This window comes from Citrobacter sp. Cb004 (assembly GCF_030337065.1).
In the GTDB taxonomy this organism is placed as follows: Bacteria; Pseudomonadota; Gammaproteobacteria; order Enterobacterales; family Enterobacteriaceae; genus Citrobacter; species Citrobacter braakii.
This window is the reverse complement of the sequence record NZ_JAOWCH010000065.1, coordinates 225,499-280,157: the sequence shown is the minus strand read 5'-3', so window position 1 is coordinate 280,157 and position 54,659 is coordinate 225,499. Positions and strand designations below refer to the sequence as shown.

Below are 54,659 nucleotides of genomic sequence, written 5' to 3'. Positions count from 1 at the left end.
GAAACTCAACGAACGCGGTATTGAGCTCGAGGCTCGTAAGGTTTCTACCGATCAGAAACTGAAAATGATGGATTTGATTGCCAAGGTGAAATAACGCCCTGGCATTTACTTAGTTTTCACACTTAAGTCTGTATAGCAATAGGAGAAGTACAATGGAGATTACCACTCTTCAGATTGTGCTGGTGTTCATCGTCGCATGTATCGCGGGTATGGAGTCGGTACTCGATGAATTTCAGTTCCACCGTCCGTTGGTGGCCTGTACGCTGATTGGTGCCGTTCTCGGTGATATGAAAACCGGTATCATCATCGGTGGTACCCTGGAAATGATCGCCCTGGGCTGGATGAACATCGGTGCTGCGGTTGCACCTGATGCTGCACTGGCCTCAATTATCTCTACCGTTCTGGTTATCGCGGGTCACCAAAGCATTGGTGCAGGTATCGCGCTGGCTATCCCACTGGCAGCAGCAGGCCAGGTACTGACCATCATCGTTCGTACTATCACCGTAGCATTCCAGCACGCAGCGGATAAGGCGGCAGAAAACGGTAACCTGACGGCGATCTCCTGGCTGCACGTATCCTCCCTGTTCCTGCAGGCTATGCGTATCGCTATCCCGGCGGTAATCGTGGCGATTTCTGTTGGTACCAGTGAAGTTCAGAGCATGCTTAATGCCATTCCGGAAGTAGTGACCGGCGGTCTGAACATCGCAGGGGGTATGATCGTAGTGGTTGGTTATGCGATGGTCATCAACATGATGCGCGCAGGCTACCTGATGCCATTCTTCTACCTCGGCTTCGTCACCGCGGCATTTACTAACTTCAACCTGGTTGCTCTGGGTGTGATTGGCGCAGTAATGGCTATCCTCTACATTCAGCTGAGCCCGAAATATAACCGCGTAGCCGGTGCACCTGCTGCTGCGGCTGGCAATAACGATCTCGATAACGAACTGGACTAGCAGGTGAGCGAAATGGTTGATATGACTAAAACTACCACCGAGAAAAAACTCACTCCGAGTGACATTCGTGGCGTGTTCCTTCGTTCTAACCTGTTTCAGGGTTCCTGGAACTTCGAACGTATGCAGGCGCTGGGTTTCTGTTTCTCCATGGTGCCGGCTATCCGCCGCTTGTACCCGGAAAACAACGACGCACGTAAGCAGGCTATTAAGCGTCACCTGGAATTCTTTAATACCCATCCGTACGTAGCAGCCCCCGTATTGGGCGTTACGCTGGCGATGGAAGAGCAGCGTGCAAACGGCGCAGAGATTGACGATGGTGCCATCAACGGTATCAAAGTTGGTCTGATGGGACCGCTTGCAGGCGTGGGCGACCCGATCTTCTGGGGTACCGTACGTCCGGTATTCGCCGCACTTGGCGCAGGTATCGCGATGAGCGGCAGTCTGCTTGGACCACTGCTGTTCTTCATCCTGTTTAACCTGGTTCGTCTGGCAACCCGTTACTACGGTGTGGCATACGGCTACCGTAAAGGTATCGATATCGTTAAAGATATGGGCGGTGGCTTCCTGCAGAAACTGACTGAGGGGGCGTCAATCCTCGGCCTGTTTGTCATGGGGGCATTGGTTAACAAGTGGACGCACGTAAACATCCCGCTGGTGGTTTCCACCATCACCGGTCAGGATGGTCAGACTCGCGTCACCACTGTGCAGACTATCCTTGACCAGCTGATGCCGGGTCTGGTTCCTCTGCTGTTGACTTTCGCCTGTATGTGGCTGCTGCGTAAAAAAGTGAACCCGCTGTGGATCATCGTTGGCTTCTTCGTCATCGGTATCGCGGGCTACGCTGTCGGACTGCTCGGCCTGTAAGACTGTTGTACACCGCCGGGGGCTTGCCCCCGGTTTTTCTATTTAGAGGGTTGAGGATTCATGACTATCACGGACCTGGTGCTGGTTCTTTTTATCTTTTCGCTGCTGGCGTATGCCATTTACGATCAGTTCATCATGCCCCGCCGTAATGGCCCTACTCTGCTGTCTGTCGCCCTGCTTCCTCGTAGCAGAGTCGACAGCGTTATCTTCCTTGGCTTGATTGCTATTCTTATCTACAACAACATCACCAGCCACGGCGCGCAATTTACCACATGGTTATTATGTGCACTGGTATTGATGGGACTGTATCTGTTCTGGATCCGTACGCCAAAAATCATCTTCAAACAGAAAGGCTTTTTTTTCGCCAATGTCTGGATTGAATATAACCGGATTAAAGAGATGAATTTATCTGAAGACGGTGTCCTGGTGATGCAATTAGAACATCGAAGATTACTGATTCGCGTACGTAATATAGACGATCTCGAAAACATATATAAACTTTTAATTTCAAATCAGTAAGTTACAAATATAGCCTGAACTATGTTTTTTATATATCCATTCAAAAATAAACATAGCTAAGGCTATATCCCACTGCTCATAATGTTATTAATTTTAACGTTTTATTTATAAATAAATCTAAATGAAAATCGTTTTCAATTAGAGGCCAAATATTATTTCTGCGTTTCTTGTTTTATATTCTCAAAATATGTTAAGGTTGCGCCCGTCGTTGGGGAGTAGCCGATTTCCAGACTCCGGAAATGTACGTGTCAACATACTCGTTGAAAAACGTGGCGCGTACGGACTGATCTTACAGGTTCAGTCAGGCGAGACCATAGGCACATCAACTGCAATGCATACCTGAATGGCGCTGTATTTACAGTGATTCCAGCCTGTATGCATGGTTACTGGGGGCAGTGATGTGTGTTATGGATACCCCGGTCAGGACGCTGTTATGAATCTCACCGCTACTGTTCTTCTTGCTTTCGGCATGTCGATGGATGCTTTCGCTGCATCAATTGGCAAAGGCGCCACCCTGCATAAACCCAAATTTTCTGAAGCACTGCGCACCGGCCTTATTTTCGGCGCCGTTGAAACGCTTACGCCGCTCATTGGCTGGGGCATGGGTATGCTCGCCAGCAAATTTGTACTGGAGTGGAACCATTGGATCGCCTTCATTCTGCTGATCTTTTTAGGCGGACGAATGATAATAGAAGGCTTTCGTGACGACGGGGATGAAGATGAAGAGCCACAGCGCCGCCATGGCTTCTGGCTGCTGGTCACCACCGCCATTGCAACCAGTCTCGACGCAATGGCCGTCGGGGTGGGTCTGGCTTTCCTGCAGGTCAACATTATTGCCACAGCGCTGGCCATCGGCTGCGCCACGTTGATTATGTCTACGCTCGGCATGATGATCGGTCGTTTCATTGGCCCGATGCTGGGCAAGCGAGCTGAAATTTTGGGCGGGGTGGTACTGATAGGTATTGGCGCCCAGATCCTCTGGGCACACTTCCACGGTTAATTCAGGCGCTGCCAGATATGAATACTAAAGTCTGTCTGGCAGTCAAACGTCGTTTTTCCGGCTAACGTTTCCCACACTTCCGGCTTTGCCCGCCAGGCGAACGGCGTCATTTGCAGTAACGCAACGGCCTCGCTACCTTTGAGCTGCATCTGATACCCCAGCGCAAGACTCTCTTGCAGAACAAAACCGTCCAGTTGCTCAGTGTGTGGCGCATGCAAACGCACCTCATCATAAATCAGCCCTTTCAGCTCCATTAAATGACGCGGACCCGGCGTGGCGGTAATAACCCAGCCCCCCGGTTTGACCACGCGAGCCAGCTCCGGCGCTTTACAGGGCGCATAGATCCGGATGACGGCATCCATTGACTCGTCGGCAAACGGCAGGCGATGGCTGGAGGCAACGCAAAAGATCACCTGCGGATAACGTCGGGCTGCGGCCTTAATCGCCACTTTAGAGACGTCAAGACCAAAGGTTGTACAGCCCGTCAGCGCATCGGCAAACGCATGGGTGTAATACCCTTCCCCACAGCCAATATCCAGGATCGCCGCATCTTCTGAACTCAACCTCTGGGTGAGCGCATCCACAATTGCATCGCGCAGCGGCTGATAGTGTCCGGCATCAAGAAATGCCCGGCGCGCCTGCATCATCTCCGCGCTATCACCCGGATCGCGCGAACGTTTGTGCTGAACCGGCAGTAAGTTGACATACCCTTCTTTCGCCACGTCAAACTGGTGCCGCCCAGGGCAGACAAAACTGTTATTCGCTTGAGTAAGAGGCTGGTGGCAAAGAGGACAGGAAAACGACATGACAACTCCGGCAGGTGACTTAAGGGCGCAAGTGTAACGCGAAATGCGCCCTGGGAAAATAACTTACAGCGACGGCGAGGATACGTTGCTGCCGTGCATTACCAGAAGATGATCGGAGCCGGGAGGCATACCGTCCGGCTTTACGTTTTCCAGACGCAGGACATCGCCCATTATCTGGCTGAATACCGGCGCGGAGACTGCCCCCCCATAATAAGCACCGTTTTGCGGGTTATTTATAACCACAACCAGCGCGAACTTTGGGTCGCTTGCTGGCGCAACGCCCGCCGTATAGGCCACATATTTATCGACATATTTGCCGTCATCGCCAATTTTCTTTGCCGTTCCGGTCTTAACCGCGACGCGATAATCTCTGACCGCGGCCTTGGTTCCCCCGCCGCCGGGTAGCGCGACGCTTTCCATCATATGTTCAACCTGGTGAACCAACGCCTCCGGCATCACCCGCGTACCTATTACCGGCGGATCGATACGCGTAATAGAAAGGGGTCGATAGATACCAAAACTGCCGATGGTGGCATATACATGCGCCAGCTGGAGCGGCGTCACCATTAATCCATAACCAAATGCGAAGGTTGCCCGGTCCAGATCGCTCCAGTAGCGGCGTTGAGGCATTAATCCGCGACTTTCCCCGGTTAAACCCAGTCCGGTTGGATCGCCAAAGCCAAAGCTTTTATAGGTATTCAGTAATTTCTGTACCGGCATCGCCAGCGAAAGGTGTGACACGCCGGTATCGCTCGATTTCTGCAAAATCCCGGTCAGCGATAGCTCCGGGTAAAATCCGACGTCGCGGATGCGATGGCCATCAACAATAAAAGGATGAGTATCAATCACGCTGTCAGGCTGTACTATCCCCTGCTGCAGAGCGGTCATAATCACCAGTGGTTTTACGGTTGAACCGGGTTCAAAGGTATCGCTAATCGCACGATTACGAAAATCATCCAGCACCGCGCCATCACGGTTATTGGGATTGAAATCGGGAAAGCTTGCCATGGAGAGTATTTCGCCGGTGGCAATGTTGACCAGCACTGCGGCCCCTGATTCCGCTTTATTCCATGTCACGGCATTGTCCAGCGCGTCTTCAGTAACCGTCTGCAAGCGCTCATCAATGCTGAGCTGTAATTCATGCGCAGGCACCGGCATCACTTCCGTGATATTTTCGATGACATGGCCAAATTTGTCTTTCCGTACCAGGCGGGAGCCGGGTTTGCCCATCAACTGGCTATTGAAGCTTTTCTCCAGCCCTTCAATCCCCTGACCGTCAATGTTGGTGAAACCAATCAGATTGGCCGCAACATGTCCGGCAGGATAAAAGCGGCGGGACTCTTCACGCAGGTTGATTCCCGGCAGATCCAGTTTGTCGACCCATTCTGCCTGCTGAGGGGAGATCTGGCGCGCCAGATAGATAAACCGCCCGGCTGGATTGCTGTTAACGCGTTCAGCCAGCGTGCTGAGAGAAATATGCAGCGTCTTCGCTAACGCCTGCCAACGTTCGTTATAGCCAACGCCACCCTTGCTGATAATCGTCTTCGGATCGGCCCAGACGGCGTTAACCGGAACGCTTACCGCCAGCGGTCGCCCTTCTCTGTCGGTTATCATTCCGCGTGGCGAAGCGATGGACACCTCGCGTAAGGAACGCATGTCTTCCTGTTTTACCAGATTCGTCGGCGTGACAATTTGCAACCACGCAACCCGCCCCAGCAGCAATCCAAGGCTCAATAATATTGCCACACAAAGCAGGGCAAAACGTACGGGAGTAAAATTGCGCGCATCGCCGTCGTTTTTCTTTTTCACCCGATCTCCAACACGATAGTTTTTCAGGTGTCTGATTTAACGGGAAATGCCGCAAGAAAGCGGGGAAAACTATGCTACGAATATCACGCCTTTGCAACAAAGCGCTAATGGATGGGCATTCAGTAATATTTTGACGTAATTTGAATTAAAAAGCCCCGCATAAGCGAGGCTTTATATCTGAGATGGATGCGCAAAAGCGCTTCAAATCAGTGGTGTCGATCAGATAGCTGTTACGTTAACAGCAGCCGGACCTTTCTGGCCGTCCTGAATTTCGAACTCAACGTTCTGGCCTTCAGCCAGAGTTTTGAAGCCGTTACCCTGGATAGCGGAGAAGTGTACGAACACGTCTTTGCTGCCATCAGCCGGAGTAATGAAACCAAAACCTTTAGACTCGTTGAACCACTTAACTTGACCTTTAATCTTTGCCATTTGCAAAATTCCTTAGAGTATTTTCTTCGCCCGCGGGCATAACATAGATAAAACTGAGACATTACTGCTTGAGGCACTAATATAAGGTTCGGCAGAGAAGCGGTATTCAACGTCAACGTGTTTACTCAGGACTTCTTTACTGAAAATGCCACACATAAACAGAACTGTACCTCGTTTAACCCAAAACGTGTTATCACATACAACGTTAATAATGGCAAGCCATTTTTAAACGTGTCTCGATCGGTCGCACAAATCCCATCGTCCATCAAACAGCAACTGCACAGTTATGCGCCAGGTCGAGTAGAATTATATTCTCACCTCTCTCCCCTATCCCCGCCTGACTTGCGCCATAGCTGGGATATTTCTACCATAGCTCAATAGCTTCAGTTGTTCCAGGTTATCTGTTACGGGTTCTGCCAGATATCATTTTTTATGCTTAGTAATGCATAAAATGTCACAAGCGTAAAAATGAGATCCGCCTTCTGGTTTTGCACCAAAATAATGAAAGAATGATGACAAGGCACAAAAAAAGTAAGAGAAACGTTTCGCTGTTAATAAAACGATCGTTATCACAAAAATGACATAATCATATTTTTTACGTATGGAAGATTATATTTATATCAGACTGGGGATAAGATATTAATTAGTCGGAGCATCTGAAAATACTGAGAATAGATGACTGCCCGGCCGCCAATTACACGACGGGGACAGAAGAAAATAATCTGACACGCTGACGACAGGATGAAGCAACTGAGAACAACAACAGCCTTTCCTCATCCTGCCATACCTTTTTTACCGCTCAGCTACCAGGCGGATGATGTCATCGTCTTCATCCTTAATGGGCAGTGCAGTAGGCTCTGCTGCTTTCTCGGGTTCGTTAGCTTCGCAAAGGCGACGTAACAAAGCGTTCTGTCTTTTTTGCTGATCTAACAATGCCTCAAGCAGCTCAATCTGCTCGTTAGTACGCGAACTTGCCCGATTGATAAAAAACCAAAGAACAAGCCCAACAATCAGAACCACCACCGATACCGCTAAAGACGCAAAACTCAACGCGCCAGAATTCAAAACTTCGTTCATTTTACCACCTCAATGTAGACAGTGTAGTTTACCACTGCCGCACAAGAAGGTAATCAACTGTTGCGAAAATGCGCTTACCAGGGAATAAATTTATTGAAGGCACAAATACCGCTGAAAAATTGTACGTCCTGATCGCACATGATGTTGAACACCTGCGCCCACATCAGTATGCATACCAGTACAACAACAATCAGCACTACCCAGCGAATTTTTTTCACTCCAGCTCCACTCTTCAACTCCACATCTTATGTCTATAAATTATCATGCGTTACCTAAACCCAGCGTTAACTGTATAGGCATTCAATCTTTTTAGGAATGATTGACTTGTTTCATACCGTGTACAGGCTAATCTAATAACAATGAGAAAAGATAAGAGGTTGTAATGCGTCTGATTATCCGCGCTATTGTGTTGTTAGCTCTGGTTTGGATCGGTTTATTATTGAGCGGCTATGGAATTTTGATTGGAAGTAAGGAGAATGCTGCCGGTCTGGGTCTGCAATGCCAATATCTGACTGCCCGTGGAACCAGCACGGCACAGTACGTCCACACCAGTAGCGGTATCATTGGCCTGTCGGATTGTCCCCTGTTAAGGAAAAGCACGGTCATTATCGATAACGGCTAATAATGCAACATTACATTCGATACGTTATTTACGCCAGGTAACGTTATGACTGTTCATAAAAACCCCCAGGTACAAAATACCTGGGGGTTTTTAACATTCGCGATTACGTCAGATTAGAACGGATAGTCGTTATAGCCCATTTGTTCTGAAATCTTGCGCGCTGCCGTATGCAGCATTGCCACATACTCGTGTAAACGCTCTTCTGAGAAACGCAGCGTTGGGAATGAAATACTCAACCCCGCAATAACCACGCCGAAACGGTCAAACACCGGTACGCCGATGCAGCGCAGGCCTTCTTCCTGTTCTTCGTTATCTTCGCCGTAACCCTGCTCACGTACTTTATCCAGCAGTACCAGTAATTCATCAGTATTCGTAATGGTACGATCGGTGCTGCGTTTGTACTCAATGCCATCCAGAATCTGCTTCACTTCATCGCGGTCACGCCATGCCAGCAGAACTTTACCGATAGCCGTACTGTACAGCGGATTACGACGACCAACGCGGGAATACATGCGCAGATTGTACATAGAGTCGATTTTGTGAATGTAGACGATGCTGTCTTCATCCAGCGCACCGAGGTGTACTGTCTCTTTGGTCAGGCGCGAAAGTTCGCGCATCTGAATGTCAGCGCTACGGATAAGATCGACGTTTTGCAACGCGCGCGCGCCCAGCTCGAATAATTTCAGGGTCAGTGAGTATTTCTCTGACTCCCCTTCCTGTGCCACATAACCCAGCGTTTTCATGGTCTGCAAAAAGCGATAAACGGTGCTTTTCGACATCATGACGCGTTGCGACAACTCGGTAATACCAATTTCGCGCTCTTCACCCAGCGCCTGCAGAATGCCAAAAACTTTCAGCACGGAAGATACAGAATCGGGTTGCTTATCCAGATCTGCGATTGCCATTTATCACCCCTTTCGAGTGTTTTATAAAAATCAGAACCGGTTTTTATTATAATTTCACGTACCAACCCTCGCAATCGCTCTTTGCTCACTTAGTTACAAATCTGCGACCTAACACCTGAATATCAATGCTAAAATTATTACTCTCATCATAAATTCCACAAATATCGACTTTCTATGGAAAAAATTCAGGCCGATGGTCTGCCATTGCCCCAGCGATATGGCGCAATTTTAACCATTGTTATTGGCATTTCTATGGCAGTACTCGACGGTGCAATAGCGAACGTGGCCCTGCCAACTATCGCCGCCGATCTTCAGGCCTCACCTGCCAGCTCAATCTGGATTGTGAACGCCTATCAAATCGCGATCGTCGTTTCGCTCCTGTCCCTCTCTTTTTTAGGCGATATGTTCGGTTACCGCCGCATTTATAAGTGTGGCCTGGTCGTGTTCCTGCTTGCATCGCTATTTTGTGCCTTGTCAGATTCGTTGCACATGCTGACGCTGGCTCGCGTCGCCCAGGGTTTTGGCGGTGCGGCGCTAATGAGCGTGAATACGGCATTGATCCGACTTATTTATCCCCAGCGTCAGCTTGGGCGGGGGATGGGGATTAACTCCTTTATCGTCGCAGTCTCCTCGGCTGCGGGTCCGACCATTGCCGCAGCAATTCTTTCTATTGCCTCCTGGAAATGGCTGTTTCTGATTAACGTCCCGCTGGGAATAGTCGCCCTGTTGCTGGCGATGCGCTTTTTGCCGCCCAATGCGTCCCGCGGCACTAAACCACGCTTTGACCTGCCCAGTGCGGTAATGAATGCCTTAACGTTTGGCTTGTTAATTACGGCGCTCAGCGGCTTTGCACAAGGACAGTCGCTAAAACTGATTGGTGCCGAGCTTGTGGCGCTTATGGTGGTAGGTTTTTTCTTTATCCGACGCCAGCTCGCGCTGGAGGTGCCGTTACTGCCGGTTGACCTGTTACGCATTCCACTGTTTTCACTCTCGATTTGTACCTCGATATGTTCATTCTGCGCACAAATGCTGGCATTGGTTTCCCTGCCCTTCTTTATGCAAACGGTGCTCGGACGCAGCGAGGTCGAAACAGGCCTGCTGTTGACGCCATGGCCGCTGGCAACCATGGTGATGGCGCCGCTGGCGGGATATCTGATTGAACGCGTTCACGCCGGGCTGTTGGGCGCACTGGGCATGGCGTTGATGGCCAGCGGGTTGTTTTCGCTGGTGCTGCTGCCCGTTTCCCCCTCCGATTTTAATATCATCTGGCCGATGATTCTGTGCGGCGCAGGCTTTGGCTTGTTCCAGTCCCCAAATAATCACACCATCATCACCTCCGCGCCGCGTGAACGCAGCGGTGGGGCAAGCGGTATGCTGGGGACGGCGCGCTTACTGGGTCAGAGTACCGGGGCCGCACTGGTCGCGCTGATGCTAAACCAGTTTGGCGACAGTGGAACGCACGTCTCGCTGATAGCCGCAGGCATTCTGGCCTCGCTGGCAGCAATTGTGAGTGGTTTACGTATTACGCAACCGCGAGTTCAGGCATAAAAAAACGGGAACCTCTCGGTTCCCGTTTTCACACAACCCAGAATCTGGGTTACATGTTTTCGATGATCGCGTCACCAAACTCTGAACATTTCAGCAGCTTAGCGCCATCCATCAGTCGTTCAAAGTCATAGGTTACGGTCTTGGCGTTGATTGCGCCTTCCATACCTTTAACAATTAAATCAGCCGCTTCGGTCCAACCCATGTGGCGCAGCATCATTTCAGCGGACAGAATAATGGAACCCGGGTTCACTTTATCCTGACCTGCATACTTCGGTGCAGTACCGTGGGTTGCTTCGAACAGCGCACATTCGTCACCGATGTTCGCGCCCGGTGCGATACCAATACCACCAACTTGCGCGGCCAGCGCATCGGAGATGTAGTCGCCGTTCAGGTTCATACAGGCAATCACATCATATTCAGCCGGACGCAGCAGGATCTGTTGCAGGAACGCATCGGCGATAACATCCTTAACCACGATCTCTTTGCCGGTTTTCGGGTTCTTGATTTTCACCCAAGGACCGCCGTCGATCAGTTCACCACCGAATTCTTCACGCGCTAACTGGTAGCCCCAGTCTTTGAACGCGCCTTCGGTGAATTTCATGATGTTACCTTTGTGTACCAGGGTAACAGAATCACGATCGTTAGCGATGGCGTATTCGATCGCCGCACGGACCAGACGTTTAGTCCCTTCTTCAGAACACGGTTTGATACCAATACCGCAATGCTCCGGGAAGCGGATTTTCTTCACGCCCATCTCTTCGCGCAGGAATTTAATCACTTTCTCGGCATCTGCAGAGTCCGCTTTCCATTCGATACCTGCGTAGATATCTTCGGAGTTTTCACGGAAGATGACCATGTCGGTCAGTTCAGGGTGCTTAACCGGGCTAGGCGTGCCCTGGTAATAACGCACCGGGCGCAGGCAGACATACAGGTCAAGTTCCTGACGCAGGGCAACGTTCAGAGAGCGAATACCGCCGCCAACTGGGGTGGTCAGTGGGCCTTTGATGGCAACACGATATTCACGAATCAGATCAAGGGTTTCAGCAGGCAGCCAGACGTCCTGGCCATAAACCTGAGTGGATTTCTCGCCGGTGTAGATTTCCATCCAGGAGATTTTACGCTCGCCTTTATAGGCTTTCTCGACAGCAGCATCGACAACTTTGATCATCGGTGGGGTTACATCAACGCCGATACCGTCGCCTTCAATGAACGGGATAATCGGATTTTCAGGAACGTTGAGTTTGCCGTTTTGCAGGGTGATCTTCTTACCTTCCGCCGGAACAACTACTTTGCTTTCCATTCACCTCTCCTTCGAGCGCTTCTGGTTCTGCTCGTCTGTCATCGCGCTGCATGTGCGTTTGCGTCCTGCTGCACGAATGCGTTAGAGCATTTTTTTGTTAATGTTTTGTAATGAGCATGTCAATACTACCCTAATGTTCGTCGCCATGAAAGACACTCGTTCTTAGGCTATAATGCGGCAATTGATATAATCTGAAAATACCATGCAAAAAACTTCTTTTAGAAATCACCGGGTTGAGCGATTCAGCTCACGACAAGTCACCAAACAGCGTAAAGAAAACCAGCCAAAACGCGTGGTTTTGTTCAATAAACCCTACGATGTTTTGCCACAATTTACTGACGAGGCGGGCAGAAGCACGTTAAAAGATTTTATTCCCGTGCCGGGAATCTATGCTGCGGGCCGACTCGACCGGGACAGCGAAGGACTTTTGGTGCTGACCAATGACGGCGCGCTGCAGGCGCGGTTAACGCAACCTGGCAAGCGCACGGGGAAAATCTATTACGTCCAGATCGAAGGCGAGCCGACAGCAGAAGCGCTGGATGCGCTGCGTACCGGGGTGACGCTCAATGATGGTCCCACGCTGCCCGCAGGTATTGAAATAGTAGAGGAACCCACCTGGCTGTGGCCGAGAAACCCGCCTATTCGGGAACGGAAAAATATCCCCACCAGTTGGCTGAAAGTTACTTTATATGAAGGCCGTAACCGCCAGGTTCGTCGTATGACAGCGCATGTTGGATTCCCGACGCTGCGCCTCATCCGCTATGCCATGGGAGATTACACGCTGGAAAATCTCGCCAACGGTCAATGGCGGGATGCAACTAACTGAATAAGGAACAGGTATGTTCAAACCGCACGTCACGGTCGCCTGCATTGTGCATGCAGAAGATAAGTTCTTAGTCGTTGAGGAAACAATCAATGGCAAAGCCCTGTGGAATCAACCTGCAGGACATCTGGAAGCGGATGAAACCCTGGTGCAAGCCGCCGCTCGCGAACTGTGGGAAGAAACGGGCATCAAAGCGCAGCCGCAACACTTCATCCGGATGCATCAATGGATTGCGCCGGACAAAACGCCCTTTTTACGTTTTCTGTTTTCTATCGAGCTTGCCAATATGTGCGCTACTGAACCTCATGACAGCGATATAGATTGCTGTCGCTGGGTCAGCGCAGAAGAGGTTCTCTCAGCGCCAAATCTGCGTTCGCCGTTGGTTGCGGAGAGTATTCGTTGCTATCAGAGCGGACAGCGCTACCCGCTGGCGATGATCGGCGAATTTAACTGGCCGTTTACAGAGGGTGTCAAGTAAGGGGCTGCGTGCTAGAATATGCCGCCTTGAAGTTCAATGTCGTGAGTATTCCTATGTCTGAAAGCCCAAAAAAAGTGATCGTCGGCATGTCCGGCGGTGTCGATTCCTCCGTTTCTGCCTGGCTGTTACAACAACAGGGTTATCAGGTAGAAGGCCTGTTCATGAAGAACTGGGAAGAGGACGATGGCGAGGAATATTGCACAGCGGCCGCCGATCTTGCGGATGCGCAGGCTGTCTGTGACAAACTCGGCATTGAACTGCATACCGTCAACTTTGCCGCAGAATACTGGGACAACGTCTTTGAACTGTTCCTTGAAGAGTACAAAGCGGGCCGTACGCCAAACCCCGATATTCTGTGCAATAAAGAAATCAAGTTTAAAGCCTTCCTCGAGTTTGCCGCCGAAGATTTAGGTGCCGATTATATCGCCACCGGTCACTATGTGCGCCGCGCCGACGTCGACGGCAAAAGCCGCCTGCTGCGTGGACTCGATGGCAATAAAGACCAGAGCTATTTCCTCTACACGCTCGGTCATGAACAAATCGCGCAGAGCCTGTTCCCGGTAGGCGAACTGGAAAAACCGCAGGTGCGTAAAATTGCCGAAGATCTCGGTCTGATTACGGCCAAGAAAAAAGACTCAACCGGTATCTGCTTCATCGGCGAACGTAAGTTCCGCGAGTTTCTCGGTCGTTACCTGCCGGCTCAGCCTGGCAAAATCATCACCGTTGATGGCGTAGAGATTGGCCAGCATCAGGGGCTGATGTACCACACGCTGGGTCAGCGTAAAGGTCTGGGCATTGGCGGGACGAAAGAAGGCACGGAAGATCCGTGGTACGTGGTGGATAAAGACGTCGAGAACAACATTCTGGTTGTTGCTCAGGGTCATGAACACCCGCGTCTGATGTCCGTTGGCCTGGTGGCGCAACAGCTGCACTGGGTCGATCGCGAACCGTTCACCGGCACAATGCGCTGCACGGTGAAAACCCGCTATCGTCAGACCGACATTCCGTGCACCGTTAAGGCGCTGGATGCTGAGCGTATTGAAGTCATTTTCGACGAGCCAGTCGCGGCGGTAACGCCGGGTCAGTCGGCTGTCTTTTACAATGGCGAAGTGTGCCTCGGCGGCGGCATTATCGAACAACGATTGCCTCTGCCGGTATAATTACTTACACATCTAATACAAGGAAGCAGTGAACGTGGCAAAGAATTATTATGACATCACCCTCGCTCTGGCAGGCATTTGTCAGTCGGCACGCCTGGTGCAGGAACTGGCGCACCAGGGGCATTGTGATGCCGATGCATTGCACGTTTCACTGAACAGTGTCATCGACATGAATCCCAGCTCTACGCTGGGCGTGTTTGGCGGTAGCGAGGCCAACCTGCGTTTAGGTCTGGAAACGATGCTCGGCGTGCTCAACGCCAGCAGTCGTCAGGGGCTGAACGCGGAACTCACCCGCTACACGTTAAGCCTGATGGTGCTGGAGCGTAAGCTGTCAGCCGCTAAAGGCGCTATGGACACGCTGGGAGACCGCATCAACGGCTTGCAGCGCCAACTGGACCATTTTGATTTGCAGTCAGAAACGTTGATGAGTGCGATGGCAGGCATTTATGTTGACGTCATCAGCCCACTCGGCCCACGTATTCAGGTTACGGGCTCCCCGGCCATCCTTCAGAGCCCACAGGTTCAGGCTAAAGTACGCGCTTCCCTGCTGGCTGGCATTCGCGCTGCCGTGCTCTGGCATCAGGTTGGTGGAGGCCGTCTGCAACTCATGTTTTCTCGTAATCGCCTGACGACTCAGGCTAAACAAATTCTTGCTCATTTAACCCCGGAGTTGTGATCTATGGAATTATCCTCACTGACCGCCGTTTCCCCTGTCGATGGACGCTACGGCGATAAAGTCAGCGCGCTGCGCGGGATTTTCAGCGAATACGGTTTGCTGAAATTCCGTGTACAAGTTGAAGTACGCTGGCTGCAAAAACTGGCCGCGCACGCAGCGATCAAGGAAGTTCCTGCTTTTGCTGCCGACGCAATCGGTTTCCTTGATGCGATTGTCGCTAACTTCAATGAAGAAGATGCTGCGCGTATCAAAACCATTGAGCGTACGACCAACCATGACGTGAAGGCAGTTGAGTATTTCCTGAAAGAGAAAGTGGCGGATATCCCGGAACTGCACGCTGTTTCCGAGTTCATCCACTTCGCGTGTACCTCAGAAGACATCAACAACCTGTCTCATGCGCTGATGCTGAAAACCGCCCGTGACGAAGTGATTCTGCCGTACTGGCGCAAGCTTATCGACGCGGTGAAAGATCTTTCCGTCCAGTATCGCGATATTCCTCTGCTCTCCCGTACCCACGGTCAGCCAGCCACCCCGTCTACGCTGGGCAAAGAAATGGCTAACGTGGCTTACCGTATGGAGCGTCAGTACCGCCAGCTCAATCAGGTCGAAATTCTCGGCAAAATCAACGGTGCAGTCGGTAACTATAACGCCCACATCGCCGCTTATCCGGAAGTGGACTGGCATCAGTTCAGCGAAGAATTTGTCACCTCGCTGGGCATCCAGTGGAACCCGTACACCACGCAGATTGAGCCGCACGACTACATTGCCGAGCTGTTTGATTGCATCGCCCGTTTCAATACTATCCTGATCGACTTCGACCGCGATGTCTGGGGTTACGTGGCGCTGAACCATTTCAAACAGAAAACCATCGCTGGTGAAATTGGTTCCTCCACCATGCCGCACAAGGTGAACCCAATCGATTTCGAAAACTCCGAGGGTAACCTGGGCCTGTCTAACGCGGTTCTGCAGCATCTGGCGAGCAAACTGCCGGTCTCCCGCTGGCAGCGCGATCTGACGGACTCTACCGTTCTGCGTAACCTGGGCGTGGGGATTGGCTATGCGCTGATCGCTTATCAGTCCACGCTGAAAGGTGTGAGCAAACTGGAAGTGAACCGCGATCATCTGCTGGATGAACTGGATCATAACTGGGAAGTGCTGGCAGAGCCGATCCAGACCGTGATGCGTCGCTATGGCATTGAAAAACCATACGAGAAGCTGAAGGAACTGACCCGCGGCAAACGCGTTGACGCCGAAGGTATGAAGCAGTTTATCGACGGTCTGGCGCTGCCTGAAGACGAGAAAACACGCCTGAAAGCAATGACGCCGGCCAATTACATTGGTCGCGCCGTCACCATGGTTGATGAACTGAAGTAATCTGTTTTACGCCTGTCAGGCCTGCATCATATCGTAGGCCTGCCAGGCGTAGCGCCATCAGGGATTATTGGATCTTATGGCATTTCCGGCGGTGTAATGCCAAAGTGGTTCCACGCCCGCACCGTTGCCATACGTCCGCGCGGAGTTCGCTGCAGAAAACCTTGCTGAATCAGATACGGCTCCAGCACGTCCTCAATGGTTTCACGCTCTTCCCCAATCGCCGCCGCCAGGTTATCCAGTCCTACCGGTCCGCCGAAGAATTTATCGATAACCGCCAGCAGCAGCTTACGGTCCATATAATCGAATCCTTCCGCATCCACATTGAGCATATCCAGTGCCTGAGCGGCAATATCTGCTGAAATTGTGCCGTCATGCTTCACTTCGGAGAAGTCGCGCACCCGGCGTAATAAACGGTTGGCGATACGCGGCGTACCACGGGCGCGGCGTGCCACTTCCAATGCGCCTTCATCGCTCATTTCCAGTCCCATAAAGCGGGCGCTGCGTCCAACAATGTGCTGCAGGTCTGCCACCTGATAGAATTCCAGGCGCTGTACAATACCGAAGCGGTCACGCAGCGGAGACGTTAACGAACCGGCGCGCGTCGTCGCCCCGATCAGGGTAAACGGCGGCAGATCGATCTTAATCGAACGTGCGGCTGGTCCTTCGCCAATCATGATATCCAGCTGATAATCTTCCATCGCCGGATACAGCACCTCTTCCACCACCGGCGACAGGCGATGGATTTCATCGATAAACAGCACATCGTGCGGTTCAAGGTTGGTGAGCATTGCCGCCAGATCGCCCGCTTTTTCCAGTACCGGACCGGAAGTGGTGCGCAGATTAACGCCCATTTCATTGGCAACAATATTGGCAAGCGTGGTTTTACCGAGACCTGGAGGACCGAAAATCAGCAGGTGATCGAGGGCTTCACCGCGCAGCTTCGCCGCCTGGATAAAAATCTCCATTTGCGAACGCACCTGAGGCTGGCCAATATACTCTTCCAGCAATTTGGGGCGGATCGCGCGATCCACCAGATCTTCAGGGGTCGTGCTGACAGCCGAAATCAGGCGATCTGCTTCAATCATCCTTTACCTCACAATGCCGCGCGAAGCGCTTCACGAATCAGAGTTTCACTGCTGGCATCAGGGCGAGCAATTTTGCTCACCATGCGGCTGGCTTCCTGTGGTTTATAGCCTAACGCCACCAGCGCAGCAACCGCTTCCTGCTCGGCGTCATCCGTTGCAGGACTGGCTGGAGAGGTCAGGACCAGGTCCGCCGCCGGCGTGAAGAGATCGCCATGCAGGCCTTTAAAGCGGTCTTTCATTTCCACAATCAAACGCTCTGCGGTTTTCTTACCTATGCCCGGTAATTTCACCAGCGCGCCAAGCTCTTCGCGCTCAACGGCATTAACGAACTGCTGTGCAGACATACCGGAGAGGATCGCCAGCGCCAGCTTCGGCCCCACGCCATTGGTTTTGATTAACTCTTTAAACAGCGTGCGTTCTTGTTTGTTGTTAAAACCATATAGCAGTTGAGCGTCTTCACGCACCACAAAATGGGTGAAGATAATCGCTTCCTGCCCGGCTTCCGGCAACTCGTAGAAACAGGTCATCGGCATATGGACTTCATAGCCTACTCCGCCGGTTTCCAGAAGGACCAGCGGGGGTTGTTTTTCAAGAATGATGCCTCTGAGTCTGCCTATCACGTGACGCTCCTGCGTTAAGGGCTAAAAGGTAATGCGCTATCATAAAAAAAGGCTGGATAGATATCCAGCCTCATTTGTCACTAACGTAACCGACCTCGCGCCAGATTCAGCCGCGACTCGCTCATTTGCATGGCGTTCTGGCTGACGTGGCAATGGGTAATAGCAATCGCCAGCGCATCCGCGGCATCCGCCTGTGGATTTGCCGGGAGTTTTAGCAGCGTGCGCACCATATGCTGAACCTGGCTTTTTTCCGCGCTGCCGATACCTACCACGGTCTGTTTTACCTGGCGGGCCGCATATTCAAAGACCGGAAGATCCTGATTGGTAGCCGCAACGATTGCCACGCCGCGCGCCTGCCCCAGCTTTAGCGCCGAGTCGGCATTCTTCGCCATAAAGACCTGCTCAATGGCAAAATAGTCGGGCTGGAACTGGGTGATGATTTCCGTCACGCCCGCATAAATCAACTTCAGACGTGATGGAAGATCGTCGACTTTGGTGCGAATGCAGCCGCTACCGAGGTAGGTCAGCTGTCTGCCGACCTGACGGATTACGCCATAACCGGTGATGCGCGACCCCGGATCAATGCCGAGAATGATAGACATCACGCATCTCCTGTTAGTTTATGGCTTAACCACATCATTCGAGCGTTGCAGCAACCTCATCGGAGATTTCGCCGTTGTGGTAAACTTCCTGCACGTCGTCGCAGTCTTCCAGCATATCGATCAGACGCATCAGCTTCGGTGCCGTTTCTGCATCCATATCCGCTTTGGTGGAGGGGATCATAGACACTTCAGCCGCGTCCGCTTTCAGACCAGCCGCTTCCAGCGCATCACGCACTTTGCCCATATCTTCCCACGCGGTGTAAACGTCAATCGCGCCGTCGTCGAAGGTCACAACGTCTTCAGCGCCCGCTTCCAGTGCCGCTTCCATAATGGCGTCTTCGTCGCCTTGTTCAAAAGAGATCACGCCTTTTTTGCTGAACAGGTAAGCTACGGAACCGTCGGTACCGAGGTTGCCGCCCGTTTTAGTGAATGCGTGACGCACTTCCGCAACGGTACGGTTACGGTTGTCAGACAGACACTCAATCATAACGGCTGTTCCGCCTGGACCGTAACCTTCATAGATGATGGTTTCCATGTTCGCATCATCGTCGCCACCAACACCACGCGCGATTGCACGGTTCAGGGTGTCACGGGTCATGTTGTTTGCCAGCGCTTTATCAACCGCGGCGCGCAGACGTGGGTTAGCATCCGGATCGCCGCCGCCCAGTTTGGCTGCCGTCACCAGTTCACGAATGATTTTGGTGAAAATTTTACCGCGTTTAGCATCCTGCGCTGCTTTACGATGTCTGGTGTTGGCCCATTTACTATGACCTGCCATAAATAATCTCTCCAAAAAGCGCGCCTTCTCAGGCGACGTTAATTACAAACTCTTCAATCGCCTGCCGGTTACTCCACGACTTGGTTAACTGCGCGGCTTCGTGCGCATTAACCCAACGGTAGGTCAGATGTTCGGTGAACACGATCTCTCGTTCAGAGGGAAGTGCCAGGCAAAACCAGGATTCAGTATTACGCTCAATTCCCGGCGCATAGCGATGACGTAAATGGCTAAAAATCTCAAATTCCACCGTGCGCTGACAGTCAATTAAGGTCAGTTGCTCAGTCGCAACATCAATGGCGACCTCTTCCTTTACTTCGCGCATCGCGGCTTGCGACGCGGTTTCACCCTCTTCAAGGCTGCCGGTGACCGACTGCCAGAAATCAGGATCGTCGCGTCGCTGTAACATCAGCACTCTCCCGGTGTCCTTTGCATAAATCACGACTAACACCGAGACAGGCTGTTTATATCTCATATCAGTTATTCTCGGCCTTCTTAACAACCTGAATGCTCAGTTCCGCCAGCGCGGCTTCATTGGCAAAGCTTGGCGCTTCAGTCATCAGACATGCTGCAGCCGTGGTTTTCGGGAAGGCAATAACGTCACGAATGTTGTCAGTACCGGTCAGCAGCATAGTCAAGCGATCCAGACCAAACGCCAGGCCCGCATGCGGCGGTGTACCGTATTTTAGCGCATCCAGCAGGAAGCCGAACTTCTCGCGCTGTTCTTGCTCGTTAATGCCCAGAATGCCGAATACGGTCTGCTGCATATCACCGTTGTGAATACGCACGGAACCACCGCCCACTTCATAGCCGTTGATGACCATATCGTAAGCGTTGGCAACCGCGTCTTCCGGCGCAGCTTTCAGCTCAGCGGCAGTCATGTCTTTTGGCGCGGTGAACGGGTGGTGCATCGCGGTCAGACCGCCTTCACCATCGTCTTCAAACATCGGGAAGTCGATAACCCACAGCGGCGCCCATTTGGCTTCGTCGGTAATGTTCAGGTCTTTGCCCAGTTTCAGACGCAGCGCGCCCATCGCGTCGGCAACCACTTTCTTGTTGTCGGCACCGAAGAAAATCATGTCGCCGTCTTGCGCACCGGTACGCTCCAGAATCGCGTCTACGATTTCTGCGTTCAGGAACTTAGCAACCGGGCTGGTGATGCCTTCCAGGCCTTTCGCACGCTCGGTGACTTTGATGTAAGCCAGACCTTTCGCGCCGTAAATCTTAATAAAGTTACCGTAATCGTCGATCTGCTTACGGCTTAAGCTCGCACCGCCCGGTACACGCAGGGCAGCTACGCGGCCTTTCGCATCATTCGCCGGACCAGAGAACACGGCGAACTCAACGCCTTTCACCAGATCGGCAACGTCAACCAGTTCCATCGGGTTACGCAGGTCTGGTTTATCAGAACCGTAACGACGCTCGGCTTCGGCAAAGGTCATGATCGGGAAATCACCCAGATCCACACCTTTAACTTCCAGCCACAGGTTACGCACCAGCGCTTCCATCACTTCACGCACCTGCGGCGCGGTCATGAAGGAAGTCTCAACGTCGATCTGAGTAAATTCAGGCTGACGGTCAGCACGTAAGTCTTCATCACGGAAGCATTTTACGATCTGATAGTAGCGGTCAAAACCGGACATCATCAGCAGCTGTTTAAACAGCTGAGGAGACTGCGGCAGCGCGTAGAACTTACCTTTATGAACACGAGAAGGAACCAGGTAATCGCGCGCGCCTTCCGGCGTAGCTTTGGTCAGCATCGGAGTTTCGATGTCGAGGAATCCGTGATCGTCCATAAAACGACGCACCAGGCTGGTAATTTTGGCACGCGTTTTCAGGCGCTGCGCCATTTCAGGGCGACGCAGATCCAGGTAGCGATACTTCAGTCGCGCTTCTTCAGTGTTTACATGGTTAGAGTCCAGCGGCAGCGAGTCTGAACGGTTGATGATGGTCAGATCGGAGGCCAGCACTTCAATTTCGCCAGTCGCCATATCGGCGTTGACGTTTTTCGCGTCACGCGCACGCACGGTGCCCGTAACCTGGATACAGAACTCATTACGCAGTTCGGAGGCCAGCTTTAACGCATCCGCACGGTCCGGATCGAAAAATACCTGCACGATACCTTCGCGGTCGCGCATATCGATAAAGATCAGGCTACCAAGATCACGACGACGGTTGACCCAACCACACAGAGTCACCTGCTGCCCCTCGTGGGACAGACGTAGCTGTCCGCAATATTCTGTACGCATGAGATATCCCTTAACTTTGCCGCAGGCGGATTGTCACCTGTCTCGCAGGTGACGAAGTCGCAGCTTTAGCTGAATGTCACAACTGAATGAAAAAAGGCGGCTATTATACTGGAAATTCTGCCGCACGATAAGTCCGGTACTGACTGTACGCCTGTTTCCTGGACGGGCATTGCGTAATCTCACAAAAAATAACAAAAATTGTCGTCCCTTTCACACTGATTCGCGATTAAGGTGTAACGGAATTCTTTTTTTACTGGAGTGATCATGCTGGAACTGAACGCAAAAACAACCGCTCTTGTTGTTATTGATCTACAGGAAGGTATCCTGCCTTTCGCTGGCGGCCCACACTCGGCAAACGACGTGGTTGCCCGCGCCGCGCATTTGGCGGAAAAATTCCGTGCCCACGGTTCCCCGGTGGTAATGGTGCGCGTCGGCTGGTCTGACGATTATGCCGAAGCGCTGAAACAGCCAGTTGATGCTCACGCTCCGGCCAAAGCGTTACCCGAAAACTGGTGGAATTACCCGAGCGCTCTGGGTAAATGCGCCAGCGACCTCGAAGTGACCAAACGCCAGTGGGGAGCTTTCTACGGCACCGATCTGGAATTACAACTGCGTCGTCGGGGCATCGAGACCATCGTCCTGTGCGGCATTTCCACAAATATTGGCGTGGAGTCGACGGCGCGAAATGCGTGGGAGCTGGGTTTTAATCTGATCGTTGCAGAAAACGCCTGTAGTGCCGCCAGCGCTGAGCAACATCAGAGCAGCATGACGCATATTTTCCCGCGTATCGCACGCGTACGCAGCGTGGATGAGATCCTGCGAGCGCTATGATTTATATCGGTTTACCCCAGTGGGCGCATCCCAAATGGGTGCGTCTGGGGATCTCCAGCCTTGAAGAGTATGCCCGCCACTTTAACTGCGTGACGCGGGCATTTTAAAAATCACTAAAGAACGCCCAAGAGCATGTGTTTTCTTTTGTATATTCAAAGCATTAAAAAATAGCATCACATGAAATTCGGTAAACTTCATGTGTGCAATAATGTCCCATTCATGCCCCATAACTGGCATTTTTGTCCCATCCTTGCCCCATAAACCGACCGTCCGCTGCCTATAACTTCTATACTTTCTGTCTGTTGTAAATTAGGAGGTTTCTATGTGTGGACGCTTTTCACAGTCAATGACGCGTGAAGACTATCTCGTCCTTCTCGCTGACGAAGTCGAACGAGACATTCCATATGATCCTGAACCGATCGGACGTTTCAACGTTGCGCCCGGAACCAAGGTTCTGCTTCTGAGCGAACGTGACGAGAAACTCCATCTTGATCCAGTTATCTGGGGATACGCCCCCGGACGGTGGGATAAACCACCACTAATTAACGCACGCTCTGAAACTGCGGCCACCAGCAGAATGTTTAAGCCTCTGTGGCAACACGGTCGCGCAATTTGCTTTGCTGATGGCTGGTTTGAGTGGAAAAAGGAAGGCGACAAAAAGCAGCCCTACTTCATTCATCGAGCCGATGGCCAACCGATTTTCATGGCGGCGATCGGCAGCACACCATTCGAACGTGGAGATGAAGCAGAAGGATTCCTGATAGTGACGGCTGCTGCAGACAAAGGACTGGTAGATATTCACGACAGGCGGCCACTGGTAGTGTCACCAGATGCTGCCCGCGAATGGATGAGGCAGGACGTTGGAGGGAAAGAAGCTGCGGAAATTGCAGCCGATGGTTCCGTGCCGGCTGATAAATTTATATGGCACGCCGTCACGCGTGCCGTCGGGAATGTGAAAAATCAGGGATCCGAACTAATACAGCCAATGTGATTACATCACCGGGCAGTCATCAAACTCCGCGTTCCTGGCATCATTAATGATGTAAGTGATCACCCCGAATATAGCGGGTGCAGAACTGTAGCCATCATCATCTACTGGCAGCGCCTCCCTTCTCCCGTTATCCAGATTAACCAGGTGGGGTTGAGGATGAGTCCGATATCGCTTGATTCTGAACTCCCCGTCTATTGCGCATATCAGCAGCGAACCATCACAGGCAGTAAGTGACGCATCTACAACAAGCAGCGCGCCCTGAATTATCCCTTCCCTGAAATGTGAACGCGATGCCCGCATGAAATACGTCGCTGCAGGCTGGCTGATTAGCTGCTGGTCGAGGGAGATCCTTGTTTCAACATAATCTGCCGCAGGTGAAGGAAAGCCCATGGCTATAGCCCTCCGTTTGGATTGAACAACTGAAAGGTACGGTTCTCGCCTTCCTGCGTTGATACATCGCGGAATGTTGTCACATACCACTCGATCCATTCGTTGGCCTGCTTCATCGTCCAGTTCCAGTTAACCCTGCTCAGTTCCTGGACAAACCGTTGCGTGGTGACGGTCTTCCGGCCATTTGGTTCCTGCTGTATCGAAGCATACCAGGCTATTTCAATATCGCTGCGTCGTGGCATCATCACGCCCTCTCTTGAATACCGGATAAAAACACAGTATAAATACTGTATATCCATACAGTAAAGAGGCAAAGAGCAATGTTCGTGGAACTCGTTTATGACAAAAGGAATTTTGTTGGTCTGCCAGGTGCTAAAGATATCATTCTGGGCGAATTGACCAGGAGGGTTCACCGGATTTTCCCGGATGCTGATGTTAGGGTTAAACCGATGATGACACTGCCGGCGATCAACACTAACGCCAGCAAGCATGAAAAGGAACAGATAAGCCGTACTGTTCAGGAAATGTTTGAAGAGGCTGATATGTGGCTGGTTTCAGATTAAACGCCTTGAACCGTCATATTGCTTAAGTACAATCCGCCGTGACTGGCAATCATTCAATACTCGCACTATCGAACGTTCGCCTGTCGGCCGCAATCATGCTCTTGCATACGGCGTGGTTGCGGCAACCCTGCCCTCACACTCCATTACTGTTAGCGATTCCTGAAGCGCTGCCTCTGATTATTACCTTTAAAGATTCTATCTGCTTTTGTTGGGCCTTAATTGCCTCGATGCATAGCCCAACAAGACCTGAGTACTCAACAGCAAGGTGCCGGTTACCTTCATCATCCTCTGCACATGCAATCACCTCAGGAAGCACGTTCATAACGTCCTGAGCAATTACCCCGGCAGACGGATACTCATTATCTTTCCAGCGAAAAGTAACCCCGGTCAGCAAACTGATTTTTTCCAGCGGGTCTTCTATGGGTTCTATCATTTCCTTCAGGTCGCGGTCAGACGTTTGCGTTAGACTCACGCAGGTCACGCTGCCGTTAAACGTTGTATTCCCGCGCACAAAATTCGTACCATCCTGTCGCAGTTCGAAACTGTTGTTATTGGAAAAATTATAGAACGACAACGCCCCGGAAGTATTCGCCGGATTACCAATAAATCCGTACTGATTACCGGACGCATCTTCAAACCGGATATAGGAGCCGGCGGCCTGACTCCCCTGTGTTTTTATAGTTGCCCCACCACCGCGCGCAACCATTCCGCCATCTGCAGTTATCTGGGCATTGAACGTCGTTGCTCCTCTGATGTAGTTGGTGCCATCTCCTCTCAGGTCAAAGCTGTTATTACCCTTAAGCCCGTAAAGAGACACAACATCACTGTTTGCCGTTCCACGACCTAAAAAAGCCAGATCGACATTGTTGGTTGCATCTCTGAACCGGATATAGCTTGTATTTGACAGGGTGTTTTGTAGCGTTACACAAGCCCCTGCTTTAGTGAATATGTTTTCATCTGAAAAGGTATTCGATGAGCTTTTGTTAACAACATTTTCCGCCAGATATTTCCAGGACGGACCTGTGAATGATGAGCCATCAGGAAGCTTAACGGTAATTGTGCCCGTTGCACTGTAGACAAGCTGCCAGTTCTGTTTGTCATAATTCAGTCCGCGCAGTGCTTCCGTACTCTGAGTCACCAGCGCGGCGGTAACCATGTTCAGTGCTACACGCGGGACTGCGGACCAGGCCGAGCCTGACTGAGTAGGCCCGGTGAAATTACTCACCAGTGTCAGTGATGTGTTGCTGTTGACGGTCTTAACCGGCAGGGTGTAAGGAATACCGCCCACTGTAACGACAGCGAAATCACCGGCCGCCAGTTCTGTGGTAAATGCGGTTCCGCTGCCGGAAACAGCAGCAGAGTTATTCGTCAGGGTTAAAGTTCCTGCTGACATGGATATCTCCTGAATTCAGATAATAAAAAACCCGCCGGAGCGGGTTATTTTTTGGTATTTCATTGAGGGCAATTCGAACTGGTGAAGTTACTTTTATTCACCCATCGCCAGTTAAAGGGATAACCGGCCCTGTACTCAATCTGATTAGCAACTTTTCGCACACCGTAAATATGCACCGACTGGGGCAGACCGCCAGACACAAACTCAGCCTGACAAACCGGTTTCTGTTTCTCAAGAACAGGTCCTGAACATGCTGAAAGCCCCAGACAGACAATAACTGGAATGATTATATTTTTCATTTCGACACCAGAACTAATTATTTAAACAAAAATAATCAATAGCATTGAATAATAAAAATAGTTTTAATAGATCAATATTCTAAAATTGATCGTTTAAATCGATCGGTTTAATCATATGCGGCTGTGTTTATCGCCGTTATCACAATTCCGCTATTCGTTGACCCTATAGTGGCACCACTGGCGGTGGTTGAACTTTGCCCCCTAATTCTTGTACCACCAGTGTCGTCATGGCAACCCGTCCCCACATCAACGGACTGAAATATTGGCTGTCCACCTGGTGCAGAACCAGCGTGGATGATGACAGAACCCAGCCCCATCGGATTTACGGCCCATTTCCCCGGCATTGTGACATCGATATTAATTCCACCCGTAGCCGCTCCAGGCGTCCCGATAGTTGTCAGATCTGTCAATACCCTTGATTCGTTTGTAAGAACCAGTGTGCCTGATGCGTCCCATATAGCGATACCGTGACTGGGTAAGGTTTGTGGGGTTATTGCGAAAAAGTAAGCTTCAAGAGTAAAGGCTGACCTTCTGTAGTTAGAGGCAGAAACAGTGAATAAATTTCCTTTTTTTACAGATGATATTTCTGCCGCAGCACTGGTTCTTGCGAATACAATTCCTGCCTTTTGATTCGCAATATTTTCCTCAATAACCGCAGAGTTAAAGTCACTACTATATCTGGAATTTAGCGACACTTTTTTATACAACGTCAATGGTGTGGAATCCGGAGTAACAAAAGGATTCCCATTGGGTAACGCTAGCAAAACACCATATTTTGCCATTACACCTTCTCCGCAAAAACAATCAGCTGAACCTGATTTGCAGGATAGTCGTTAATACCGTCGCCCGTTGATGGCTGAATTGTAATTGTGTTACCGGAAGCAAGAATGTTTCTTTTGTTTGTGTACGCAATCAAACTTGCTGCCTCCGCAGTCCCTACTGTAAAGCCAACTTTCAGGCCCGGTTCCAGGTTGAAAGAATAAGAGCCGGTTTTCTGATCCACTAACAGGTCGATTATACCAACTACGCTGATTGGTTTGATTCCGTAGTTATTAGGGACGCCATTAGCGTCCCAGGTCTGTATCCCCCACTCCATCAAAACACTCCTGTTAATTTCCCAATTTGCACGCGAAGAACGCCATTCCCGTCCTTAACGCTCTGGGTTGTGTTGGTGATTTTCATTGCCCCCTCCCCGGCAACTGCTCCATTCACTTCAAACGTTCCGTCTGATTTCATGATGGTGCCGGTTTTCCCCTGGACATAGTTAGCTGACCGTAGCTCGCCAATTTTTGCCAGCGTGATTTGGCTATACTGGATAAATGCATCACTGATAAAGACCTGACCATTGACCACCGCAAAGGGTGAATATTGCGTATTGCCGCTGCCACTCATCAGGACGAACTGATTGGCGTTAAACCCGACACGGGTGACTACCTGCTTGCCCGATTCCGCCAGCACCGCAATCGACATCCCGGCGTTATACATGACTCCGTTAATCCGGACTCCGGTTTTGAGGGTGTAAATTGCAGATGCCCCTGTAGCATCAACCACGGCGGTAAGCTTATCCTCCAGCGCGGCAGTTACATTATTGAACTGCGCCTGCACCTGGGTGGACATTTCCGCCATCGCCTGATTCACATCGGCGATGGTCGTTTTGACCACCAGAATTTCCGCGCGCACCTCGCCGTACTGCGCCCACTGATGTTCCACGGTTGCATGGTTGGCCAGCGCGTTCTGCAATGCGGCTTCGAGGTTGGTATCAATGTCGCCTGTCAGGCGGTCACCGTCTGCAGACGTCAGGAAGTCATCAGCAATATCGCCCAGGTAGTCGTCAGCATTCGCGTTGGATACACCACGAACCCAGTCGGTCCAGCCTGATTCATTACCCGTTCTGTCAACCAGCTGCGCGCGGTACCAGAACTCCTGTCCCGCCTTCAGTCCCAGTTGGGTGTATTCGGCTGACGGATAAGGCACATCCGACAGCAAAAGAGGATTAGAGAAATCACTGTTCGCGGTGTACTGAATTTCCGTTTTCAGCGTATCCCCGGTGTTAGCCGGGAATCCCCAGTTCAGGCGAATCCCCCAGTTGATCGGCGTTGTCGTAAAGCCGACAGGTTTCGGTGGATTTCCCACCTTGCCCGTCAGCCTTTTCTCTTCGGAGTAGCCCCAGCCAGAGGAAATTTCAGCGGCATTAATGGCACGCACACGCACGAGGTAGCGCCCGGCATAAATACCCGATACATCAAATGAGGTGGTGGAGCTGCGCGGCACGTTTACCCAGTTACCATCATTGCGGCGCCACTGTGCCTCGTAGGCGATAGCATTCTGCGCCTGATCCCAGCTCACACGCATGGTTTCGACGCTGATATTCTGCTGCACCACTGAAAACGAGCTGATCACAATGTTAGCCGGCGGCGACTGGTTACCCGGCGGGATTACACTCACGGGCCTCTGGTCAATGATGGCTCCGGTATCGATACGGGCATATTTATCCGGGTCATGCCATGCGCCGGTAATAGAGAAAGTGCCATCATCATTATCGGAGACGCCGACAACTCGATACTGCTGGGCGTAGAGTTCATCTGACTCAACCACCCATACAGCTTCGGCCTGTGGTGTCTCACTGTATGCCGTGGTGACTGTGACTGATTCCCCATTAATCGCCTGAATAGTCCTGCTCTGTGACGCACCGGAGGGAAGATTGATAATAAGGCGTTCGCCTGCTGCTGCATCAGCTACGCGGTCAAGTTTTATCACGCGACCGTTAACAGCACTGATGCGGCCACCCATAACTTTGCCGGACAGAAGCTCGTCTGACACGGCGATGATGTATCCCGGCTGCGGAATGTTTCCGTCCAGGCCAACATCAAACGAAACAACACGATCCTTATTGTTGGTGAGAATACCCCAGCGCCCCTTTCGGTTCGCTTCTGATTGCCGGGTACAGCCGATGGCTGTCATTTCCAGCTGATTAAATCCGTACCGGGCTACCAGAGGCTGCTCAAATACCGGCTCCATCGCATCCGCATAGGCGTTACCCGGATCAGACCAGGAAACCAGCGCTGTGGTATACCGCGTTTTTGTCGTGCTGCTGGAATAGGTAAAGCGTCCGTCGATAACGTTAGCGCGGGTGTAAGCGTAATCCACATCTCTCGGCATATCGGCAAGCGCCACAATCTGATCACCGCCCCAGTACGTCATACCCCGGAATATAGCCGCAAAGTCACGCAGCACAGTGTAAGCGTCATTCCTCTCCTGAACATAGACGTTACAGGTATAGCGTGGCTCTGTCCCGCTTCCACCCTTTCCATCCGGTACCGGCTGATCGCAATACTGCGATACCTGGTACAACGTCCATTTATCGATGTTGGCTGCACTCAGGCGATTACCCAGACCAAAGCGATCGGTAATCACCAGATCGTAAAATATCCACGCCGGGTTATCGGTCCAGGCCCACTTAAACGCGCCCTGCCATGTACCACTATAAGTCCGCGTATCGGGGTCATAGTTATCAGGCACGCGGATCACCCGGCCACGTGGTTCACAGGATATCTGTGGAATCGAACCATTGAACTGACTTGAGTCGAATTCGATGTACAGCAGCGCTGTGTTCGGATAGCGCAGCTTGGCATCAATCACTTCCGTGAAGCTTTGCAGCGTCAACGTGTCGCCGATCTTAGCGCTGTTTGCATCAGCGGTAATCTTACGCAGTCGGATTGTCCAGGTGCTGCCAGCCTGCGGTAAATCAATACGGTGGCTGCGCTCATAACCAGACGTTGTTTTGCCGGTTACGCTGGTATTAAGAACGGTTTGCCAGGTCCCACCATCAGTTTGCAGGTCTATTGCATAATTGATGGAATACCCTACCAGATCGCCGTTGTCCTCCTGCTTAAACAGAGAAGGCCATTTCAGTCGCAGGCGAACGGCTGATAGTTGGGTGTTGGGGAAGGTACGCGTCCAGGCTGTTGCGCTTGATACTTCAGTTCCAACGTTGATTTCGTTTTCGGTACCGGGAATGCCCTGGATGTAATTTTGTGCCTGAGTTCCCGCGCGAAACTCCCACGTCACGCCGCTAAAGTTTTGGGAGCCATCGGCGTTTTCCAGCGCCGTGCCGTCCAGGTAGATATTTTTTCCGGTTAATTGCCCTGCAAATTCCCCTTCCCCAAGCGCAACGAGGATTTTGGCCTTCGCTACAGATTGCAGATCATCTGGTTGTTCGGTAGGAACGCGTTGCTTTGCTCCCCCACCTTTCTGTCCTGTAATTTGCCTTTTCATTATATTTTACCCACAAAAAAGCCACCATATGGACTGACCCCAATAAGGTGGCTTTCTAACTCACTTCATGATTTGAACTATTAATACCAGTCAGAGAATGTATATTTACTTTTCGCTTGTTCTACTGGCATACCTGTTAACTGTGCAACCTTTTCAAAATCAGGTGGAGTTATTGGAACTATACATTTAATATATAATGGCCTCGTATTTTTAACTCTTACCATTCTTACTCCTCTCCCAACTTTCGATAGTTCGATATTACTTTCTGCTACAATGGGAAACTCAAAAATGAATGAATCAAATTCCTTTAGTACACTATCGACAATGGAGATAATTGTTTCCGTTAAATCTATGTATTTAACAAGCCTTTCACGACCTATTGTATTACAAATCGTTTCAAACGAGAGTCCAATACCATGTTTTAACTGTCCGTCTATCAACTCATTTTCTTTAGCAACTAATGCAGTTCTAATTTCAGCATCAAGGACCGACCTTATCCTCAATAGTTCTAGAACATAGTTATAATTATTAACACACGCTCCCAATCTATTAAAATTACGCCAAGATTTACTCATTTCTTCAGGTGAAGGTGATTTCTTTTTTAACATTAATACCCTATACCTAAGCCAATCACTCAGCCTTTCAGACATATTCTTATTTGCTGTTGGTACATTTTTAATGAATGTTAGAGAAGACAAATCAACTTCAAGTCTAATATCATTCATGATTAGCGTTGGCATTGATAGAGCTCTAAACAATGGATCTTTGGATTCCATGCCACAGTAATTACTCTTAATCGCAACTAAGTTATTAAGCGCCAACAAAACATTTGTAATTATTTTGCTTGCAGCAGTAAAATTATCCTTTTCATGTTTTCTCTGCTCCTGCCTTAAATTAAAAAAATATGCTGCCACACCACCTAAAAATGCAGAAAAAAACGACATTAAAACAGGAAATAAATAGTCTTTAATTGGATCTGTTTCTTGTTTAAGCTGCATAATAGCTTTGGAAATAAGAATTGAATCTAAACTCATGTATCCTCCTTAATGCATCTTTCTATTATACCCACATTAAAGAGCATCTTCGACATAAATCCCTCCAGATATGATCCCGCCTCCAATACGACGTTTACCATAAAGCACTGGCACAGGGTTACCCTGAGCAGCAGTGTTAGTTACACCACCGAATGCATACGATGCCCGATTTTCGGCATCCTGTTTGCTGGCAAGTCCTGCTGGCTGTGGCGAAAGCATTTGAACAACACCACCAAGCATCATTGCAGCGCCTATTTTCATAGCGGCAGGGCCCCAAGCTGCACCGCCCCATGCTTGGCCGATAGTAGCCCCCAAAGCACCAACAACAACAAGTACAGCCCCTAAAACTGTTTGAAGTAGGCCTGCCTTTTTACTGCCAATCACAACAGGGATAATTCTTATCACCTCTCCTGTAACTGGAAAACCTAAATCATCTTTCCCAATATTTCTTTTCCCTTTGAATACAGCATACGTTAGACCACGATTTTTACTCGTATTTAAATATTGTTCAAATCCATAAATTGTTTTTGATAATGCATTGATAGCCTCTGCTGTTGTTCGTATTAGTCTGTAATGGGTTCTACCAAATACTTTACCTAACGCGCCACCTAATTCAATCCTAGTCATTATTTCTTGCATATTTACCCCAATAAAAAAGCCACTAACGTGGCTTTGAAAAACAGAAATAAATTAAATGCATGATCGCGCAATTTTACCCCACGGGTCACCTATACCTCTATTTGCAGCATAGACTTTCACATCGGCCCCTCCCTCAGAGCCATCTTGAATAATAGCCATCGAAAGAACACCGAATAAATCATCAGCGGCTGATATTCTATATCCAGTTTCAGTTTCTATACTTGTAGCCTGTGGATGCAGTTCCTGCCACTTAGGGGACATGCATTTGTTGAGTTGGGCAGCACTCTTTGAGGTATGACCAGAATAAATAGGCTGTCCTTCTTGTAAGGAAGATGCACTACAACCAAATAAACCCAGTAATGAAATCAATAATATGTTTTTTTTCATATCCCTATCCCCTTTTGATAATGCAAAAGATTAGCACAGAGACTTATACCGTAGAACCTTCATCGTCCGTTCCTGCCAGTAACCGCCATATGGCACACGCTGACTCAAATGGCCATAAAGATGGTGTAGTAACATGTTACCTTCCAGCAGGATCCCTGCATGGTTCCACTTATTAGCCTGGACCTGCATGATAACCATATCGCCTGGCTGCGGTACGCCATTGAATTCACGGAATCCGCACTCATACCAGCAATCGTGGTAGAAGTTTTCGGGGTAACTATCCTCCCACCAGGGATAATCCACGCGGTAATCCGTCAGCTCAATGCCATGCGTTTGCCGGAAATAACTCATTACCAGCCCCCAGCAATCGAAGTGACCAAGCACAAATGGTCGCTCCAGTAGCGGCAGCTCGCCCCGCGGCTGGATAGTACGTACATCCCCCTCCGGCCAGCTGACGATATGCCAGGGAAGTAACGTAGCGTCACACTGTGCCTTATCAAGTTCGCTCGCCTGCGTCGTGGCATCCGGGTGGCTGTGGACAATGGCAATCACTGTTCCCCAGTCTTCGGCAGCGGCATAATCTTCCGGCGACAGGTGGAAATGCTCTGTCGGATCGGTTGCCAGATTACGGCAAGGAATGTACCGCTGCACCCTGCTTTTTTGCACCACTACGCCGCAGCATTCGCGGGGATATTCAGAAGCGGCATGCGCCATAATGGCGTCGATAATTTTCTGACGCATATCAACTCCTGATCAGGGATGTGCCAGGGAAACCACCGAACGGCAACTCGTTCCCCTCGCCATGCCTCAATTTGCACGCGGTGAGCGTGCCGTTACATTCATCGCGCGAAGGATCGGTAACAGGATTATTAAGTTTGTCGAAATAGCGAGTTCCGGCGTAGTCACAACCATCACCGGAGCGGTATTTGTTACGGATGCACCAGGTACAAAGCGAATGTAACTGGCGCGTCGGGATCATCAGCCCCTGCAGGTCCATCGGACTGGACAACGTAAACGCCACCACCTCGTTGGTTTCAGTGCTCTTGGCGTCTATGTAAAACACCTTCAGCTTTTCCTGCTGAGGATCCGCAGACGGGTTGCCCTCCGGATAGTTTTTCGCATCCAGATACTGCGCCAGTGTGTCATGAATGGTGACCTTTGCCTGCAGCAGGTCATCATAAGCAAGACACAGCGCCGTAATGGAACTATCCAGGTTAGCGACCGAGAGCGTTGGCTGCGCACTGGTCCCGTCGGTCGCAGTCTCAATTCCCTCTATCTGGCAGGGCCAGGCTTTATATTCCTGCCCCTGCCACCAGATCGATTTCGCCGGTAGCTTATTTTCATCTCCACCAGCAGCGGCAATTTCATCGGGAGTGTGGGCAATATTGTGGGCGTGGAAGCGGAGAACGTCGGAAACACCAAATGCGGTGCCATCGACATCAAAAAGCCGGACAACATTGCCCGGCTCAAGTTTTTGATAATCACTGTTTAAGCTCATGGTGCAAACGCCTGTTCAAAGGTGGCTGATACGGTTTCCACTGTTTTACTTTTGGTGACGCGCTGCAGGCTTTCTGCCTCAACGCGCCACAGCGCAAGATCACCGCCTGGCGGGGTAAACGAAAATGATTTCGTCTTATGGCGCCGCAGGAAAGCATAAATATCCCGGACGGTTTGCGGTTCGCCGGTAAATGAAAACTCATAACTTAGCGTTTCATCATTCAGCCCGGCACCTGAAACCTGCTTATAGCCATCACCAAACTGCGCCGTACGGATGGTATCCTTACTTTTCAAGGTCGGCTGGCTGGATGCTTTAATCCGCCATGCAAAATGCTCGATCGCCATTGCTTACCTCTGTTTTGTTGCATTCCAGATGATGCCACCGGGCCGGACTTCCCTGGTGATACCGTCCCTGATGGAGCTGTTGATCACCTGCTGATAGGCTTTCCCCAACGCATCGCCGCTTCCTTTCTGTTGACCGGAATCCCCCTGGCCTGTTGTAACCGAAACCGGCGCATACACGCTGACACCAAAAGGAGAAGCAACGCCACGGCCACTCCCCCCGACCAGACCACCTGTCGCATAGCCGCGCATCATGCGATAAAGGTTGCCGACACCGATTCGGTTGGTGGCTTCCTGCGTAAAGACAAACTCTCCACGGTGCACCACACCTGCAGGCTCATACTTGCCGCCGGACCCGGTATAACCACCACCAGCAAAACCCAGCGCTGACGTGGCAGAACTGACCAGGCCAGCCATGGCCTGCTTCATCAGGATCTGCGTCAGCATCGACAACGTGGAACGGGTGAAATCTGCCCAGTTTGCTTTCCCTGTCGTCAGCATATCGGCCATATTCTGGCTGATACCATCGAATGTGGCTGAAGCAGCGGACTTCATCGAACCATAGGCATCAGCTGCTGAATCGGCATAGTCAGCCCACGCTGATTTCGCCCCAGCCTGCCAGTTTCCGCGGAGCTCGTCCTGTGCGGCATAATATTTCTTCAGTGCATCCAGTTCGTTCTGATAACCCTGATCGGTGTCCGTACCGCCGGCATTCATCCAGCCCTGCCGCAGCTGTGCCTCTTCGTTTTGCCGCTGCGCGCCGCGACTGCTCATGCTGCCCCCGGCCACAAGCGCCCGGGTTTTCTCCCCAATCTGGGTAACGTACTTCTGCGAGCTGTCCTGCAGGCGGTTTAACCGTTCCTGGGCAACAATCTGATCGCCCAACCGGGCATTCACTTCGGCCCGCGCCAGTACCTCGTCTTTGTTCGCCAGCACCGATTTTTCATCGGCGGTCAGCGCGCGCTTTTTGGCGGCCTCTTCCAGCACCGAAAAGCGGGATTGTTGTTTCCACAACTCCTGCCGTTGCTGGCTGATGGTATCCGTGATGCTCTTATGCTCCTGCAGAGTGCGTAACTGCGCCTCCAGCTCCAGCGTCTGCGCGCTGGCAGTATCGACACTTTTTACACCTGCAGGTGTTTTTACCGCTGAAGGGGCTTTGGGTTTCTTCAGCGAGTCGTCGTATTCTTTTTTCGCAGCTTCCAGATTGATGTTGTAGTCAGCCTGGAGGATCCGTCCGTCCTTCAGCGCCTTGTTCAGTTCATTCTGACGGGCCGTGTACTTCTCCAGCGCAGTCTGCGTCTTTGCATAATTCGACTGCGCCTGCGCGGCATACTTCTGGCGGTCAGATTCAATCACCGCCTCGCGGGCGGCATTATCCTCAGTGGCCTTTGCCACACTGGCCTGCTGCTGCGCCATTTCCAGTGCAAGGCGGGCAGACTCCCGATCGTTCCAGTAGCTGGCACGCGCATCATCATTGACATAACCATCACCTTTACGCAGATTCCAGATTTCATCCGCCCGCTTAAAGGCCGCTTCCGCTTTGGCAACCATCTCCTGCGTGGTGTCAGGCCGCCCGATATCGAGAGCCGCATCCCACATCGATTTAAAGGCACGCTTCAGGCTGTCGGCAGCAGTCTCAATCGACCCCATATTGTCGCGCAGACTCTTTGTCTGCTCGCGAAAACCGTTTGTCGCCGCATCATTAGCTGCCTGTAGAGCCCCGGCCTCATCACCGGCACGCTGCAGCTGCGCCACATAAGCAATCTGTTCCGCTGTAACGTTGTGGAACTGCTGCGCCATGGCAATAAGACCAGAGGTCGGATCGTTCGTCAGTTTGCCGAATGCCGCTGCCACCTTATCGACCGGCACACCCGACGCATCGGTGAATTTCGCTACCGCCTGGCTCATCTCATCGAACCGGGCACCGGCACGCACTCCGGCGTTAACCAGCTCCGTCAGCGCACTGCTGGTCTGGTTAAACGTGAGTCCCGCCTGCTCGCCAGATTTCGCCAGCACCAGCATGCGGTTTGAGGTCAGCCCGGCAGTGTTACCGGACAGAACCAGCGTTTTATTGAAATCAGACAGCGTGGACGAGCCCTGATACCAGGCGTAAACCACCGCGCCAGTGGCGGCAGCCAGCGCGCCAACCCCCACCATCACTGGCGATATGGTGCCCAGCAGCGCCCGAAAGGTCGGAATAATGCCGCCGAAGGAGTCTTTCACCTGACCGCCCTGCTGCAGCAGGATAAGCCACGGACTCTGACCACCGGCCAGCTGGGTGGCGATATCCGTAAACTGCGCAGGCAGCATACGCATCGCCGCGTTGTACTGGCCGACAGAAATACCGGCCTTCTTCGCGGCGCTCTCCTGGCGGGTAAATGACTGCTGCACCTTCAGCGCAGAGTCATTCGCTGCGTCACCCGTCTGCTTAAACTGCCTTTTTACGTACTCCATCTGCTCGTTGAACTTTGACGAATTAACGTCAAGGTTAACGACCAGGTCACCCACTGCCGTCTGGGCCATAGCGAACACCTCCTGAAATGCCCTCGGCCTTTGCCATCAGCACAGCATCACCGGGTTCATCGTCGGCAATATCCTCCGCAGAAGGTGAAAGCAGGCTGAAGCTGGCAGGGGTTGATGTGGTTTTGGGGTCAAGCGCGGTAATGACGATATGCATCAGCGAGGAAAAATGTGCATCCAGTTGCACATCATTAAAAAAATTGTCCTGGTAGAACGTCCGCCAGTCGGCATATTCCGTTGACGACATACCAGCAAGCATGGCGCGCCAGTCCGGGCGGCGAAATTCACGCGCCAGTTTCAGGACGAATGTCAGCTCACTGGCGAGGACTTTTCCAGACTGACCGACTCAGTTACAGCGACATCCTCCGGATCATTCGCTTCCTGCAGCGTCACCATGCCGGACAACAGCTTCACGCTGTACTCTGCAGCGGAAACAATCTCCAGCGGCCAGGTCATCAGCACTTCATTCTGGATCTGTTCAACGTCTTCTTTCGGCGTTTTGTGCGTTCCTTTCAGGGGATGTCCATGCCATAAAGACATGGACACCAGCAGTGCGCCAGATTTAATCGTCATATCCATCGCCGCCTGCATGTCGGCATCGGTGATACTTTCCAGCGTTTTCAGGTGTTCAAGATGCTCAATACGCTGCAGCGCCGACAGCTCGTAGAGAGTGACTGTATTACCGTTACGTTCGAACGGTTCACTTTTTAAAAACATGGGTTACTCCAGAAAGCGGGGCTACAGCCCCGGTAGTCAGGAAACGGTGACTTTACAGGTCGCGACAAAAAGCCCGTCGTTGGTCATCACGATAATGTCAGCGGTTCCGGCGGCAATGCCGGTTACCGTCAGCACCGTACCGGCGACAGTCACCTTGGCTTTACCTGCATCCGTGGTGGTGGCCCGGAAAGATTGATCACTCGCGCTGGCTGGCGCCACGGTGACATTCAACGTGGTGGTGGCAGCAACCGCAACGGTGATGGTCGATTTATCCAGGCTGACGCCGGTCACCGCAATAACAGCGACGGAGCTTTCTTCTGCCAGACCAGGCTTGCCGTTGTTGCTGATTTTGACAGAGCGCGTAATGGTATCTTTCGCCGTTACCGTTTTCCCAAGGCTACTTACCCAGCCGCGGAACACATCGACGGCCCCATTTGGATATTTAATTTTGTAAGCCAGTACGGTGCCGTCATCAAACCAGCGAACCAGATCCTGTTGACCACTTTCCGCTGGTTTCCAGGCCAGCGTAAAACTGGCCTCCCCCGCAGATTTCTGCCCCTGCGCAGTTGCAGTCCAGTCGGCATCCGCATCATCCAGATAGGTATCATCGTTTGATTCTGCGGTTAGTTCACCCGGCTGCAGGTCTTTAATTTTTGCCAGGCGCGTCCAGTCGGTATCCGATACCGGGTTAGCGAAGGGATTGCCCGATCCGGAATAAATCCAGAGCGTGGTGGTGGCACCCTTTACCGGTGCCAGTGGGTTTGGTGTAGTCATTACGTCCTCACATTGTATAAGAGAGTGAATACTTCATATCAGCAGATCCCCACGTGGCCATTTCATCATCACGCTGGTAGTCATAACCCTGTGGTGACATGGTTTCGACCAGACCATCCAGGCCAGGGATATTGTTTAAATGCGGGTAAATGCGACTTTCCATCCATCCATCAAGCGCGGAATCCGTTTCGCCCGCTTTCAGGAAAACTTCGATATGCAGCGTGGCATGCCACATATCTTCATCGATGGAATCTTCTGTTGACTGGGCATCAGTTAAGTAGACGGCCAGCGCAGGAAGGTCCTCGGGATCAAGTACCGCCGGACGACCATCGAACCATGTCACAGGCTCTGCTATTCCAGCCTTAAGAACGGCGAGGATCGCAGCACGAATTTGCGGATGTTTCATTTAATCAGCACCAGTCGAAGTTGGTTACGAAGCGTAGCGGCCAGTTCTTTAGGGAGATCTGTCTCCGTTAACTTTGTGCTTTGGGCTTTAAACGCAGTTGTCAGCGGCTCAGCAAGGGGGATACTGACAACTTTCAGAGGGTAACGTGCAGCAGTGATTCGCTGAAGGACATGCCAGCGGCCACTGTTTAACTGCTGGATGAACGCCCCAGGAAAACGGAAGCGTCCAACCCGCAATTCACTTCTCACACCATTTTTATCCCGTTTCCGCCGGGACAGACGTACACTTGCCGGACCTAACTTAATCGCGGGTAAATTTCCCCGGTTAACCCTGATCGTCGCCTGCGGTTTTCGTACTGTCGCTTTTTTTAACCTGGCACGCTGATTTACCAGCTTCCTGGGCACCCGGGTTTCTTTTGATACTTCACGAGTGCTGCGACTGATAGCGCGGGTAGCGATACGGTTTACAGCCTGCGAGGATGCACGGGGAACGGCGGTTTTACTGATGGAGTTCAAATTGGCGATAGCCTGTTCAAGTCCTTTGATGGACATGATGCCTCCTATTCAATCCATATTTGCGGCTTTCCATTAAAATGTTGCCTACGGGTGACGATGTAATCATTCCCTTTCCAGGTAATAACATCCCCCTTACGTGGTGATGCAGATGTTGAGAACACCACCAGAGACATACCATCTCCCGCCAGTGGCCCCATTTCAGCAACAAACTGGCTTTCGATAGCATCAAAGCTGTCACCGTTGATCGTGACTGTATCAGCCATTAGTTTCACCGTAGCCGCATCCATGCGGGCAGCCATCTGCTCAAAGGGATTAGCCATTCAGACGAACCATCACGGAAGTGGTGGTCGCGCCCGCTGCCTGCCAGGCTTTCCCCGCGGGCGTCGCACCTGTAGCATCCAGTTGGATCTTTCCGCTCTTGAAATACACGGTTTTACCCTGGGCAATGTCATCAGAAGCCAGCTTTGGCAACTGCATAACGCCACTGGTGAGGCCTGTGCCTGTTTCACCAACAGCGATATCCGCTATAGCGATTACGAGCAAATCACCAACAATAACTGGCGCACCACTGACGATCGCCGCGGCACCAGAATTAGTTAAATCAATGGTGTGCCCATCCTGTACGTAATTCTTCATGCTCTCTCCGAATGGCCCCATCGGGGCCATATTGCAGATATAAAAAAAGCCCTAATGGGCTGACGGGTGACGCTTAAATTACTGGCCGCTGGATTTTACCAGGCCACGATAATCCAGCGGTGCAACACCTGCATCAATACGGACTTTTGTCGCTACGCCGTCGGTCGTGAACCCATCCTGTTGATCGATATATGGAGCATCAACACCATTCAGGTAAGCCACTTCAATCGTATCGGTGCCCTGCGCAGCAGCCAGGTACCAGGCTTTGGAATCAGCATCATCGAGACGCGCTTCAGCAATGACTTCGGCAAAGTTCTGAATCGGGTTAGCAACACCTGAGTTAATGTCAGCGCCTTTGACGCTCGCTGATTTGATGGTCTGATTAGCCAGTGTCTCCAGCGCAACGGGCACCAGCATGTAAGCGGGTCGAATGTTCAGCGCACGGTCACCTTCTTTCTGCGTACGCATCATCTGTCGGCCTTTATCGAGGCTGTCGACACTGATAGCGCCGCTTGAGAGGTTCTTGTGGTCGGCGTGGAACAGCGCCTTACCATCCGACAGCTTTCCATTTGAGGTAAGCAATGCATACACCAGATCGCCGATGGTCCCTTTGGCGGCGCGACCCATCTTCATAGGAACGTCAGTCAGCTGGTTCAGATCATCATTGATGATGGCCTGGCGGGTGATAGAAAAAATCTCACCATAGGTGGCCAGCGCGATGGTTTCTCCCTTGTCCCCTGTGGTGATGTATTTATATTCGGCTCCTTCCCGCACCTGACGAAGAGACGGGAAACCGCCCATACCTACACGATGAGCCGTTTTAAAGTCAGACAGCTGTCCTTTTTTGGTCCACAACTCAAAGGTTTCTGCCGCTTCGTCCCAGCCCTGCAGCAATGATTTATTAGCAACATCAAGCAGGATATTGCCAAAGTCTGAGGTGCTGTGGGTCAAAGCAAAGCCAACCATCTGCATCGGGTTATAGCTGGAGACACCGAAACCACGCTCAGTCAGTGACATACGGGCACATTCGCGTAGCGTCATGCCGTTATAGACGTTGTCGCGTTCCAGACCTTCATAACCTGCCCGAGCCATCAGCGCCTGGCGGATCCCGTCACCGACAAAGTTGCCGTTCCCGGCATAAATATGTTCTTTACCCTGTGTGGAGGTATTAGACGGTGTGGCGTTCTTACCAAGCTCAGCAAGCAAAACATCTTTCGCCTGGCTGACAGAACACTCAGGATCCGCAATGCATTTAGCCTGCAATTCCTGGTGTTTTCCCCCGAACATGGCAAATAAGTCCTGAATACCATTCACACGCGCTTTTTGCTCAGCAATAACCTGAGCACGGATATCGCCTTCTGTGGTTGCCACAGGTGCTGGCTGGGTAACAACCGGTTGTTGTGGTTCACGCGTAGCAGTGTTGCGCGGCGGAGTGACCATATTACGAATACTGTTTGGCATCTTTTCAAATTCCTCAATACGTTTTGAATGGATGCAGGCCATTGCCTGCAATGATGGAGTAACCTGGTCAGCGAATCCCAGCTCCAGACATTCACTGCCGGACAACCAGGTTTCGTCTTCCAGCATTGCCGCGATTTCTTCGGCGCTTTTGCCCGTCTTTTGCGCATATGCAGGAATTAACACTGACTCCACTTTGTCGAGCAGATCGGCATAGTCGCGCATGTCATCAGCATCACCACCAGCAAAGCCCCACGGCTTATGGATCATCATCATGGTGTTTTCCGGCATAATTACCGGATTCCCTACCATGGCGATTACTGATGCCATCGAAGCAGCAAGACCGTCGATGTATACGGTGATCGCCGCGCCATGGAATTTCAGGGCATTAAAAATGGCGATGCCGTCAAATACATCCCCACCAGGGGAGTTGATATGCAGTTTGATGTGGGTAACGTCGCCCAGCGCCTTCAGATTTGCGACAAACTGCTTCGCTGTGACCCCCCAATAGCCGATTTCATCGTAGATATAGATTTCCGCTTCATTTTCCGAACTGGCCTGCATACGGAACCAGCTATTTTTTGACTGGGCCTTTGGGCGGTTCATTACCCGGTTTCGTTTCCTGGACACTGGTGTCTCCTTTGTCATTTGCCGGGTCTGTATCAAACACCAGCCCTTGCTTACGGTTTTCATCTATTTCCGTCTTCCGGCGGCGCTTAACATCATCAGGATTTGCACCACGGGCACTCACCCATTCACTCTCTGTCGCAGCACCACCACGAAGCAGGATTTTCCAGGCATTCGCCTCTTTAACAGGATCAATCCAAGGCATCACAGGGCCGGAGAAAACCGCACTGTAAAGCGCTGCCTTGTCCACAGAGGTCGGCACCTTAATCTCACCAGAGACGATCGCCATTTTTAGCCACGCCCGGTACATCGGTCGGGTAATCGCCGCGATAAATGCGTCCTGCAAAATGAAATAGCCTTCCGTTGACTCCACCAGCTCCTGGCGCTGCGCGCTGTATGTCCCGTCGTAGTTACGTGCAATGCTTGAAAAGCTGCCGCGCGAACCGGCGGCTACAGCACGGAGCTGACCGTTGCGGAAAGTTTCGAGGTTAGGGTTGGGCCGGTCCGATTTGATCATGCCGATATCTTCACCCGGACGGAGATCGTCAAACAGCATGCCGGGCTCAATGTTCAGCTCACGCGAAGCCTGCGCACTGTCTTCGGGATAAGACTGGCCATCACCTTTCTTAATGAACATGCCCAGCGCCGCAGCAATACGGGCAGCAGTCAGTTCAGCGTCCTCGTACTCCTTCAGTGCCGAAAGACGCATCAACACACCGGCAAGCAACGAGTTACCCCTGATTTGATGCAGACGGCGCATAAACTTCAGGTGAAGCATGCTCTCTGCCTGGATATCCTTGGTATCACCCTGCCTCATGCCTTCCGCTGGTAAGTTTTTGTAGACCATGTATCTGGTCGGTCGGCCCCAGTCGTTGAGGTAAATACCCTGGCACAACTTCTGCCCCGCCTCAGTTCGCTCCATTGGCACAAAGTCAGGCTCCAGCGCCTCAATCCAGAAAGGAATCTCTGCGACAGGCAATAGACCATTACCAGTGCCACTGACTAATTGCGCGAACACCTCACCGTCGCGTAACCAGGTCCGGCACATCAGGCGCTCAAGCACAGGGCGGGTAAATTGCCCGGTAACATCGGGGGAGACAGACCATTCAGCCCATTTGGCGCGGATCTGTTTAGCAAGATCAGTGGCGATTTCACCGTTTTTCATCAGGGGTTGGGGCTCAACGATAATGCCCTTCCCCCCCACGATACGCTCCTCGAGTTTATCAAGGATGCCTATTACCAGGTCGTGATTGCAGTCGAGCCACCGGGCCTGCTCGCGCAGCGAGCGCCCGCCGAATTGAGTGAGCTGGTTCGCTGAACGGTTCTCGCGCTTTGCCCGATGCGTTCGGGTAGGGACAACAGCCTCATATGCCTGGATCATCAGGCGCGACTTCAGGCGCTCTGCTTTCCAGCCAGGCGAAAACACGCCTATCAGATTATCCAGGACGCTCATCGCGGGAACCTCGCAAGTTTAAAGGATCCACCTCTGCCCGTTGCTGCAGCCATAGCAGCGGCCTGCTTTCGTTCCCACTCCTGACGGCCACTTCGGATCTCGCTCAGGTTCTCCATGGTCATCTGCTGCCCGTTAAACGTGATGGACTTGCCCTGCAGGATCGTCACTTCCGCTTCGGTATAGCGTCGAACCATATCCTGAATATCATTGAGATTCACACCCAGCCTCCTGATGATGATGACCATGCCGATTCACGGGCTGGTTTCGTTGCCTTTCGCTCTGATACTGACGGTTTTGCAACCGACGGCTGTGCCACTGGAATCGCATCTGGCGATGACTCAACCACCAGATAACTCTCCCGGCGCGCCCACTCTGGTGCATCAGGCCACTTAATCTTTTCGTAACCATGAAGAATGACCAGGGCATGTGCGTAAACCATAAGGTCAAACGCTTCGTTAGCCCCCTTACCAGGCTTCGTCCATTTCCCATCAGATGATCGCTCCTCATAGGTAAGTTCGTCGTAAAACCACCCACCCAGCCAGTCAGGGAAATGCACATAGTTCGGTCCCGGCACATCGCGCCAAAGCGCGTTGTTAATCCGATCCTTTAGTGCGTTGGTCTGGAGAAGGTAGAGAGGGACATCACCGGCCGCCTTAGCGCGCCGGGTAGAACGCCCGGTGTTATCCGGGTATGTTTTGGTTATCAGCTTCGACCGTGTCTGACTGTCACCCTTGAATAGCCAGACTTTGCGCTGCAGGCCATCACGACGACAGCGGCGCCAGAACTCGTAAGCGTTGTCGGTAACGCCGTCCTCACCACCGGAGTCGACGGCCATAGCCAGCAGGCCCATACGTCGCCCCTGTTCGCCATCAAGCGCCCAGGTTTTCTCCAGCACATCAGTGCGCAGGAGATCCCAGTCTTCAGGGTAGCTGGCAGGATCGATGTGGAAGCTTTCACCGTCAGGAGTGGTGCGCATTGATTGCATGATGTTGAAGCGGTCAACCACCCAGCGCTCACCATGGGCACCGTACCCGACAACCTGAACTACAAATCGACGGTTTTTACCGCCCTGAACATCGACGGTAGCTACAAGAAAGTTGACACCTGCAGGAACACGTCGACGTTCAACCGACTCGGCACGCTGCTGTAGTTCCTCGCCCTTACGCTGTTCAATGCTGGATCTGGGAAGATACGGAAGCCCCCAGTCTGTATTGATGACAGTCTTCAAGGTTTCTTCGCTGCCAGTCGCCTCATACTCCTGCTCAGCGGTCAGAAGTTTGTAAACCAGCTGTGCCCAGGTCTGATACGCAGCTGCCGGCCCCTCCATCCAGAACGACGCTATACGCGACCGTCGGCCGGTGCCAGTTATCGCTCCGCTGCTGTCGACTTGTTGATCCTCACGCAACCACACCCCTTTCATATTCAGGGAGCGTTTCTGATCAGCGGTGATCACTCCGGAGCAGGAAGGACAGTGAATGCAGGCAGCCTCGCTGGCCTTAACCGGGTCACTTATTTCCCGGTAACCTGTCATCGCCGTCATCTCAGGCTGGAAAAATTCGCCACAGTGAGGACAAGGCCAGTACCATCGACGGCGATCGCCGCGGTTATAAAGAGACAAAATGCCTGTTGTCGGCGGTGCCTCATGCGCCGAACTGCGGCGCCACTTAGTATCACGGATATCACGCCCTGGAGAGCTTTCCACCAGCGTCATCCCGGACGACATGAATGTGGTGGTTCGCTTGGATGCCAGGGAGAAAGCATCGCCTTCACCGTCTATATCTTCCGGAAAGCGATCGTAATCGGTCAGGGCAACACATTTATAATCTGACGACGACATGATATTGACCGACGGCCAGCCAATCTTCAGGTAGTTGCCTGCCCTGAACGTTCTGTCGTAAACGTTGTTATCGTTTCTGCGAGGGCTCAGCCGCGTTGCCACTTCAGGGCTACAACGGAACGTGCGATCCAGTCGTTTTTTCGAGTGCTCGCGCGCCTTTTCCTCTGTCATCTGAATAATCAGCATGTCAGACGGGTCGCAGACCACGTTGTAAACTACCCACCCGTCGATCAGGCCGATAGTCTTCCCCGTTCGTGCCGGACCAACAAACACCACCGCGTCATACTCACGCGATGCCAGGCAGTTCATCGGTTCGAGCACATACGGAGCCAGATTCGGGTCCCAGGGGACTGAGTTACCTGCCCCCATTGGCACACGCATAAATTTACTGACTGCATCGGCCACCAGCATGCGGCGTGGGGCACGAAGTATTCCAGGTACATCCTTGCGGATCCCCCGGGCAGATGCCCGCTTCGCCATCAGTCCTCCTCTGGCTCGTCCTCCTCCGGTTCTGCGTCCAGCACGCGCTGTGCAATCTGGTCGCGAAGATCGTCAATCACACTCTGCACCCGGCTGACAGCTGCGGGATTCAGCGCGCAGTCTCGCTCCAGAATATCCGGCAACGTTTCCAGCACCTGCACCACTGCTTTTGCCATAACAGAAAATTCACGAGCTACCTCATCAGCAGGGATTAACTGACCAGTATCCTGCTCGAATTTGAGCCGCTCATTTTCCGCTTTCCAGTGTGCAAGCCTGTCCGATGGCGTCATATCTTCCGCATTTGACGCGACGACAGGTGCCATCAGCTCTGTCAACACATCGGTGATAAGGTAGAGTTTGAGTTTGTTGTTGCTGCCCAGAGCAGGCTCAAGTTGCTTAAGCCTGGCGGTAACAGTCTGGCGATGAACGCCGGTAATTCCTGCCAGCTGATTGATATTCAGCTTCAGGGTGGAGAGTTCCTGGTCCATGATGGTGAACACTTTTTGAACGATTCGACATCATTGATAATTGGCTGTGTGAAAATTCAATCAGTTACACACATGATGATGATGACCCTGGATCATGAAAACTAGCCGTTTTCCGCGTGCCCGCCGCCCCGTGGCAGGCCACCTCACCGGGAGGACCCGTTAAATAATAATTATTTTCACTTGGGATAATCAGCAGCGCACCGGATATTGAGTTCTCCCAAGCCTGAAAAGCCTGCGGGTCAGGTTTCATCCTCTCCCCGCGCTGTGGGTCTGGCTGGCTTATGAACATCGTCTTAATCACCAGATTTGGATCTCTGCTGTACGAGGCTAAGCCTGTATAACCTCTGTCGCGTCGAGCGCTGAAGATACCAACGTTTCTTTTTACCAGAGCTTTTCGGTCAGGACGTGGAATTGAGCGCGTGCCCTCTTCATGCTCATCCATTGAGTGAATAAGCTTTTCAGAGCCGACCACATCAGCGAACGCCCAGGTAGATAACTCAGCATTGTGAATGCGTAGCGCTAGGGCGGGATAGTGATGCGTTTGAGACAAGAGTTTGTGGTAACAAAGTGAAGCCCGTCGATAGTAACGTGCATAGCTACTCTCACATATATTGAGTTGTATATTCATTAACTAAACAACTGGATATAAGATGTAGGAAATTGATGCAAAAGGTGATAAGCATGTCCAGAGAAGGTTCGTTAGATCTCTTGCTAGAAGTTGAAGAAAATCTCGAGGCAATGAAAAAAACGCAGCAAATCCGACCAGTGAAAGTCAAATCCATGCTCGAACATTTGAGGAGTTCGTTGGAGTATGTGGCCAATGATACGTATGATAAATACGTATCACCAACTCAAACAAACAGACCAAAAATCTTCTTTCCCTATGGAGAGCAAAAATTTATCGATAACTTTTTTACGCAAAAATTAAAGATAAACCCACCATCTTCCTCTCCGCTTTATGAAATATTCAATTCAATTCAAGACTTCCGTACCGGGGAAGATTCACTCACAATGATGTGTAATCTGACAAATGAGGTCAAGCACAGACAACCCATCCCTCTTGAAGAGGATGGTTCGGTAAAAAACATTGATGTAAGCATTGATGGCTTTGGTCTGCTAAATGTAACCAACCCCAATCAAATTGTATTTAAAAACAATTCCATGAATGGTCAAAAGGTAGAAGATTTTACTTTCGAAAATGGAAAGCTAGAAAAAACTGGCAATGGTATTTCAGTAAATATCAACATTACCGAAGATAAAAAAATAAGATTTCATGGAGTAGATTATGAAGTAATACCTTTTATCGAATTGTGTCTCGGAAGATTAAGGATTTTTATTAACGAAGCTTACGATGTATTAGAAAACCGTTAGAAGCTACTAATCATCACAATAAATTCTTTACTGTTTATTGTGATGGTAGTCACACTATCGCAGTGACTGCGTTCGTGCCCTCGAGTATCTGTCGAGTCATCGCCGCTTATGACCGGTATGCGTCTGGTGAGAGCTACTTTACCGGAGTTTGTTTGATATGAGAACCTTGACCCATCACTACACAGACTCGCTCAGTGGCGACTAAGGACAGCATCACGATGCTGCATTGCCTTTCGCTGCGGTCTACCTTTTGCTACTTCAAATCGAATTTCTCCTTCCTGCAGTTAGCCAGTACTGATTTATTGTGCGCCAGAATGTCCCGCTTCGTCTGCTTATCCAGCACGACAATATCGTGCTCTGTGAGGTAGATGATGCTTACCCAGTCACAGGCCGTGTCCGTTACTTCAGGTTTTGCGGGTATATCTTTCGCGCAACTCACGGTCAACATCGTCATCAGGAAGATGATTAACAGTCTGTTGTACATCCCTGGCTCCTTTTGTTGTTTCTACCCGGCGTTCGGCTACCGCTTCAGTAGCTGCTGCACGTTCTTCAGAGCGTTGCTGCTCGGCTTTTGCTTCCGCCTTGCTGGTACCACGAATATGACCGATACCAAATCCACTCGCTGCAGCAACACAGATTGCACCAATAACGCCGATAATGATTTCAACAATGCTCATACAATCACCGCTTTAGCTTTGGCGTAACGTTCCCGGCGGTCTTTAATGCCATTCTGCCCGCCGTTAATAATCTGTGTGACACGCTCCAGATCGCCCGGATACCGTAGACAACCGTTTGAAACATAGAGCCAGGCAGCGCTGCGTGCAGCGTTAATGTCCTTTTCCAGCAGTTCAGGGTTGCTGACTAAATCCAGTTTTAACGCCGTACCACAGGTCAGGTAGTTATCCAGGAAGGTGATCCCCATAATTCCGCGTCCCCGGTATTTCCACCCATCACCAGCCGACTTGTTGCCAAAGCGGCCTCCGTATACCAGATTTGCAATCGCCCGCTGGCGTTCGAGTGGCAGAACTTTTTCGTAATTTTTTCTTCCCAGCGCACTGGCCTGGTCTGGAGTGAGCCGCTTTACTTTCACAAAATAGGCTAATCCGTCGACGCTATAGTTGAAGCTTTCCACCAGTTGGGTAAAGCCAGTGCTTTCGTGCCCGCATTGCGCAATAAACATGGCCTGATCGAGTTTTGTCGTAATGCCGAATTCTTTCATTGCCGCATCAATGTGCGGAAACCAGCGTGCAGAAAGCCCGGCGCTGATACCAGCCGCCTGCTGAAATTGTGATTGGTTCATTATTGCCTCAGTTGATCAACCAGCCGCGCCACGTTGCCTCTGACAGCGACCAGTACAGACAGGAAAATAATGTTGGCCCCGATAGTGGCCCACGATGAATAAGGGTAGATACCGCACAGATATGCCAGCGGAACGGCGCTGTAGATGACCGTAAGCAGCCACGCTAAGCGAGATATCCATGGTCGATGTCGCGAATCGCCGCGACGATAAAACATCAGGGTCAGCACTACCCCAGCGCAAAGTAGCGCATTGATTGTTGCCGATGGGTCATTTTGTACCACCTGAACCTCCCCGGCGCGTTATCAGCGCCACCAGCGAGCCGATATCCTGATTATTCAGGAACGTCAGGATCTTGACGGCTAAAGCAGAAACGATTACAGCACCGATAGCGTCAAGAGGCTTATCACTGTAACCAGTCCAATCAGCCAGCTTTGAACCCACCAGCCCTGAGCAGATAATCCCAGCGATGTAAGACACGACAAAATACGCCAGCCGACGTGCTGCGCTAAGGTCCGCAGCCGTTGCAATGTAAAATACAGCCCCGGCAAAGGAGCCAAACACCACGCCGTAATCGGTACCGGAAAGAAATCCATAGACACTTGCCCCCGTCAGGACACCACCAGCCAGCCCAGTACCGGAAATCGGATCGGACATTTAGCCCCCTCTTTATTGCTGTGAGTCCTCTCAGGAATGAGGGGAATAAAAAAGACTGCATTAAGCAGTCTTTAGTTTTTTATTACAAAGATAGAAAATGAAATTAATATTCACTCATATATTTATGAAACTCAAAAATAAAATCATCTGCAGATTTCTTCAATCGGTCAAAACCATCCCCGACCGAATCAACATTTATAAAGAAATTCTTAAAACCATTTTGAAAATCAGGAAGTTTTTCAAGCAAAGACATTCCCTTTGGCGTAGGCTCAATCAAAAGACAAAGATAGCGCTCATCTCTCTGTACTTTATTCAAGGCGGCCATATAGTGTTCTGGAAAGATTCCTTTGTCCAAATCACTTTTAGTAACAGTTTTATCATTCACTAATAAATAAGATTTGTACCCTAAATTTTCTACAGAACAGATATAGTCTAAAGCAGCCATTCTTAACTTATCAGCGAGTTCTTTTTTTTGCATTTGCTTTGCTTGCAACTCAGCAAGTTGAAAGTTGTTCCGTAAGGCCTTCCAGGCAATTAATGCAGGGATTGCACCAGCAACAAAAGAACTAATTACAGAGTCCCAAGCAAAGCCAGTGCTAATCTCAATATTTGGCATTTTCTCTATTACAAATGACAAGATATCGTTAGCGTGATTGAAAGGGAAAGGTGTTCCTTGCCAAGTCATATAACCCCCAGAATATTTTTCTAGGCATCATAACAAAAAACCCGCTCATCGGCGGGTTTATAAAACTTTGGCAACATATCAAACATGCTTCAAATATGGCTTATTTTGTTGCATTTTGCAAGCGCGTTTGAAGGAGATAGTGAAATTTACTTCACATTTCTGCCACTTTGAGGGCTTCTTCTTCCTCATAGTATTCAAGAGCCATTGCCAACGCAGATTCATCAAGTTGGGTAAAAGCGGCCTTTAACCCGGCCCAGTGCCCTGAATAGACACGCAACCATGTCGAACGGTCAACGCTAACCATGCGGGCCAGTGCTGCACCAGCATAGTCTTTATAGGTTTCATTATTTCTGGTTGCGGCAATTTCCTGGCCTGCCAGCCATACCAGGCCAATCAGTTTCTTTTCTACGCGCTCCTGAAGGGAATTATCACCCTGGCATTTCTGATAAGTTTTCCAGACGTATTCACACATCATCACCTGGTGCTTATAGCTAAGGTCAAAACCGTAGCAGTACCGCAACCAGGCCTGCTGGTATCCACTAAGCGCGGACACTGCCCTACGCCACGGCGCGGACTCAAATTCCGCATCTTTTATCGGCGGCATTGGCCTGCGGCGGCTGCGCGTTTCCAGCACATACAGTGGCGCAGAAAGCGAGTTAACAAAGCGAGGCCCCTTCTCTCCTTCGAGTTCGACGAGATGAATTCCACGGCGCGGGGTGGCATTTTTGTCTGCTGGTGGGTGTTCACTGAAAGCCTCAAGCTGCCCTTTTGTTCCCCCAGAGATGTCAGGTAGCGCGCGGCGTAATTCTATTCTTACAAAATTCAGGTCTTGTTGATTCATGCTTCTTTGCTCTCCATACACTTAAGCTTTCGCAATTACGCCGATCGCCAGCGCCCGATCCATAAAACGCAGTAGCAGCTCAAGCTGCGTACCATGCTTCTGCTCGAATGCCGGTACATCGGCGTGTAACTCGTCGTGGCACTCTCTGCACAGAGGGATCACGAAGAGGTCATGGGCTTTTGTTGCTGTACCACCCATACCGTGCCCTACGATATGGTGCGGATCATCTGCTGACCGTCGGCAACACTCACAGGGCTGTGTTTTAACCCAGCGGGTGTATGTCTCATTTACCCAGCGGCGTCGCTTTGGCCTGAGCATGAAAGATTCTGGAGACTCTGGATCAACAGAGAGCGTGAGGATCTTCTTCGCCTTCTCCTGCACGAGGCTGGCTGCTGAAGCGGAAGGCACAATGTCGCTTTCCCTCATGACTGAGCGGATCTTCTCATCTGGAAGCCGTAACCCCTTGTGCGCGACGCTTTCAGGAATAACATCAGCCAGGTCGTTTCTGACCATCCACCAGCACAGTTCCGGAAGAGTCAGGATATGCGACTCGGGAAAACCAGAATCACGCCGAATGACTTCCAGAATCCAGGATACCAGGTTTCCGGCCGCTATACCTGCAAGCTGTTCGGTATGCTGCCCCGACAAAGTGTGATCGCAATGCCAGCACAAGCGAATGCTTCCTGGTGGGTGCCGCATTGTTGTGAAGTTCTTGTCGTGCCACGTTGAATGTGGCCACTGGCATTCAAACCGATTACTCAACCATTGCTCAAGGGAAGAAATCCCACCGGCACGCTGAATAACCCTCTCATTCCCGAAGACCTGACGCATTACCGGATCATCAGCCAGCGGCTGAATGGCTGCCGGAACAGCCCCGGTACTGAATGACGCCATTTCTTCTGGTTCAGGCTCGAGCAGAACGCGACCACGCATGAAGAGGTGCATCAGTTCCGCACCGGGACGGAACAGCACAATCCCCATACGATGGGCGATCTCGGGGGTAAGCAGAGCTCTCACGCGACCTGCCCCCTGGCAATGTGTTCTGCCCACAGTCCACCAATCCAGCGCACGCCTTTCGCCGTGAAACGTGCCTGGCTGAATGCATGATTTGAGGTTACGGATGTGCCGGTTTTCACTTCAAAACGGCCCGCATCAATATGCTGATGCCGTGGGGTCATCGTTCCGCCAAGGCGATACATGATGTCGTTCTCAAGGAGGAATAACCGCAGATCTGGCTCTTTGGCCTTAAGCAGTTTTGCCACCTGGCGGAATGACATTGACCCACTGGCTGTACAGTACCGATCAACAAACGCAACCTTCGGCGCCGCGGCAGCCAGTTCGTTAGTCAACTGCTGTTTTTGTTCTGCAAGGTCAGCTGCAAGACGTAGGGCTTCAGAGAATGATTGAGGAATCGTCTGCTGCTGTGCCTGCTCAAGCTCCTGCCAGCGATCAACCAGACGCGCGGTAAACTCCGGCGACAGCTGCGCGACAACGATATAACTGTCCCGCTTCCCTATCAGATAAACCGATACCGACTGATTGAGGTGATTTTTAACTTCCCCCATTGGGGGGAGTTCAATAACACCGCGCTCTGCCAGGCGTTCAATGGACCGTTTAACATGGTCATGTCGTGATTCCACCAGCTCAGCAATATCGCTGCTGGACATGGTTAATGCTGTTGTTGCTAATTGGCTCATACTTTTCTCCATATCAGGCGGCTGCACCCGCCGGTTCATATCTGCTGATCGTTATCTCTACCCGACCTTTCGGCACAACGGGTCCCCATTCCACCAGCATGCGCTTAATCTGGCTGTCATCTTCCCAGACACCCGCATGCGTCAGCGCGTCAAACAGGGCCTTGTTGTAATTATCGATATCCCGGCGGCGCGCATCCGGCGGATACAGAGTGATTTCTACCGCTGCCAGTTCAGTCGATGGCTTCGGGAGACGTCGTAATTGCTCAATGATCGCCACACAGGCAGCGCTCTGGTATTTACGGCCATCAGCGCTAATGAGGTGACGACCGGCCAGCGGCCCCTTGTTAGGGGCGCGCCAGTAAGTGTTCACGCTGGGTGGAAATGGGAGTATGAGCCTCATTAAAAGCCTCCGTCATAATTCCTGAAACATACCTCAACTTTCCCGCTATAGTGACGAACACGTTGAACAACATCCGAAATAGGCGCTATACCGGCAGGGCGATAAAAGACTGTTTCACGCATGAGTTACCCCCTGTATGCTGTCGACAATACCTTGCGCAATTGTGATAATTTCGCTGGTGGCCGTTCGTTCCAGCCAGAGTTGATTGATGTTGGCTTTCAGCTTGTTCTGCTGTGATTCATCCAGCATGTCAGCGCCGTCTACCTGGTCGAATACAATTCCAACCTCCAGCGGCCAGATACGGGACTCGGGAAGCGGATCCGCTACTGGTTTAGCTTTCTCACGGATGTGCATGCGGATCTGGCGAATATTGGACCAACTGGAAACATCCAGGCTTCCCATAGCTGCAATGAAATCAGTACTGTTCATGCCATATTCACCAGATGCTTCAAGGGCAACAGTCCGAATACGTTCCGACATATCCAGGCGCGCAGCAGCGTCATCGAATTCAATCGACAACAGCCACTCATCCACACCGAACAAAATACTCTCACGAATAAGCAGCTTCGCTTTGTCGATCGTTAATGGTGATACCTGAGTGAATTCCGGTGCTTCGACAGAATCCGCCGCCCAGGTATGCCCAAACTTCGATTCACTGAATGTGTATTCTTCTTTATCGCCAAACGCAGCTCTAACGCATGCCCACACCTCGACACCGCTGACATCAAAAATGTCTTTCTGGGTGAGTGGCAACTCTACTTCTGGCTTATCAGCTGCAGTAGGTGTGGCAGTTGCAAATTGAGACTTGCTGGCGGCAAATTGTGCCAAAGCCATAAACGCCCGACCTTTTTCCTCCAGTTCGATACGGCAGATGTAGCTGAAACGCTCGCCGCGCCATGACTTATCGAAGATGGCAATGGTGCCAGCAAAGAAAGCACCAGTGGGTTTCTGCTTATCGTCAGCAGGAACAAACCACACAGGGAGATCGAAACCAATGCGACCGCGAATAAACATGATGTGATCAGCATCTTCAGGCCACCATGTTTCACTTGTCGCCGCTTTAATGAGGAACACATAACGCCCACCCTTATCACGCATAGCCATTGTATGGGCCATGATATGGGTCATGCCGGTGACCGCCTGTTTTTCGTGGTATTGCGAGCGGCTGTAGGGTGGATTGCCAAATGCGGCGCCGCCGAGTTCTGCAAGACGGTCTGACCAGTCCTGCGTCAGCGCGTTATCTTCGGCGGTGTACCATGCCGGGCACTTCGCGTTGTCGTCGTCTGCAAACAAGTCCAAAACTAATGGACCAAATAGCGCGTTGATCCCCCAAAAAAGCAGATCCGGCGTCCGCCACTGATCGCCAACTTCTTTCAATTCGTGGGCTGGTTGGCTACGTAGTGCCGCCAGCGCCTGGCAATATTTATTGGTCATCATGAACGGAACCCCGAATTTTCTGGCAGTGAGTAATCAACACTCTGGAAG

The 54,659-nt window shown here is 51.3% G+C and carries 67 protein-coding genes and 2 pseudogenes (2 of these 69 only partly in view); 18 read left to right on the top strand and 51 right to left on the bottom strand.

Features of this window, described 5'->3' with window-relative positions:
* From manX to mntP, 5 genes are all read left to right on the top strand, one after another.
* Window positions 1-94, top strand: partial view of a PTS mannose transporter subunit IIAB gene (manX, locus tag OGV65_RS17005; protein ID WP_047416602.1) — the 3' end only. It extends 869 nt beyond the left edge of the window; the window shows 94 of its 963 coding nt (coding positions 870-963); the start codon falls outside the window, past its left edge; it ends in the stop codon at window positions 92-94.
* 58 nt (window positions 95-152) lie between these two features.
* Window positions 153-953, top strand: coding sequence for a PTS mannose transporter subunit IIC (gene manY, locus OGV65_RS17000; RefSeq protein WP_016153395.1), 801 nt, complete (start codon window positions 153-155; stop codon window positions 951-953).
* 12 nt (window positions 954-965) lie between these two features.
* The gene (locus OGV65_RS16995; protein ID WP_016153396.1) at window positions 966-1,817 is read left to right on the top strand and encodes a PTS mannose transporter subunit IID; all 852 of its coding nucleotides are present in this window, start codon (window positions 966-968) and stop codon (window positions 1,815-1,817) included.
* A gap of 60 nt (window positions 1,818-1,877) precedes the next feature.
* Window positions 1,878-2,336 (top strand): DUF986 family protein, encoded by a 459-nt coding sequence (locus OGV65_RS16990; RefSeq protein WP_016153397.1) that lies wholly within the window; start codon window positions 1,878-1,880, stop codon window positions 2,334-2,336.
* Between the two features lie 433 nt (window positions 2,337-2,769).
* On the top strand, window positions 2,770-3,336 hold the full coding sequence (gene mntP, locus OGV65_RS16985) for a manganese efflux pump MntP (RefSeq protein WP_016153398.1): 567 nt from the start codon (window positions 2,770-2,772) through the stop codon (window positions 3,334-3,336).
* Here the strand turns inward: mntP and rlmA are convergent.
* From rlmA to mgrB, 6 genes are all read right to left on the bottom strand, one after another.
* Window positions 3,333-4,142 carry a 23S rRNA (guanine(745)-N(1))-methyltransferase gene (gene rlmA, locus OGV65_RS16980; protein ID WP_286455250.1) on the bottom strand — a complete coding sequence of 270 codons (810 nt, stop codon included), beginning with the start codon at window positions 4,140-4,142 and terminating at the stop codon, window positions 3,333-3,335. The two genes, mntP and rlmA, sit on opposite strands and share 4 nt — an antisense overlap.
* Window positions 4,143-4,205: 63 nt before the next feature.
* Window positions 4,206-5,951: a peptidoglycan DD-transpeptidase FtsI2/PBP3(PARA) gene (gene ftsI2 / locus OGV65_RS16975; RefSeq protein ID WP_016153400.1), complete on the bottom strand. Its 1,746-nt coding sequence runs from the start codon at window positions 5,949-5,951 to the stop codon at window positions 4,206-4,208.
* 219 nt (window positions 5,952-6,170) lie between these two features.
* Window positions 6,171-6,380 carry a transcription antiterminator/RNA stability regulator CspE gene (gene cspE, locus OGV65_RS16970; RefSeq protein ID WP_001062678.1) on the bottom strand — a complete coding sequence of 70 codons (210 nt, stop codon included), beginning with the start codon at window positions 6,378-6,380 and terminating at the stop codon, window positions 6,171-6,173.
* Between the two features lie 12 nt (window positions 6,381-6,392).
* The gene (locus OGV65_RS16965) at window positions 6,393-6,536 is read right to left on the bottom strand and encodes a DUF2627 domain-containing protein (RefSeq protein ID WP_006684179.1); all 144 of its coding nucleotides are present in this window, start codon (window positions 6,534-6,536) and stop codon (window positions 6,393-6,395) included.
* A 636-nt stretch (window positions 6,537-7,172) separates the two neighbouring features.
* Window positions 7,173-7,457, bottom strand: coding sequence for a YebO family protein (locus OGV65_RS16960; RefSeq protein WP_016156797.1), 285 nt, complete (start codon window positions 7,455-7,457; stop codon window positions 7,173-7,175).
* Between the two features lie 74 nt (window positions 7,458-7,531).
* Complete coding sequence (gene mgrB, locus OGV65_RS16955) at window positions 7,532-7,675, bottom strand: PhoP/PhoQ regulatory lipoprotein MgrB (protein WP_016153402.1); 144 nt, start codon at window positions 7,673-7,675, stop codon at window positions 7,532-7,534.
* Window positions 7,676-7,839: 164 nt separating this feature from the next.
* Between mgrB and OGV65_RS16950 the strand changes: the two genes are divergently transcribed.
* Window positions 7,840-8,079, top strand: coding sequence for a YobH family protein (locus OGV65_RS16950; protein WP_016153403.1), 240 nt, complete (start codon window positions 7,840-7,842; stop codon window positions 8,077-8,079).
* Between the two features lie 113 nt (window positions 8,080-8,192).
* On the opposite strand, the gene kdgR is transcribed toward OGV65_RS16950, so the two are convergent.
* On the bottom strand, window positions 8,193-8,984 hold the full coding sequence (kdgR, locus tag OGV65_RS16945) for a DNA-binding transcriptional regulator KdgR (protein ID WP_003833778.1): 792 nt from the start codon (window positions 8,982-8,984) through the stop codon (window positions 8,193-8,195).
* A gap of 174 nt (window positions 8,985-9,158) precedes the next feature.
* Here kdgR and OGV65_RS16940 point away from each other — a divergent pair, with 174 nt between their 5' ends.
* Window positions 9,159-10,532 carry an MFS transporter gene (locus tag OGV65_RS16940; RefSeq protein ID WP_047500603.1) on the top strand — a complete coding sequence of 458 codons (1,374 nt, stop codon included), beginning with the start codon at window positions 9,159-9,161 and terminating at the stop codon, window positions 10,530-10,532.
* 49 nt (window positions 10,533-10,581) lie between these two features.
* On the opposite strand, the gene icd is transcribed toward OGV65_RS16940, so the two are convergent.
* Entirely contained in the window at window positions 10,582-11,832 is a 1,251-nt protein-coding gene (gene icd / locus OGV65_RS16935) for an NADP-dependent isocitrate dehydrogenase (RefSeq protein ID WP_003841892.1), read from the bottom strand.
* 202 nt (window positions 11,833-12,034) lie between these two features.
* Here icd and rluE point away from each other — a divergent pair, with 202 nt between their 5' ends.
* From rluE to purB, 5 genes are read left to right on the top strand one after another with little or no spacing between them, the layout of a single operon-like run.
* On the top strand, window positions 12,035-12,658 hold the full coding sequence (gene rluE / locus OGV65_RS16930) for a 23S rRNA pseudouridine(2457) synthase RluE (protein ID WP_047358300.1): 624 nt from the start codon (window positions 12,035-12,037) through the stop codon (window positions 12,656-12,658).
* A 13-nt stretch (window positions 12,659-12,671) separates the two neighbouring features.
* Entirely contained in the window at window positions 12,672-13,133 is a 462-nt protein-coding gene (locus OGV65_RS16925) for an NUDIX hydrolase (RefSeq protein WP_016153407.1), read from the top strand.
* 53 nt (window positions 13,134-13,186) lie between these two features.
* Entirely contained in the window at window positions 13,187-14,293 is a 1,107-nt protein-coding gene (gene mnmA / locus OGV65_RS16920; protein WP_286455249.1) for a tRNA 2-thiouridine(34) synthase MnmA, read from the top strand.
* A gap of 34 nt (window positions 14,294-14,327) precedes the next feature.
* The gene (gene hflD / locus OGV65_RS16915) at window positions 14,328-14,969 is read left to right on the top strand and encodes a high frequency lysogenization protein HflD (protein WP_016153409.1); all 642 of its coding nucleotides are present in this window, start codon (window positions 14,328-14,330) and stop codon (window positions 14,967-14,969) included.
* 3 nt (window positions 14,970-14,972) lie between these two features.
* Complete coding sequence (gene purB, locus OGV65_RS16910) at window positions 14,973-16,343, top strand: adenylosuccinate lyase (protein WP_047497704.1); 1,371 nt, start codon at window positions 14,973-14,975, stop codon at window positions 16,341-16,343.
* A gap of 74 nt (window positions 16,344-16,417) precedes the next feature.
* Here the strand turns inward: purB and ruvB are convergent, their stop codons facing one another.
* The 6 genes from ruvB to aspS all read right to left on the bottom strand — a co-directional run bounded on the left by ruvB (window position 16,418) and on the right by aspS (window position 21,674).
* Window positions 16,418-17,428, bottom strand: a complete 1,011-nt coding sequence (gene ruvB / locus OGV65_RS16905) for a Holliday junction branch migration DNA helicase RuvB (protein ID WP_016153411.1) — start codon at window positions 17,426-17,428, stop codon at window positions 16,418-16,420.
* Window positions 17,429-17,436: 8 nt separating this feature from the next.
* The gene (gene ruvA / locus OGV65_RS16900) at window positions 17,437-18,048 is read right to left on the bottom strand and encodes a Holliday junction branch migration protein RuvA (protein ID WP_016153412.1); all 612 of its coding nucleotides are present in this window, start codon (window positions 18,046-18,048) and stop codon (window positions 17,437-17,439) included.
* 80 nt (window positions 18,049-18,128) lie between these two features.
* A complete protein-coding gene (ruvC, locus tag OGV65_RS16895; protein WP_003034867.1) occupies window positions 18,129-18,650 on the bottom strand; it encodes a crossover junction endodeoxyribonuclease RuvC in 522 nt (173 codons plus the stop codon).
* 34 nt (window positions 18,651-18,684) lie between these two features.
* Complete coding sequence (locus OGV65_RS16890) at window positions 18,685-19,428, bottom strand: YebC/PmpR family DNA-binding transcriptional regulator (RefSeq protein WP_286455248.1); 744 nt, start codon at window positions 19,426-19,428, stop codon at window positions 18,685-18,687.
* Window positions 19,429-19,456: 28 nt separating this feature from the next.
* Entirely contained in the window at window positions 19,457-19,900 is a 444-nt protein-coding gene (nudB, locus tag OGV65_RS16885; protein WP_016153414.1) for a dihydroneopterin triphosphate diphosphatase, read from the bottom strand.
* A gap of 1 nt (window position 19,901) precedes the next feature.
* Window positions 19,902-21,674 carry an aspartate--tRNA ligase gene (aspS, locus tag OGV65_RS16880; protein WP_016153415.1) on the bottom strand — a complete coding sequence of 591 codons (1,773 nt, stop codon included), beginning with the start codon at window positions 21,672-21,674 and terminating at the stop codon, window positions 19,902-19,904.
* Between the two features lie 264 nt (window positions 21,675-21,938).
* Here aspS and OGV65_RS16875 point away from each other — a divergent pair, with 264 nt between their 5' ends.
* The 3 genes and pseudogenes from OGV65_RS16875 (at window position 21,939) to OGV65_RS16865 (ending at window position 23,496) form a co-directional block, all read left to right on the top strand.
* Complete coding sequence (locus OGV65_RS16875; protein WP_235117135.1) at window positions 21,939-22,505, top strand: hydrolase; 567 nt, start codon at window positions 21,939-21,941, stop codon at window positions 22,503-22,505.
* A pseudogene (locus OGV65_RS16870) lies at window positions 22,502-22,597 on the top strand (DUF72 domain-containing protein); the annotation flags it as partial. The gene OGV65_RS16875 and the pseudogene OGV65_RS16870, both read left to right, overlap by 4 nt.
* A gap of 230 nt (window positions 22,598-22,827) precedes the next feature.
* Window positions 22,828-23,496 (top strand): SOS response-associated peptidase, encoded by a 669-nt coding sequence (locus tag OGV65_RS16865; RefSeq protein WP_286455247.1) that lies wholly within the window; start codon window positions 22,828-22,830, stop codon window positions 23,494-23,496.
* Here the strand turns inward: OGV65_RS16865 and OGV65_RS16860 are convergent, their stop codons facing one another.
* A complete protein-coding gene (locus OGV65_RS16860; RefSeq protein ID WP_199400317.1) occupies window positions 23,497-23,886 on the bottom strand; it encodes a HumD family translesion DNA polymerase in 390 nt (129 codons plus the stop codon).
* Window positions 23,887-24,032: 146 nt separating this feature from the next.
* Here OGV65_RS16860 and OGV65_RS16855 point away from each other — a divergent pair.
* Both OGV65_RS16855 and OGV65_RS16850 read left to right on the top strand, forming a co-directional pair.
* A pseudogene (locus OGV65_RS16855) lies at window positions 24,033-24,116 on the top strand (DinI family protein); the annotation flags it as partial.
* A 90-nt stretch (window positions 24,117-24,206) separates the two neighbouring features.
* Entirely contained in the window at window positions 24,207-24,449 is a 243-nt protein-coding gene (locus OGV65_RS16850; protein WP_286455246.1) for a DinI family protein, read from the top strand.
* A 133-nt stretch (window positions 24,450-24,582) separates the two neighbouring features.
* On the opposite strand, the gene OGV65_RS16845 is transcribed toward OGV65_RS16850, so the two are convergent.
* The 24 genes from OGV65_RS16845 to OGV65_RS16730 all read right to left on the bottom strand — a co-directional run bounded on the left by OGV65_RS16845 (window position 24,583) and on the right by OGV65_RS16730 (window position 46,226).
* Complete coding sequence (locus OGV65_RS16845) at window positions 24,583-25,842, bottom strand: tail fiber domain-containing protein (protein ID WP_286455245.1); 1,260 nt, start codon at window positions 25,840-25,842, stop codon at window positions 24,583-24,585.
* A 59-nt stretch (window positions 25,843-25,901) separates the two neighbouring features.
* Entirely contained in the window at window positions 25,902-26,141 is a 240-nt protein-coding gene (cor, locus tag OGV65_RS16840) for a phage exclusion lipoprotein Cor (protein ID WP_286455244.1), read from the bottom strand.
* A gap of 107 nt (window positions 26,142-26,248) precedes the next feature.
* Window positions 26,249-26,923, bottom strand: coding sequence for a hypothetical protein (locus OGV65_RS16835; protein ID WP_286455243.1), 675 nt, complete (start codon window positions 26,921-26,923; stop codon window positions 26,249-26,251).
* Complete coding sequence (locus tag OGV65_RS16830) at window positions 26,923-27,237, bottom strand: hypothetical protein (protein WP_071667525.1); 315 nt, start codon at window positions 27,235-27,237, stop codon at window positions 26,923-26,925. Before OGV65_RS16830 ends, OGV65_RS16835 begins: the two co-directional genes overlap by 1 nt.
* Window positions 27,237-30,416: a TipJ family phage tail tip protein gene (locus OGV65_RS16825; protein WP_286455242.1), complete on the bottom strand. Its 3,180-nt coding sequence runs from the start codon at window positions 30,414-30,416 to the stop codon at window positions 27,237-27,239. The genes OGV65_RS16830 and OGV65_RS16825 overlap by 1 nt, the downstream gene beginning before the upstream one ends.
* Window positions 30,417-30,496: 80 nt before the next feature.
* Window positions 30,497-31,450 carry a hypothetical protein gene (locus OGV65_RS16820; protein WP_286455241.1) on the bottom strand — a complete coding sequence of 318 codons (954 nt, stop codon included), beginning with the start codon at window positions 31,448-31,450 and terminating at the stop codon, window positions 30,497-30,499.
* Window positions 31,451-31,486: 36 nt separating this feature from the next.
* Entirely contained in the window at window positions 31,487-32,089 is a 603-nt protein-coding gene (locus OGV65_RS16815; RefSeq protein ID WP_286455239.1) for a tail assembly protein, read from the bottom strand.
* Between the two features lie 51 nt (window positions 32,090-32,140).
* The gene (locus OGV65_RS16810; protein ID WP_286455238.1) at window positions 32,141-32,476 is read right to left on the bottom strand and encodes a hypothetical protein; all 336 of its coding nucleotides are present in this window, start codon (window positions 32,474-32,476) and stop codon (window positions 32,141-32,143) included.
* A 30-nt stretch (window positions 32,477-32,506) separates the two neighbouring features.
* Window positions 32,507-33,217, bottom strand: a complete 711-nt coding sequence (locus OGV65_RS16805) for a C40 family peptidase (RefSeq protein WP_286455237.1) — start codon at window positions 33,215-33,217, stop codon at window positions 32,507-32,509.
* A 1-nt stretch (window position 33,218) separates the two neighbouring features.
* On the bottom strand, window positions 33,219-33,974 hold the full coding sequence (locus OGV65_RS16800) for a phage minor tail protein L (RefSeq protein WP_286455236.1): 756 nt from the start codon (window positions 33,972-33,974) through the stop codon (window positions 33,219-33,221).
* Window positions 33,971-34,318, bottom strand: coding sequence for a phage tail protein (locus OGV65_RS16795; RefSeq protein WP_003826213.1), 348 nt, complete (start codon window positions 34,316-34,318; stop codon window positions 33,971-33,973). Before OGV65_RS16795 ends, OGV65_RS16800 begins: the two co-directional genes overlap by 4 nt.
* Before the next feature lie 3 nt (window positions 34,319-34,321).
* Window positions 34,322-36,838, bottom strand: a complete 2,517-nt coding sequence (locus OGV65_RS16790; RefSeq protein WP_286455235.1) for a phage tail tape measure protein — start codon at window positions 36,836-36,838, stop codon at window positions 34,322-34,324.
* Window positions 36,816-37,094: a phage tail assembly protein T gene (locus OGV65_RS16785; protein WP_008322441.1), complete on the bottom strand. Its 279-nt coding sequence runs from the start codon at window positions 37,092-37,094 to the stop codon at window positions 36,816-36,818. Before OGV65_RS16785 ends, OGV65_RS16790 begins: the two co-directional genes overlap by 23 nt.
* Before the next feature lie 50 nt (window positions 37,095-37,144).
* Window positions 37,145-37,552: a phage tail assembly chaperone G gene (gpG, locus tag OGV65_RS16780; protein WP_286455234.1), complete on the bottom strand. Its 408-nt coding sequence runs from the start codon at window positions 37,550-37,552 to the stop codon at window positions 37,145-37,147.
* 36 nt (window positions 37,553-37,588) lie between these two features.
* Complete coding sequence (locus OGV65_RS16775) at window positions 37,589-38,326, bottom strand: phage tail protein (protein WP_286455233.1); 738 nt, start codon at window positions 38,324-38,326, stop codon at window positions 37,589-37,591.
* Between the two features lie 7 nt (window positions 38,327-38,333).
* A complete protein-coding gene (locus tag OGV65_RS16770) occupies window positions 38,334-38,732 on the bottom strand; it encodes a phage minor tail U family protein (protein WP_286455232.1) in 399 nt (132 codons plus the stop codon).
* Window positions 38,729-39,283, bottom strand: a complete 555-nt coding sequence (locus OGV65_RS16765) for a phage tail protein (protein ID WP_286455230.1) — start codon at window positions 39,281-39,283, stop codon at window positions 38,729-38,731. The genes OGV65_RS16770 and OGV65_RS16765 overlap by 4 nt, the downstream gene beginning before the upstream one ends.
* A gap of 8 nt (window positions 39,284-39,291) precedes the next feature.
* The gene (locus OGV65_RS16760; protein WP_286455229.1) at window positions 39,292-39,567 is read right to left on the bottom strand and encodes an ATP-binding protein; all 276 of its coding nucleotides are present in this window, start codon (window positions 39,565-39,567) and stop codon (window positions 39,292-39,294) included.
* Window positions 39,560-39,883 (bottom strand): DUF2190 family protein, encoded by a 324-nt coding sequence (locus OGV65_RS16755; RefSeq protein ID WP_267447720.1) that lies wholly within the window; start codon window positions 39,881-39,883, stop codon window positions 39,560-39,562. The genes OGV65_RS16760 and OGV65_RS16755 overlap by 8 nt, the downstream gene beginning before the upstream one ends.
* Before the next feature lie 78 nt (window positions 39,884-39,961).
* Entirely contained in the window at window positions 39,962-41,947 is a 1,986-nt protein-coding gene (locus OGV65_RS16750; RefSeq protein WP_286455271.1) for a ClpP-like prohead protease/major capsid protein fusion protein, read from the bottom strand.
* Window positions 41,916-43,421: a phage portal protein gene (locus OGV65_RS16745; protein ID WP_286455227.1), complete on the bottom strand. Its 1,506-nt coding sequence runs from the start codon at window positions 43,419-43,421 to the stop codon at window positions 41,916-41,918. The genes OGV65_RS16750 and OGV65_RS16745 overlap by 32 nt, the downstream gene beginning before the upstream one ends.
* Window positions 43,418-43,639, bottom strand: a complete 222-nt coding sequence (locus tag OGV65_RS16740; RefSeq protein ID WP_286455226.1) for a DUF6148 family protein — start codon at window positions 43,637-43,639, stop codon at window positions 43,418-43,420. The genes OGV65_RS16745 and OGV65_RS16740 overlap by 4 nt, the downstream gene beginning before the upstream one ends.
* Complete coding sequence (locus OGV65_RS16735) at window positions 43,636-45,738, bottom strand: phage terminase large subunit family protein (RefSeq protein WP_286455224.1); 2,103 nt, start codon at window positions 45,736-45,738, stop codon at window positions 43,636-43,638. The genes OGV65_RS16740 and OGV65_RS16735 overlap by 4 nt, the downstream gene beginning before the upstream one ends.
* Window positions 45,738-46,226: a DUF1441 family protein gene (locus OGV65_RS16730; protein WP_286455223.1), complete on the bottom strand. Its 489-nt coding sequence runs from the start codon at window positions 46,224-46,226 to the stop codon at window positions 45,738-45,740. Before OGV65_RS16730 ends, OGV65_RS16735 begins: the two co-directional genes overlap by 1 nt.
* Window positions 46,227-46,907: 681 nt before the next feature.
* Between OGV65_RS16730 and OGV65_RS16720 the strand changes: the two genes are divergently transcribed.
* The gene (locus tag OGV65_RS16720) at window positions 46,908-47,597 is read left to right on the top strand and encodes a hypothetical protein (protein ID WP_286455222.1); all 690 of its coding nucleotides are present in this window, start codon (window positions 46,908-46,910) and stop codon (window positions 47,595-47,597) included.
* A gap of 253 nt (window positions 47,598-47,850) precedes the next feature.
* On the opposite strand, the gene OGV65_RS16715 is transcribed toward OGV65_RS16720, so the two are convergent.
* The 12 genes from OGV65_RS16715 to OGV65_RS16660 form a co-directional block, all read right to left on the bottom strand.
* A complete protein-coding gene (locus tag OGV65_RS16715) occupies window positions 47,851-48,045 on the bottom strand; it encodes a hypothetical protein (protein ID WP_286455221.1) in 195 nt (64 codons plus the stop codon).
* Window positions 48,002-48,274 carry a hypothetical protein gene (locus tag OGV65_RS16710; protein WP_286455220.1) on the bottom strand — a complete coding sequence of 91 codons (273 nt, stop codon included), beginning with the start codon at window positions 48,272-48,274 and terminating at the stop codon, window positions 48,002-48,004. The genes OGV65_RS16715 and OGV65_RS16710 overlap by 44 nt, the downstream gene beginning before the upstream one ends.
* Window positions 48,271-48,897, bottom strand: coding sequence for a glycoside hydrolase family 19 protein (locus OGV65_RS16705; protein ID WP_286455218.1), 627 nt, complete (start codon window positions 48,895-48,897; stop codon window positions 48,271-48,273). The genes OGV65_RS16710 and OGV65_RS16705 overlap by 4 nt, the downstream gene beginning before the upstream one ends.
* Window positions 48,897-49,178: a phage holin family protein gene (locus OGV65_RS16700; protein ID WP_286455217.1), complete on the bottom strand. Its 282-nt coding sequence runs from the start codon at window positions 49,176-49,178 to the stop codon at window positions 48,897-48,899. The genes OGV65_RS16705 and OGV65_RS16700 overlap by 1 nt, the downstream gene beginning before the upstream one ends.
* Window positions 49,165-49,551, bottom strand: coding sequence for a phage holin family protein (locus OGV65_RS16695; RefSeq protein ID WP_286455216.1), 387 nt, complete (start codon window positions 49,549-49,551; stop codon window positions 49,165-49,167). Before OGV65_RS16695 ends, OGV65_RS16700 begins: the two co-directional genes overlap by 14 nt.
* Window positions 49,552-49,654: 103 nt before the next feature.
* On the bottom strand, window positions 49,655-50,236 hold the full coding sequence (locus OGV65_RS16690) for a hypothetical protein (RefSeq protein ID WP_286455215.1): 582 nt from the start codon (window positions 50,234-50,236) through the stop codon (window positions 49,655-49,657).
* A gap of 151 nt (window positions 50,237-50,387) precedes the next feature.
* Window positions 50,388-51,077: a bacteriophage antitermination protein Q gene (locus tag OGV65_RS16685; RefSeq protein ID WP_286455214.1), complete on the bottom strand. Its 690-nt coding sequence runs from the start codon at window positions 51,075-51,077 to the stop codon at window positions 50,388-50,390.
* 21 nt (window positions 51,078-51,098) lie between these two features.
* On the bottom strand, window positions 51,099-52,094 hold the full coding sequence (locus OGV65_RS16680) for a DUF968 domain-containing protein (RefSeq protein ID WP_286455213.1): 996 nt from the start codon (window positions 52,092-52,094) through the stop codon (window positions 51,099-51,101).
* Window positions 52,091-52,774, bottom strand: coding sequence for a phage regulatory protein/antirepressor Ant (locus OGV65_RS16675; RefSeq protein WP_001704138.1), 684 nt, complete (start codon window positions 52,772-52,774; stop codon window positions 52,091-52,093). Before OGV65_RS16675 ends, OGV65_RS16680 begins: the two co-directional genes overlap by 4 nt.
* A gap of 13 nt (window positions 52,775-52,787) precedes the next feature.
* On the bottom strand, window positions 52,788-53,174 hold the full coding sequence (locus OGV65_RS16670; RefSeq protein ID WP_003839221.1) for a RusA family crossover junction endodeoxyribonuclease: 387 nt from the start codon (window positions 53,172-53,174) through the stop codon (window positions 52,788-52,790).
* A 114-nt stretch (window positions 53,175-53,288) separates the two neighbouring features.
* Complete coding sequence (locus OGV65_RS16665; protein ID WP_286455211.1) at window positions 53,289-54,611, bottom strand: phage N-6-adenine-methyltransferase; 1,323 nt, start codon at window positions 54,609-54,611, stop codon at window positions 53,289-53,291.
* Window positions 54,608-54,659, bottom strand: the final stretch of a protein-coding gene (locus OGV65_RS16660) for a conserved phage C-terminal domain-containing protein (protein WP_286455209.1). Its footprint extends 815 nt past the window's final position; the window shows 52 of its 867 coding nt (coding positions 816-867); the start codon falls outside the window, past its right edge — the gene reads right to left on this strand; it ends in the stop codon at window positions 54,608-54,610. The genes OGV65_RS16665 and OGV65_RS16660 overlap by 4 nt, the downstream gene beginning before the upstream one ends.

Excerpts from the sequence above, each read along its gene's own strand:
- OGV65_RS16815 (WP_286455239.1), bottom strand. The coding sequence starts at position 32,089 with ATGCAAGAAATAATGACTAGGATTGAATTAGGTGGCGCGTTAGGTAAA.
- cspE (WP_001062678.1), bottom strand. The coding sequence starts at position 6,380 with ATGGCAAAGATTAAAGGTCAAGTTAAGTGGTTCAACGAGTCTAAAGGT.
- OGV65_RS16690 (WP_286455215.1), bottom strand. The coding sequence starts at position 50,236 with ATGACTTGGCAAGGAACACCTTTCCCTTTCAATCACGCTAACGATATC.
- OGV65_RS16730 (WP_286455223.1), bottom strand. The coding sequence starts at position 46,226 with ATGGACCAGGAACTCTCCACCCTGAAGCTGAATATCAATCAGCTGGCA.
- OGV65_RS16720 (WP_286455222.1), top strand. The coding sequence starts at position 46,908 with ATGTCCAGAGAAGGTTCGTTAGATCTCTTGCTAGAAGTTGAAGAAAAT.
- OGV65_RS16875 (WP_235117135.1), top strand. The coding sequence starts at position 21,939 with ATGCTGGAACTGAACGCAAAAACAACCGCTCTTGTTGTTATTGATCTA.
- OGV65_RS16785 (WP_008322441.1), bottom strand. The coding sequence starts at position 37,094 with ATGCTTGCTGGTATGTCGTCAACGGAATATGCCGACTGGCGGACGTTC.
- OGV65_RS16995 (WP_016153396.1), top strand. The coding sequence starts at position 966 with ATGGTTGATATGACTAAAACTACCACCGAGAAAAAACTCACTCCGAGT.
- OGV65_RS16745 (WP_286455227.1), bottom strand. The coding sequence starts at position 43,421 with ATGAGCGTCCTGGATAATCTGATAGGCGTGTTTTCGCCTGGCTGGAAA.
- OGV65_RS16960 (WP_016156797.1), bottom strand. The coding sequence starts at position 7,457 with ATGAACGAAGTTTTGAATTCTGGCGCGTTGAGTTTTGCGTCTTTAGCG.
- OGV65_RS16820 (WP_286455241.1), bottom strand. The coding sequence starts at position 31,450 with ATGAGTTTAGATTCAATTCTTATTTCCAAAGCTATTATGCAGCTTAAA.
- OGV65_RS16790 (WP_286455235.1), bottom strand. The coding sequence starts at position 36,838 with ATGGCCCAGACGGCAGTGGGTGACCTGGTCGTTAACCTTGACGTTAAT.
- icd (WP_003841892.1), bottom strand. The coding sequence starts at position 11,832 with ATGGAAAGCAAAGTAGTTGTTCCGGCGGAAGGTAAGAAGATCACCCTG.
- OGV65_RS16805 (WP_286455237.1), bottom strand. The coding sequence starts at position 33,217 with ATGCGTCAGAAAATTATCGACGCCATTATGGCGCATGCCGCTTCTGAA.
- aspS (WP_016153415.1), bottom strand. The coding sequence starts at position 21,674 with ATGCGTACAGAATATTGCGGACAGCTACGTCTGTCCCACGAGGGGCAG.
- OGV65_RS16795 (WP_003826213.1), bottom strand. The coding sequence starts at position 34,318 with ATGGCGATCGAGCATTTTGCATGGCGGATTAAAGCATCCAGCCAGCCG.
- OGV65_RS16710 (WP_286455220.1), bottom strand. The coding sequence starts at position 48,274 with ATGAGCATTGTTGAAATCATTATCGGCGTTATTGGTGCAATCTGTGTT.
- rlmA (WP_286455250.1), bottom strand. The coding sequence starts at position 4,142 with ATGTCGTTTTCCTGTCCTCTTTGCCACCAGCCTCTTACTCAAGCGAAT.
- ruvB (WP_016153411.1), bottom strand. The coding sequence starts at position 17,428 with ATGATTGAAGCAGATCGCCTGATTTCGGCTGTCAGCACGACCCCTGAA.
- OGV65_RS16845 (WP_286455245.1), bottom strand. The coding sequence starts at position 25,842 with ATGTCAGCAGGAACTTTAACCCTGACGAATAACTCTGCTGCTGTTTCC.
- mntP (WP_016153398.1), top strand. The coding sequence starts at position 2,770 with ATGAATCTCACCGCTACTGTTCTTCTTGCTTTCGGCATGTCGATGGAT.
- OGV65_RS16755 (WP_267447720.1), bottom strand. The coding sequence starts at position 39,883 with ATGAAGAATTACGTACAGGATGGGCACACCATTGATTTAACTAATTCT.
- OGV65_RS16800 (WP_286455236.1), bottom strand. The coding sequence starts at position 33,974 with ATGAGCTTAAACAGTGATTATCAAAAACTTGAGCCGGGCAATGTTGTC.
- ruvC (WP_003034867.1), bottom strand. The coding sequence starts at position 18,650 with ATGTCTATCATTCTCGGCATTGATCCGGGGTCGCGCATCACCGGTTAT.
- OGV65_RS16965 (WP_006684179.1), bottom strand. The coding sequence starts at position 6,536 with ATGTGTGGCATTTTCAGTAAAGAAGTCCTGAGTAAACACGTTGACGTT.
- OGV65_RS16850 (WP_286455246.1), top strand. The coding sequence starts at position 24,207 with ATGTTCGTGGAACTCGTTTATGACAAAAGGAATTTTGTTGGTCTGCCA.
- nudB (WP_016153414.1), bottom strand. The coding sequence starts at position 19,900 with ATGAGATATAAACAGCCTGTCTCGGTGTTAGTCGTGATTTATGCAAAG.
- purB (WP_047497704.1), top strand. The coding sequence starts at position 14,973 with ATGGAATTATCCTCACTGACCGCCGTTTCCCCTGTCGATGGACGCTAC.
- OGV65_RS16770 (WP_286455232.1), bottom strand. The coding sequence starts at position 38,732 with ATGAAACATCCGCAAATTCGTGCTGCGATCCTCGCCGTTCTTAAGGCT.
- OGV65_RS16775 (WP_286455233.1), bottom strand. The coding sequence starts at position 38,326 with ATGACTACACCAAACCCACTGGCACCGGTAAAGGGTGCCACCACCACG.
- gpG (WP_286455234.1), bottom strand. The coding sequence starts at position 37,552 with ATGTTTTTAAAAAGTGAACCGTTCGAACGTAACGGTAATACAGTCACT.
- OGV65_RS16695 (WP_286455216.1), bottom strand. The coding sequence starts at position 49,551 with ATGTCCGATCCGATTTCCGGTACTGGGCTGGCTGGTGGTGTCCTGACG.
- OGV65_RS16835 (WP_286455243.1), bottom strand. The coding sequence starts at position 26,923 with ATGGCAAAATATGGTGTTTTGCTAGCGTTACCCAATGGGAATCCTTTT.
- kdgR (WP_003833778.1), bottom strand. The coding sequence starts at position 8,984 with ATGGCAATCGCAGATCTGGATAAGCAACCCGATTCTGTATCTTCCGTG.
- OGV65_RS16890 (WP_286455248.1), bottom strand. The coding sequence starts at position 19,428 with ATGGCAGGTCATAGTAAATGGGCCAACACCAGACATCGTAAAGCAGCG.
- OGV65_RS16705 (WP_286455218.1), bottom strand. The coding sequence starts at position 48,897 with ATGAACCAATCACAATTTCAGCAGGCGGCTGGTATCAGCGCCGGGCTT.
- OGV65_RS16950 (WP_016153403.1), top strand. The coding sequence starts at position 7,840 with ATGCGTCTGATTATCCGCGCTATTGTGTTGTTAGCTCTGGTTTGGATC.
- OGV65_RS16825 (WP_286455242.1), bottom strand. The coding sequence starts at position 30,416 with ATGAAAAGGCAAATTACAGGACAGAAAGGTGGGGGAGCAAAGCAACGC.
- OGV65_RS16860 (WP_199400317.1), bottom strand. The coding sequence starts at position 23,886 with ATGGGCTTTCCTTCACCTGCGGCAGATTATGTTGAAACAAGGATCTCC.
- OGV65_RS16865 (WP_286455247.1), top strand. The coding sequence starts at position 22,828 with ATGTGTGGACGCTTTTCACAGTCAATGACGCGTGAAGACTATCTCGTC.
- mnmA (WP_286455249.1), top strand. The coding sequence starts at position 13,187 with ATGTCTGAAAGCCCAAAAAAAGTGATCGTCGGCATGTCCGGCGGTGTC.
- OGV65_RS16925 (WP_016153407.1), top strand. The coding sequence starts at position 12,672 with ATGTTCAAACCGCACGTCACGGTCGCCTGCATTGTGCATGCAGAAGAT.
- OGV65_RS16735 (WP_286455224.1), bottom strand. The coding sequence starts at position 45,738 with ATGGCGAAGCGGGCATCTGCCCGGGGGATCCGCAAGGATGTACCTGGA.
- rluE (WP_047358300.1), top strand. The coding sequence starts at position 12,035 with ATGCAAAAAACTTCTTTTAGAAATCACCGGGTTGAGCGATTCAGCTCA.
- OGV65_RS16685 (WP_286455214.1), bottom strand. The coding sequence starts at position 51,077 with ATGAATCAACAAGACCTGAATTTTGTAAGAATAGAATTACGCCGCGCG.
- OGV65_RS16665 (WP_286455211.1), bottom strand. The coding sequence starts at position 54,611 with ATGATGACCAATAAATATTGCCAGGCGCTGGCGGCACTACGTAGCCAA.
- OGV65_RS16940 (WP_047500603.1), top strand. The coding sequence starts at position 9,159 with ATGGAAAAAATTCAGGCCGATGGTCTGCCATTGCCCCAGCGATATGGC.
- cor (WP_286455244.1), bottom strand. The coding sequence starts at position 26,141 with ATGAAAAATATAATCATTCCAGTTATTGTCTGTCTGGGGCTTTCAGCA.
- OGV65_RS16675 (WP_001704138.1), bottom strand. The coding sequence starts at position 52,774 with ATGAGCCAATTAGCAACAACAGCATTAACCATGTCCAGCAGCGATATT.
- OGV65_RS16670 (WP_003839221.1), bottom strand. The coding sequence starts at position 53,174 with ATGAGGCTCATACTCCCATTTCCACCCAGCGTGAACACTTACTGGCGC.
- OGV65_RS16830 (WP_071667525.1), bottom strand. The coding sequence starts at position 27,237 with ATGGAGTGGGGGATACAGACCTGGGACGCTAATGGCGTCCCTAATAAC.
- OGV65_RS16810 (WP_286455238.1), bottom strand. The coding sequence starts at position 32,476 with ATGAAAAAAAACATATTATTGATTTCATTACTGGGTTTATTTGGTTGT.
- manY (WP_016153395.1), top strand. The coding sequence starts at position 153 with ATGGAGATTACCACTCTTCAGATTGTGCTGGTGTTCATCGTCGCATGT.
- OGV65_RS16715 (WP_286455221.1), bottom strand. The coding sequence starts at position 48,045 with ATGTTGACCGTGAGTTGCGCGAAAGATATACCCGCAAAACCTGAAGTA.
- OGV65_RS16750 (WP_286455271.1), bottom strand. The coding sequence starts at position 41,947 with ATGAACCGCCCAAAGGCCCAGTCAAAAAATAGCTGGTTCCGTATGCAG.
- OGV65_RS16765 (WP_286455230.1), bottom strand. The coding sequence starts at position 39,283 with ATGTCCATCAAAGGACTTGAACAGGCTATCGCCAATTTGAACTCCATC.
- OGV65_RS16990 (WP_016153397.1), top strand. The coding sequence starts at position 1,878 with ATGACTATCACGGACCTGGTGCTGGTTCTTTTTATCTTTTCGCTGCTG.
- OGV65_RS16760 (WP_286455229.1), bottom strand. The coding sequence starts at position 39,567 with ATGGCTAATCCCTTTGAGCAGATGGCTGCCCGCATGGATGCGGCTACG.